Source organism: Asanoa sp. WMMD1127 (genome assembly GCF_029626225.1).
In the GTDB taxonomy this organism is placed as follows: domain Bacteria; phylum Actinomycetota; class Actinomycetes; order Mycobacteriales; family Micromonosporaceae; genus Asanoa.
The window spans coordinates 1-56,767 of sequence record NZ_JARUBP010000001.1; the positions used below are offsets into that span (position 1 = coordinate 1).

Annotated in this window: 54 protein-coding genes, 2 tRNA genes and 1 rRNA gene (1 of these 57 cut by a window edge); 27 read left to right on the forward strand and 30 right to left on the reverse strand. The window is 70.5% G+C overall.

The annotated features are described in order from the left end of the window. Positions 1-1,019, reverse strand: a 16S ribosomal RNA gene (locus O7635_RS00005); the annotation flags it as partial. Between the two features lie 598 nt (positions 1,020-1,617). On the opposite strand from O7635_RS00005, the gene O7635_RS00010 reads away from it, so the two are divergent. Beyond that, entirely contained in the window at positions 1,618-1,836 is a 219-nt protein-coding gene (locus tag O7635_RS00010; RefSeq protein WP_278078320.1) for a hypothetical protein, read from the forward strand. Between the two features lie 611 nt (positions 1,837-2,447). On the opposite strand, the gene O7635_RS00015 is transcribed toward O7635_RS00010, so the two are convergent. The 8 genes from O7635_RS00015 to O7635_RS00050 form a co-directional block, all read right to left on the reverse strand. Then, positions 2,448-3,026 (reverse strand): suppressor of fused domain protein, encoded by a 579-nt coding sequence (locus O7635_RS00015; protein ID WP_278078321.1) that lies wholly within the window; start codon positions 3,024-3,026, stop codon positions 2,448-2,450. 10 nt (positions 3,027-3,036) lie between these two features. Continuing rightward, positions 3,037-3,849 carry a class I SAM-dependent methyltransferase gene (locus O7635_RS00020; RefSeq protein WP_278078322.1) on the reverse strand — a complete coding sequence of 271 codons (813 nt, stop codon included), beginning with the start codon at positions 3,847-3,849 and terminating at the stop codon, positions 3,037-3,039. Beyond that, positions 3,846-4,655, reverse strand: a complete 810-nt coding sequence (locus O7635_RS00025; RefSeq protein WP_278078323.1) for a carbon-nitrogen hydrolase family protein — start codon at positions 4,653-4,655, stop codon at positions 3,846-3,848. Before O7635_RS00025 ends, O7635_RS00020 begins: the two co-directional genes overlap by 4 nt. Positions 4,656-4,657: 2 nt before the next feature. Then, entirely contained in the window at positions 4,658-5,941 is a 1,284-nt protein-coding gene (gene clpX, locus O7635_RS00030; protein ID WP_278078324.1) for an ATP-dependent Clp protease ATP-binding subunit ClpX, read from the reverse strand. Positions 5,942-6,100: 159 nt separating this feature from the next. Then, positions 6,101-6,763 (reverse strand): ATP-dependent Clp protease proteolytic subunit, encoded by a 663-nt coding sequence (locus O7635_RS00035; protein ID WP_278078325.1) that lies wholly within the window; start codon positions 6,761-6,763, stop codon positions 6,101-6,103. Positions 6,764-6,774: 11 nt separating this feature from the next. After that, positions 6,775-7,416: an ATP-dependent Clp protease proteolytic subunit gene (locus tag O7635_RS00040; protein ID WP_278078326.1), complete on the reverse strand. Its 642-nt coding sequence runs from the start codon at positions 7,414-7,416 to the stop codon at positions 6,775-6,777. Between the two features lie 104 nt (positions 7,417-7,520). Further along, the gene (gene tig / locus O7635_RS00045; protein ID WP_278078327.1) at positions 7,521-8,855 is read right to left on the reverse strand and encodes a trigger factor; all 1,335 of its coding nucleotides are present in this window, start codon (positions 8,853-8,855) and stop codon (positions 7,521-7,523) included. Positions 8,856-8,941: 86 nt separating this feature from the next. Continuing rightward, positions 8,942-9,015, reverse strand: a tRNA-Pro gene (locus O7635_RS00050). A 221-nt stretch (positions 9,016-9,236) separates the two neighbouring features. On the opposite strand from O7635_RS00050, the gene O7635_RS00055 reads away from it, so the two are divergent. Both O7635_RS00055 and O7635_RS00060 read left to right on the forward strand, forming a co-directional pair. Continuing rightward, the gene (locus O7635_RS00055) at positions 9,237-9,893 is read left to right on the forward strand and encodes a response regulator transcription factor (RefSeq protein WP_278078328.1); all 657 of its coding nucleotides are present in this window, start codon (positions 9,237-9,239) and stop codon (positions 9,891-9,893) included. Position 9,894: 1 nt separating this feature from the next. Continuing rightward, entirely contained in the window at positions 9,895-11,286 is a 1,392-nt protein-coding gene (locus O7635_RS00060) for a HAMP domain-containing sensor histidine kinase (RefSeq protein WP_278078329.1), read from the forward strand. On the opposite strand, the gene O7635_RS00065 is transcribed toward O7635_RS00060, so the two are convergent. Beyond that, positions 11,242-12,168 (reverse strand): TAXI family TRAP transporter solute-binding subunit, encoded by a 927-nt coding sequence (locus O7635_RS00065; protein WP_278078330.1) that lies wholly within the window; start codon positions 12,166-12,168, stop codon positions 11,242-11,244. The two genes, O7635_RS00060 and O7635_RS00065, sit on opposite strands and share 45 nt — an antisense overlap. A 119-nt stretch (positions 12,169-12,287) precedes the next feature. On the opposite strand from O7635_RS00065, the gene O7635_RS00070 reads away from it, so the two are divergent. Together O7635_RS00070 and O7635_RS00075 are read left to right on the forward strand one after the other, a co-directional pair. Beyond that, positions 12,288-13,046, forward strand: coding sequence for a hypothetical protein (locus tag O7635_RS00070; RefSeq protein WP_278078331.1), 759 nt, complete (start codon positions 12,288-12,290; stop codon positions 13,044-13,046). A 41-nt stretch (positions 13,047-13,087) separates the two neighbouring features. After that, positions 13,088-13,158, forward strand: a tRNA-Gly gene (locus tag O7635_RS00075). 1,792 nt (positions 13,159-14,950) lie between these two features. Here O7635_RS00075 and O7635_RS00080 read toward each other — a convergent pair. The 3 genes from O7635_RS00080 to O7635_RS00090 form a co-directional block, all read right to left on the reverse strand. Further along, positions 14,951-15,457, reverse strand: a complete 507-nt coding sequence (locus O7635_RS00080; RefSeq protein ID WP_278078332.1) for a hypothetical protein — start codon at positions 15,455-15,457, stop codon at positions 14,951-14,953. Positions 15,458-15,625: 168 nt separating this feature from the next. Next, positions 15,626-16,783 (reverse strand): DUF262 domain-containing protein, encoded by a 1,158-nt coding sequence (locus O7635_RS00085; protein WP_278078333.1) that lies wholly within the window; start codon positions 16,781-16,783, stop codon positions 15,626-15,628. Then, on the reverse strand, positions 16,780-17,478 hold the full coding sequence (locus O7635_RS00090; protein WP_278078334.1) for a hypothetical protein: 699 nt from the start codon (positions 17,476-17,478) through the stop codon (positions 16,780-16,782). The genes O7635_RS00085 and O7635_RS00090 overlap by 4 nt, the downstream gene beginning before the upstream one ends. Positions 17,479-17,701: 223 nt before the next feature. On the opposite strand from O7635_RS00090, the gene O7635_RS00095 reads away from it, so the two are divergent. Further along, complete coding sequence (locus tag O7635_RS00095; protein WP_278078335.1) at positions 17,702-18,265, forward strand: hypothetical protein; 564 nt, start codon at positions 17,702-17,704, stop codon at positions 18,263-18,265. A gap of 655 nt (positions 18,266-18,920) precedes the next feature. Here O7635_RS00095 and O7635_RS00100 read toward each other — a convergent pair. After that, positions 18,921-19,364, reverse strand: a complete 444-nt coding sequence (locus O7635_RS00100) for a hypothetical protein (protein WP_278078336.1) — start codon at positions 19,362-19,364, stop codon at positions 18,921-18,923. Beyond that, positions 19,352-20,587 carry a guanitoxin biosynthesis pre-guanitoxin forming N-methyltransferase GntF gene (gene gntF, locus O7635_RS00105; protein WP_278078337.1) on the reverse strand — a complete coding sequence of 412 codons (1,236 nt, stop codon included), beginning with the start codon at positions 20,585-20,587 and terminating at the stop codon, positions 19,352-19,354. The genes O7635_RS00100 and gntF overlap by 13 nt, the downstream gene beginning before the upstream one ends. A 94-nt stretch (positions 20,588-20,681) precedes the next feature. On the opposite strand from gntF, the gene O7635_RS00110 reads away from it, so the two are divergent. Continuing rightward, the gene (locus O7635_RS00110; protein WP_278078338.1) at positions 20,682-22,685 is read left to right on the forward strand and encodes an AAA family ATPase; all 2,004 of its coding nucleotides are present in this window, start codon (positions 20,682-20,684) and stop codon (positions 22,683-22,685) included. Here the strand turns inward: O7635_RS00110 and O7635_RS00115 are convergent. Then, complete coding sequence (locus O7635_RS00115; protein ID WP_278078339.1) at positions 22,677-24,065, reverse strand: FAD-dependent oxidoreductase; 1,389 nt, start codon at positions 24,063-24,065, stop codon at positions 22,677-22,679. The genes O7635_RS00110 and O7635_RS00115 overlap by 9 nt on opposite strands. 178 nt (positions 24,066-24,243) lie before the next feature. Here O7635_RS00115 and O7635_RS00120 point away from each other — a divergent pair, with 178 nt between their 5' ends. From O7635_RS00120 to O7635_RS00140, 5 genes are all read left to right on the forward strand, one after another. Continuing rightward, entirely contained in the window at positions 24,244-25,356 is a 1,113-nt protein-coding gene (locus O7635_RS00120) for a DUF4185 domain-containing protein (protein ID WP_278078340.1), read from the forward strand. 111 nt (positions 25,357-25,467) lie between these two features. Further along, positions 25,468-26,442: a winged helix-turn-helix domain-containing protein gene (locus O7635_RS00125; RefSeq protein WP_278078341.1), complete on the forward strand. Its 975-nt coding sequence runs from the start codon at positions 25,468-25,470 to the stop codon at positions 26,440-26,442. 105 nt (positions 26,443-26,547) lie between these two features. Continuing rightward, positions 26,548-26,778: a hypothetical protein gene (locus O7635_RS00130; RefSeq protein ID WP_278078342.1), complete on the forward strand. Its 231-nt coding sequence runs from the start codon at positions 26,548-26,550 to the stop codon at positions 26,776-26,778. 126 nt (positions 26,779-26,904) lie between these two features. Next, positions 26,905-27,036: a hypothetical protein gene (locus tag O7635_RS00135; RefSeq protein ID WP_278078343.1), complete on the forward strand. Its 132-nt coding sequence runs from the start codon at positions 26,905-26,907 to the stop codon at positions 27,034-27,036. A gap of 243 nt (positions 27,037-27,279) precedes the next feature. Continuing rightward, positions 27,280-27,411, forward strand: a complete 132-nt coding sequence (locus O7635_RS00140) for a hypothetical protein (RefSeq protein ID WP_278078344.1) — start codon at positions 27,280-27,282, stop codon at positions 27,409-27,411. 545 nt (positions 27,412-27,956) lie between these two features. On the opposite strand, the gene O7635_RS00145 is transcribed toward O7635_RS00140, so the two are convergent. The 3 genes from O7635_RS00145 to O7635_RS00155 form a co-directional block, all read right to left on the reverse strand. Next, complete coding sequence (locus O7635_RS00145) at positions 27,957-28,631, reverse strand: DUF4097 family beta strand repeat-containing protein (protein ID WP_278078345.1); 675 nt, start codon at positions 28,629-28,631, stop codon at positions 27,957-27,959. Between the two features lie 69 nt (positions 28,632-28,700). Further along, the gene (locus O7635_RS00150; protein WP_278078346.1) at positions 28,701-29,708 is read right to left on the reverse strand and encodes a methyltransferase; all 1,008 of its coding nucleotides are present in this window, start codon (positions 29,706-29,708) and stop codon (positions 28,701-28,703) included. Then, on the reverse strand, positions 29,705-30,193 hold the full coding sequence (locus O7635_RS00155) for a RidA family protein (protein ID WP_278078347.1): 489 nt from the start codon (positions 30,191-30,193) through the stop codon (positions 29,705-29,707). Before O7635_RS00155 ends, O7635_RS00150 begins: the two co-directional genes overlap by 4 nt. Before the next feature lie 20 nt (positions 30,194-30,213). Here O7635_RS00155 and O7635_RS00160 point away from each other — a divergent pair, with 20 nt between their 5' ends. Continuing rightward, the gene (locus O7635_RS00160) at positions 30,214-30,819 is read left to right on the forward strand and encodes a hypothetical protein (protein WP_278078348.1); all 606 of its coding nucleotides are present in this window, start codon (positions 30,214-30,216) and stop codon (positions 30,817-30,819) included. Here O7635_RS00160 and O7635_RS00165 read toward each other — a convergent pair. Then, positions 30,788-31,570: an SDR family oxidoreductase gene (locus O7635_RS00165; protein ID WP_278078349.1), complete on the reverse strand. Its 783-nt coding sequence runs from the start codon at positions 31,568-31,570 to the stop codon at positions 30,788-30,790. The two genes, O7635_RS00160 and O7635_RS00165, sit on opposite strands and share 32 nt — an antisense overlap. A gap of 162 nt (positions 31,571-31,732) precedes the next feature. Here O7635_RS00165 and O7635_RS00170 point away from each other — a divergent pair, with 162 nt between their 5' ends. After that, positions 31,733-33,412, forward strand: coding sequence for an enoyl-CoA hydratase-related protein (locus O7635_RS00170; RefSeq protein ID WP_278078350.1), 1,680 nt, complete (start codon positions 31,733-31,735; stop codon positions 33,410-33,412). A gap of 158 nt (positions 33,413-33,570) precedes the next feature. Here the strand turns inward: O7635_RS00170 and O7635_RS00175 are convergent, their stop codons facing one another. Together O7635_RS00175 and pepN are read right to left on the reverse strand one after the other, a co-directional pair. Next, positions 33,571-33,840: a hypothetical protein gene (locus tag O7635_RS00175; RefSeq protein ID WP_278078351.1), complete on the reverse strand. Its 270-nt coding sequence runs from the start codon at positions 33,838-33,840 to the stop codon at positions 33,571-33,573. 9 nt (positions 33,841-33,849) lie between these two features. Then, positions 33,850-36,402: an aminopeptidase N gene (pepN, locus tag O7635_RS00180; RefSeq protein ID WP_278085331.1), complete on the reverse strand. Its 2,553-nt coding sequence runs from the start codon at positions 36,400-36,402 to the stop codon at positions 33,850-33,852. A 179-nt stretch (positions 36,403-36,581) separates the two neighbouring features. On the opposite strand from pepN, the gene O7635_RS00185 reads away from it, so the two are divergent. The 4 genes from O7635_RS00185 (at position 36,582) to O7635_RS00200 (ending at position 39,289) form a co-directional block, all read left to right on the forward strand. Further along, complete coding sequence (locus tag O7635_RS00185) at positions 36,582-37,208, forward strand: DsbA family protein (RefSeq protein ID WP_278078352.1); 627 nt, start codon at positions 36,582-36,584, stop codon at positions 37,206-37,208. A 79-nt stretch (positions 37,209-37,287) separates the two neighbouring features. Then, positions 37,288-37,560, forward strand: a complete 273-nt coding sequence (locus O7635_RS00190; RefSeq protein ID WP_278078353.1) for a hypothetical protein — start codon at positions 37,288-37,290, stop codon at positions 37,558-37,560. Between the two features lie 54 nt (positions 37,561-37,614). Continuing rightward, complete coding sequence (locus O7635_RS00195) at positions 37,615-38,805, forward strand: DUF1015 family protein (protein ID WP_278078354.1); 1,191 nt, start codon at positions 37,615-37,617, stop codon at positions 38,803-38,805. Between the two features lie 13 nt (positions 38,806-38,818). Beyond that, positions 38,819-39,289: a ribose-5-phosphate isomerase gene (locus O7635_RS00200; RefSeq protein WP_278078355.1), complete on the forward strand. Its 471-nt coding sequence runs from the start codon at positions 38,819-38,821 to the stop codon at positions 39,287-39,289. Here O7635_RS00200 and O7635_RS00205 read toward each other — a convergent pair. Together O7635_RS00205 and O7635_RS00210 are read right to left on the reverse strand one after the other, a co-directional pair. After that, entirely contained in the window at positions 39,286-39,717 is a 432-nt protein-coding gene (locus tag O7635_RS00205) for a hypothetical protein (RefSeq protein WP_278078356.1), read from the reverse strand. The genes O7635_RS00200 and O7635_RS00205 overlap by 4 nt on opposite strands. Positions 39,718-39,742: 25 nt before the next feature. Further along, positions 39,743-40,972, reverse strand: a complete 1,230-nt coding sequence (locus O7635_RS00210; RefSeq protein WP_278078357.1) for a GNAT family N-acetyltransferase — start codon at positions 40,970-40,972, stop codon at positions 39,743-39,745. 78 nt (positions 40,973-41,050) lie between these two features. Here O7635_RS00210 and O7635_RS00215 point away from each other — a divergent pair, with 78 nt between their 5' ends. The 3 genes from O7635_RS00215 to O7635_RS00225 all read left to right on the forward strand — a co-directional run bounded on the left by O7635_RS00215 (position 41,051) and on the right by O7635_RS00225 (position 44,467). After that, entirely contained in the window at positions 41,051-41,572 is a 522-nt protein-coding gene (locus O7635_RS00215) for a hypothetical protein (protein WP_278078358.1), read from the forward strand. A gap of 98 nt (positions 41,573-41,670) precedes the next feature. Next, positions 41,671-42,705 (forward strand): glycosyltransferase family 2 protein, encoded by a 1,035-nt coding sequence (locus O7635_RS00220; protein WP_278078359.1) that lies wholly within the window; start codon positions 41,671-41,673, stop codon positions 42,703-42,705. Positions 42,706-42,709: 4 nt separating this feature from the next. Continuing rightward, a complete protein-coding gene (locus O7635_RS00225) occupies positions 42,710-44,467 on the forward strand; it encodes a glycosyltransferase (RefSeq protein ID WP_278078360.1) in 1,758 nt (585 codons plus the stop codon). Between the two features lie 55 nt (positions 44,468-44,522). Here O7635_RS00225 and O7635_RS00230 read toward each other — a convergent pair whose 3' ends face one another. From O7635_RS00230 to O7635_RS00240, 3 genes are all read right to left on the reverse strand, one after another. After that, on the reverse strand, positions 44,523-45,692 hold the full coding sequence (locus O7635_RS00230; protein WP_278078361.1) for an MFS transporter: 1,170 nt from the start codon (positions 45,690-45,692) through the stop codon (positions 44,523-44,525). Positions 45,693-46,480: 788 nt separating this feature from the next. Continuing rightward, on the reverse strand, positions 46,481-47,821 hold the full coding sequence (locus O7635_RS00235) for an MFS transporter (protein WP_278078362.1): 1,341 nt from the start codon (positions 47,819-47,821) through the stop codon (positions 46,481-46,483). Positions 47,822-48,052: 231 nt separating this feature from the next. Then, on the reverse strand, positions 48,053-49,063 hold the full coding sequence (locus O7635_RS00240; RefSeq protein WP_278085332.1) for a mechanosensitive ion channel family protein: 1,011 nt from the start codon (positions 49,061-49,063) through the stop codon (positions 48,053-48,055). 287 nt (positions 49,064-49,350) lie between these two features. Here O7635_RS00240 and O7635_RS00245 point away from each other — a divergent pair, with 287 nt between their 5' ends. Beyond that, positions 49,351-49,896, forward strand: coding sequence for an HNH endonuclease (locus O7635_RS00245; RefSeq protein WP_278078363.1), 546 nt, complete (start codon positions 49,351-49,353; stop codon positions 49,894-49,896). Here the strand turns inward: O7635_RS00245 and O7635_RS00250 are convergent. The 3 genes from O7635_RS00250 to O7635_RS00260 all read right to left on the reverse strand — a co-directional run bounded on the left by O7635_RS00250 (position 49,893) and on the right by O7635_RS00260 (position 52,723). Beyond that, positions 49,893-50,768, reverse strand: a complete 876-nt coding sequence (locus O7635_RS00250; RefSeq protein ID WP_278078364.1) for a class F sortase — start codon at positions 50,766-50,768, stop codon at positions 49,893-49,895. The genes O7635_RS00245 and O7635_RS00250 overlap by 4 nt on opposite strands. 5 nt (positions 50,769-50,773) lie before the next feature. Further along, positions 50,774-51,367 carry a hypothetical protein gene (locus O7635_RS00255; RefSeq protein ID WP_278078365.1) on the reverse strand — a complete coding sequence of 198 codons (594 nt, stop codon included), beginning with the start codon at positions 51,365-51,367 and terminating at the stop codon, positions 50,774-50,776. 72 nt (positions 51,368-51,439) lie between these two features. Next, positions 51,440-52,723, reverse strand: a complete 1,284-nt coding sequence (locus tag O7635_RS00260) for an aminotransferase class V-fold PLP-dependent enzyme (protein ID WP_278078366.1) — start codon at positions 52,721-52,723, stop codon at positions 51,440-51,442. Between O7635_RS00260 and O7635_RS00265 the strand changes: the two genes are divergently transcribed. The 5 genes from O7635_RS00265 to O7635_RS00285 all read left to right on the forward strand — a co-directional run. Beyond that, a complete protein-coding gene (locus O7635_RS00265; protein ID WP_278078367.1) occupies positions 52,722-54,164 on the forward strand; it encodes an amidase in 1,443 nt (480 codons plus the stop codon). The two genes, O7635_RS00260 and O7635_RS00265, sit on opposite strands and share 2 nt — an antisense overlap. A 46-nt stretch (positions 54,165-54,210) precedes the next feature. Then, positions 54,211-54,522: a hypothetical protein gene (locus O7635_RS00270; RefSeq protein WP_347405328.1), complete on the forward strand. Its 312-nt coding sequence runs from the start codon at positions 54,211-54,213 to the stop codon at positions 54,520-54,522. Between the two features lie 73 nt (positions 54,523-54,595). Beyond that, a complete protein-coding gene (locus O7635_RS00275; RefSeq protein ID WP_278085333.1) occupies positions 54,596-54,991 on the forward strand; it encodes a DUF5130 family protein in 396 nt (131 codons plus the stop codon). Positions 54,992-55,045: 54 nt separating this feature from the next. Beyond that, the gene (locus tag O7635_RS00280) at positions 55,046-55,471 is read left to right on the forward strand and encodes a globin (protein WP_278078368.1); all 426 of its coding nucleotides are present in this window, start codon (positions 55,046-55,048) and stop codon (positions 55,469-55,471) included. 71 nt (positions 55,472-55,542) lie between these two features. Then, a protein-coding gene (locus O7635_RS00285; RefSeq protein WP_278078369.1) for a PKD domain containing protein crosses the window boundary here: on the forward strand, positions 55,543-56,767 show its 5' portion. It continues 32 nt past the right edge of the window; 1,225 of the gene's 1,257 nt are visible here — the first part of the coding sequence; it begins with the start codon at positions 55,543-55,545; its stop codon lies beyond the right edge, outside the window.

Genomic DNA, 56,767 nt, shown 5'->3' on the forward strand with positions numbered 1-56,767 from the left:
CCTGTCACCGCCCCCGAAGGACCTCCCATCTCTGGAAGTTTTGCGGTGATGTCAAACCCAGGTAAGGTTCTTCGCGTTGCATCGAATTAATCCGCATGCTCCGCCGCTTGTGCGGGCCCCCGTCAATTCCTTTGAGTTTTAGCCTTGCGGCCGTACTCCCCAGGCGGGGCGCTTAATGCGTTAGCTGCGGCACAGAGAACCGGAGAGGCCCCCCACACCTAGCGCCCAACGTTTACAGCGTGGACTACCAGGGTATCTAATCCTGTTCGCTCCCCACGCTTTCGCTCCTCAGCGTCAGTATCGGCCCAGAGACCCGCCTTCGCCACCGGTGTTCCTCCTGATATCTGCGCATTTCACCGCTACACCAGGAATTCCAGTCTCCCCTACCGAACTCTAGCCTGCCCGTATCGGCTGCAAGCCCGCAGTTGAGCCACGGGATTTCACAGCCGACGCGACAAGCCGCCTACGAGCTCTTTACGCCCAATAAATCCGGACAACGCTCGCGCCCTACGTCTTACCGCGGCTGCTGGCACGTAGTTGGCCGGCGCTTCTTCTGCAGGTACCGTCACTTACGCTTCGTCCCTGCTGAAAGAGGTTTACAACCCGAAGGCCGTCATCCCTCACGCGGCGTCGCTGCATCAGGCTTCCGCCCATTGTGCAATATTCCCCACTGCTGCCTCCCGTAGGAGTCTGGGCCGTGTCTCAGTCCCAGTGTGGCCGGTCGCCCTCTCAGGCCGGCTACCCGTCGTCGCCTTGGTAGGCCATCACCCCACCAACAAGCTGATAGGCCGCGAGCCCATCCCAGACCGAAAAACTTTCCCCAACCAACCATGCGGCCAGAAGGAGGTATCCGGTATTAGCCCCCGTTTCCGAGGGTTATCCCAAAGTCCAGGGCAGGTTACTCACGTGTTACTCACCCGTTCGCCGCTCGAGTACCCCGAAGGGCCTTTCCGCTCGACTTGCATGTGTTAAGCACGCCGCCAGCGTTCGTCCTGAGCCAGGATCAAACTCTCCAACAAAAACTTGAAAAGTGTCCCGGCAACCATTATTAACGGATGCCAAAAACAATCACAATTGGCACTGGCTTATCAAACACCCTGTTGAGTTCTCAAAGAACAAACACACACCGTAGTTCAGGCCCGAATCTCTCGGTCCCGCCCTGCGGGGCACAACTTCTCCAGCTTACTCGGTCGGTTTCGCACCGTCAAGCCCCAACTTTCGGCTTTCTTGCGCTTCGCCCGAGATCCCAGCCGCTCCAGGGCGCGAAGATCCGCTCCCGGTTGTTGCTAGGAATCCTGCAGACCGGCCGGATTCCGCGGCTCCCGTGAAGGGGCTCTCGGATCATCCCGCCCGGCTCCTGCCGGCTTGGATACTTTACCCGGTCGGCTTCGCGATCTCAAATCCGGTCTCGCCGGTCGATCGCACCGCCCGAACCCCCACCAGCCTGTATCCCCTGGTAGCGGCGCTTGCTTCCCCCCGGGCGTTTTGTCCGGTGTTCCGCTTGCAGAGAGAAAGTTACGTGGGATCGCCCTTGGAATGCAAATCAAGGTCGGTCCATGTCTAGATCAGCAGGTCGCGGCACATGTGGCCACCCGGACACCTGTGCAAGAGTGGGGCATGCCCACCGGCGGGACGTTCCTGGCCGAGGACGCGTTGCTCGGGATGCTCTTCCCGTTCTGGCAACTGGTCATCGGCCTCTGCGTGGTGCTCGCCCTGGCCGCGGCGGTCTACCGCCTGGCGGCCCGCGGCCCTTCGCGAATGACCACGGCCCTCCTCGTCACCGGCGGCGCCGTGGTCGGCATCGCCCTCCTGAGCTACCTGACCGGCGGCAACTGAAGGCGACTGCCCCGCCCGCCGCTGCCACGCAAAGACGGCGACGACGAACACCCGCGAGCCGACCCAGTCACACCACCAACGCGGAGACGCCGCCATAGGCAGGGCTGGCACCACAGCACTCACGACTGAGCGGGGCACGCGAGACCTGAAGCGATTGCCCCGCCCGACCACCGTGCGCCCGAGGACGGCGACGACGAACACCCGCGAGCCGACCCAGTCACACCAACCCGCCGAACGCGGAGACGCCGCCACAGGCAGGGCTGGCACCAAAGCACTCCCGACTGAGCGGCGCACGCGAGACCTGAAGCGATCGCCCCGCCCGACCACCGTGCGCCCGAGGACGGCGACGACGAACACCCGCGAGCCGGCCCAGTCACACCAACCCGCCGAACGCGGAGACGTCGGCATGGGCAGCGGCGGCGCCCTCGTTCCTCACGGCCGAAGCGGGCCAACACCAAGCTTCGGCTCTCCGGCGAGGACCCCTTCGGCGACGCGGCGGCCGAGGCGCGCCCCGTCGTGGAAGGCGGAAACCGGCCGCTGAACCCAGCGCGATGCCGTCCACTGCGGCACAGTCACGGCCCACTTGGTCGACGGCGACCATGAGCGCGTGCCTAATCAGCCGGCGGGACCAGACCGACCTCAGGGCGATTCGGATTGGTCAGGTCCGGGTCCTGGGCCGCGAACAGATGCGTAAGCGCCGGCAGACCGCGCGAGCGCACCAGGTCCGCCTCCCTCGTCGTCACCGGAACCAGCAACGTCAACACGATCGGAACAGCCTCGGCGCGACAGACGGCGAACGACTCCGGCAGATAGCCCGGGTTCGTCGCCACCAACGCGGTCATCCGGCTGCCCGGGAAGACCGGCCCGGCCGGCCCCAGCACCTGTCCCTGCCGCAGCCCGGCCTCCCGGCCCACCAGCTCGCCGGCCACCTGGAACAACAACCCCGCTGCCCGAGCCGGATAGTCCTCGTTGGGCACGTGCATCAGGAGCTCCTGGTGCAGCGCCCCGTCCCCGCCCACCGTGAGATGGCGCTGCCACAACCCGACCGTCACCACCGTCATCACGCCGGCGAACGGAGAGTCCGGGCCGAAGAAGCCGACCCGCACCCCCGCCGGCGTCGTCTCGTCGCCCTGGCTACCGCCGGCCATCGTGCCGAGGTACGACTCCAGGTGCTCGATCAGGCCGCTCACGGTCTCGACGCTAACCCGCTGGCCGGTCGCCCCACGCCAGGATCGCCGCCGTCGGCAACGCCAGCCGGCCGTCGGCCGCCGCGAAGGGCGCCGTCAGGCGGTCGAAGGACGACCTCACGCGGGCGCGGGTCGGCTCGTCCTGGGCCGCCAGCACCGCCCCGGTCGCACCGAGACCCGCCGCCGGCCCGTTCCACCACGCCTCCGCATCCGTCTCGTGCACCCAGGCGGGCGCGGAGCCGCCGACCGACACCAGCCCGGCCCGGCGCAGCAACCCGCACAACCCGTCGACGCTCCGCGGGAAGTCGTCCGACGGCGAGAGGCGCGGCAGGCCCTGCGGACGTACGACCCCGGCGGCGGCGAAGATGTCCGACCACAAGGCTTGCGCCGGCGGCGGTGGATGGGGCCAGATCGTCACCGCCACCCGACCGCCCGGCCGGACCACCCGCCGCATCGACGTCAGGGCCGCCAGCGGATCACCCACATGGTTGACCACGAAGTTCGCCACCGCGACGTCGAACGAGCCGGCGGGAAACGGCAGCGACGGCAGCGCAGCCAGGCGGACGTCGGGCACCCGCGCCCGAGCCAGCGCGACCATGCTCGCCGACGCGTCGACCGCGACGACCGAAGCGCCCCGCGCGAGCGCCAGCTCCGCGACCGTCCCCGGGCCCGTGCCCACGTCGAGCAGCGACACCCCGGGAGCTACCCCAGCAGCGTCCAGAAGCGACGAAGCCGCCCCCGCGCACAAGTCGGCCAGGGTGTCCCGATAGACGGCCGCACGATCGGCCCACTGCGCGCGTTCGTGCGCGTCGAAGGTCAGGCTCACCCGACGGTGAACGGACGCCGGTTGGCCAGCGACGGCAGCTCGCTCCTGATCCGCGAGAGCCGCGACAGGTCGAGGTCGGCGACCACGACCGTGACCTCGTCGGGCGCCTGCGCCACGACCGTCCCCCACGGGTCGACGATCATCGAGCGGCCGAAGCAGGAGCGCCCGGGCTCGTGGTCGCCGATCTGACCGGCGGCCACGACGTAGCACTGGTTCTCGATCGCCCGCGCGCGCAGCAGCACCTCCCAGTGGTCGCGCCCGGTGTGCAGCATGAACGCCGCCGGCACGACCAGCACCTGCGCGCCGGAGTCGGCCGCGAGCGACCGGTAGAGCTCGGGGAAGCGCAGGTCGTAGCAGGTCGTCAGGCCGAACGGCACACCGTCCACAGTGGCCACCGCAGTGGTGGTGCCCGGCGCGATCGACGCCGACTCCAGATAGGACACCTTGCCGGGGATCTCGACGTCGTACAGGTGGATCTTGCGGTAGACCGCCGACAGCGCGCCCGTGCGGTCGAAGACCAGCGAGGTGTTGTAGGAGTGCCCCGGCGTCGGACCCGCCTCGTGGAAGGAGCCCGCGTGCACCCACATGCCGAGCTCGCGCGCCGCCGTGGAGAAGAACGAGCCGTATTCGCCGTCGACCGGCTCAGGGGCCGGCAGACCCGACGAGGGCCCGAGGTAGTCGGTGTATTCCGGCAGGACGGCGATGTCAGCCCCGAGCGCGGCGGCCCGCTCCAACAGCGACCGCGCCGTCTTGAGGTTGGACGCGCGGTCGTCCCGCGCGTTGAGCTGGCAAACGGCGACGCGCACCGTCAGGCCGACTTCTCCTCGCGGTCCCGCCGGCGCCGGCCGGCGAACTCGCGGGGCACGATCGTCGGGTTGACGTTTTCGAGGACCACCGCGCGGGTGATCAGCACGCGGGCGGCGTCGGGGTTGCTGGGCACCTCGTACATCACGGAGAGGAGGACCTCTTCCATGATGGCCCGCAGGCCGCGGGCGCCGGTGCCGCGGAGCATGGCCTGGTCGGCGATCGCCTCCAGCGCCGCGGGCTCGAACTCGAGCTCGACGCCGTCGAGCTCGAACAGCCGCTGGTATTGCCGGACCAGCGCGTTGCGCGGCTCGGTCAGGATCTTCACCAGCGCCTCGCGGTCGAGGGACCGCACGTTGGTGATCACCGGGAGCCGGCCGATGAACTCGGGGATCAGGCCGAACTTGAGCATGTCTTCCGGCATGACCTGGCTGAACACGTCGTCGGTCGACCGCTCGGAGACCGCGCGTAGTCGGGCGCCGAAGCCGGTGCCGCCCTGGCCGGTGCGGGACTCGATGATCCGGTCGAGGCCGGCGAACGCGCCACCGCAGATGAACAGCACGTTGGTGGTGTCGATCTGGATGAACTCCTGGTGCGGGTGCTTGCGGCCGCCCTGCGGCGGCACGTTGGCCACCGTGCCCTCGAGGATCTTGAGCAGGGCCTGCTGCACGCCTTCACCGGAGACGTCGCGCGTGATCGACGGGTTCTCCGACTTGCGGGCGATCTTGTCGACCTCGTCGATGTAGATGATGCCGGTCTCGGCGCGCTTGATGTCGTAGTCGGCGGCCTGGATCAGCTTGAGGAGGATGTTCTCGACATCCTCACCGACGTAGCCGGCCTCGGTCAGCGCGGTCGCGTCGGCGATGGCGAACGGCACGTTGAGCATGCGGGCCAGGGTCTGCGCCAGGTGGGTCTTGCCGCAGCCGGTGGGGCCGATGAGCATGATGTTGGACTTGGCCACCTCGACGGCGTCGTTGCCGGAGCCGTGCGACTCGGCCTGGATCCGCTTGTAGTGGTTGTAGACCGCGACGGAGAGCGCCTTCTTGGCCTGGTCCTGGCCGACGACGTAGCCGTTGAGGAACTGGTAGATCTCCATCGGCTTGGGAAGCTCTTCCCACTTCACCTCGCCGGACTCGGCCAGCTCCTCTTCGATGATCTCGTTGCAGAGGTCGATGCACTCGTCGCAGATGTAGACGCCAGGCCCCGCGATGAGCTTCTTGACCTGCTTCTGCGACTTCCCGCAGAAGGAGCACTTGAGTAGGTCGCCACCGTCGCCGATCCGTGCCACCTACGTTCTCCCTGCGCTCGTCGGCCGCGGCGGACCGCATCCGGGTTGTGTGCGAACTCGACGTTACCCGCTCGGGAGGTTATCTCCGACCCCCAAAATGGGTGTGTCAGGGACCAGCCAGTGTCACCAACCCGGCCGATCCCCGACACTTTGCCCAAATCAGCCAGCGGCAGCGGCTGCCAGCAGGCCCTTCTTGCGGCTGGTGAGGATGGTGTCGACCAGCCCGTACTCCCGCGCTTCCTCGGCCGTCATGATCTTGTCACGGTCGACGTCCTTGGAAACCTGCTCGCGGGGCCGGCCCGAGTGCCGGGAGATGATCTCCTCCATCTGGGACCGCATGCGCAGGATCTCGCGCGCCTGGATCTCGATGTCGGAGCCCTGCCCGTAGCCGCCCTCGGTGGCCGGCTGGTGGATGATGATCCGCGAGTTCGGCAGCGCCATCCGCTTGCCCGGCGTGCCGGCGCCCAGCAGCACGGCCGCCGCCGATGCCGCCTGGCCGAGGCAGACCGTCTGGATGTCGGGCCGCACGTACTGCATGGTGTCGTAGATCGCGGTCATCGCCGTGAACGAGCCACCGGGCGAGTTGATGTACATGATGATGTCGCGGTCGGGGTCGGTGCCCTCGAGCGTCAACAGCTGCGCCATCACGTCGTTGGCCGACGCGTCGTCGACCTGGACGCCGAGGAAGATGATCCGGTCCTCGAACAGCTTGTTGTACGGGTTCGACTCCTTGATGCCGTACGAGGTGCGCTCGACGAACGAGGGCAGCACGTAGCGGTTGTGCACCGGAGCGAACTGCGGAGGCAGCGTCAAGTCAGTCATGGTCGGCTCCCTCAGCCCAGAGTCCCGGCGCCCTCCGGAACCTGCGCGGCTCCGGTGATCACCTTGTCGATGAATCCGTAGTCCTTGGCCTCCTGCGCCGTGAACCAGCGGTCCCGGTCGGAGTCGGCCTCGATCTGGTCCTGCGACTGGCCGGTGTGCGCCGCGACCCGCTCCTGGAACATCCGCTTGGTGTAGAGCATCTGCTCCGCCTGGATCGCGATGTCGGAGGCGGTGCCGCCCATCCCGCCGGACGGCTGGTGCATCATGATCCGCGCGTGCGGCAGGGCGTAGCGCTTGCCCTTGGTGCCCGCGCAGAGCAGGAGCTGGCCCATCGACGCGGCCATGCCCATGGCGACCGTGGACACGTCGTTGTCGATGAACTGCATCGTGTCGTAGATCGCCATGCCGGAGTAGACGGAGCCACCCGGCGAGTTGATCCACAGGTTGATGTCGCGGCCCGGGTCCTCCGCCGCCAGCAGCAGCAGCTGCGCGCAGATGCGGTTGGCCACCTGGTCGGTAACCTCACTGCCGAGGAAGATGATGCGTTCCTTGAGCAGCCGGTTGTAGACCGAGTCGTCGAGCCCGCCGGCGAGCTGGTCGCCGCGCGCCTCGTGCGCCCGGATGGGCGACGCTGGAATATGCAGATCGGTCATGGCAGCCTCTCGCTCGTTTCCGTTCTACGCCCGACATTAACCGCTGCCCGAGGCGCTGACTTCCCGCCGACAGCGGTGTTCGCTCTCAGCGCAGGCAGGCGCGATCAGTGGTTGTGTTCGGTGACCTCGCGCACCGCGTCCAGGCTGATCGGGTTGCCGGCCGAGTCCGTGATCTTGACCCGCTCCATCACCAGGGTGAGCGCCTTGCCGCGCCGCACGTCGCCGAAGACCGCGCCGGCCGCGCCGGACCGGACGAGCTGGTCGTAGTACTGCTGCGGCTGCATGCCGGCCCGCTGCGCCCGGTGCATGATCTCGTGCCCGAACTCGTCGTCGGAGATCTGCACGTCCTCGGCGTCGGCCAGGGTGTCGAGCACCAGCTGGATCTTGACGCCCTCGGTCGCCGCCTCGGTGAGCTCGGCGTCGATCTGCTCCTCGGTCTTGTCCTCGGCCGCGAGGTATTCCTCGTAGGAGGCGCCGATGCGCTCGAGCTGGTCGGCCATCGCCTGCTTGCGGTGCTCGACCTCCTCCTTGACGACACCCTCGGGCGCGGGCACCTCGGCGGCCTCGACCACCTGCTGCAGCGCCTTGTCGCGGGCCGCGTAGATCTGCTCGACCTGCTTGGCCTGGGTCACCCGCTTGCGGAGGTCCTCGCGCAGCTCGTCGAGCGTGTCGAACTCGCTGGCCAGCTGGGCGAACTCGTCGTCGAGCTCCGGCAGCTGCTTCTCCTTGACGGTGCGCACGGTGACCGCCACGTCGGCGTCGCGACCCGCGAACTCGCCGCCGACCAGCTGCGTGCTGAACGACGTCTCGTCGCCCGCGGACAGGCCGACCAGCACCTCGTCGAGGCCCGGCAGCAGCTGCTTGCTGCCGACCTCGTGGGAGATGTTGGTGGCCGAGCCGCCCGGCACCTCTTCGCCGTCGACGGTGGCCTTCATGTCGATCTGGACGTAGTCGTCGTCCCGCGCCGCCCGCTCGACCGTCTTGAGGGTCGCGAACCGCTCGCGCAGCGCCTCGATCTGGCTGTCGACCTCGTTGTCACCGATCTGCAGCTCGTCGACCGTGACCTCGATCGTGGACAGGTCGGGCAGGTTGATCTCCGGCCGGACGTCGATCTCGGCGGTGAACCGCAGCGGCTCGCCGTCGCTGAACTCGGTGATCTCGACCTCGGGGCGGCCGAGCGTCTTGACCTCGTGCTCGCGCACGGCGGCGACGATGTTCTCCGGGATCGCCTCCTGCACGGCCTCGTTGAGCACGGCGCCACGGCCGACCCGCTGGTCGATCACCGCGGACGGCACCTTGCCCTTGCGGAAGCCGGGAACGGTCACCTGCTGGGCGATCTCCCGGTACGCCTTGCGGAGGCTCGGTTCGAGCTCGACGAACGGCACCTCGATGGCGAGCCGCACCCGGGTCGGGCTCAGGGTCTCGACGGTGCTCTTCACAGGCGTACTCCTCGGAATGTCTTCATGGGGCGATCAGCCCATCGAGTGTAGGCGCGTCGCTGATGCAGCCGCCGCGCCGGTCACTGTCGGGGTGGCGGGATTTGAACCCACGGCCCCTCGCTCCCAAAGCGAGTGCGCTACCAAGCTGCGCCACACCCCGTGGCGAACCGAAGTCTATGCGGTAGGCGTGCACCGTCCGCGCCCGGCGTCCCATTCCCGCACGGTGGGTGACGGATAAAGCGGACAAACCCTATTGCCCGGGTCCGCGGTGGGCACGACCGTCGCTCCCGCCGGGGACCGCTCGCTGCGCTTCGCTGCCATGTTCGCGCGGGTCAATCGCCGGTACGATGCGCGAAATCGAGCGCGGAAGGAGGCGGAGCCATGCGCATTCTGCTCGTCGAAGACGACCTGCGGGTGGCGTCCGTCATGAAGTCGATGCTCGTGCGCCGGGGATATCAGGTGGAGCACGCCGCGACCGCCAAGGCGGCCGTCGAGGCGGCGCCCTGCGACCTCGTGCTGCTCGACCTGAGCCTGCCCGACGGAGACGGCATCGACGTGTGCCGCGCGTTGCGGACCCGTGACGACAATCTGGCGATCATCGCCGTCACCGCCCGCTCCGACGAGCGCGACAAGGTCAACGGCTTCCGGGTCGGCGCCGACGACTACGTGGTCAAGCCTTTCTCGATGGCCGAGCTCCAGCTGCGGATCGAGGCGCTGCTGCGGCGCGCCGCCCGCGGGGTCGCGGCCCGGCAGACCCGCGAGATCGGGCCGCTGCGGATCGACTTCACGGCCCGGGAGGTCACCGTCGACGGGGTGCCGATCTCGTTGACGCGCAAGGAGTTCGACATCCTGGCCTCGCTGGCGCGTCAGCCCGGCGTGGCCGTCACCCGCGAGCGGATCCTGCTCGACGTCTGGCAGACGACCTGGTCCGGGCGGCACACCCTCGAGGTGCACATCGCCTCCCTGCGCGCCAAGCTCGGCCAGCCCGACCTGGTCCGCACGGTGCGCGGGGTCGGCTACCGGCTGCAGGCGGAGTGACGTGCGTCGCCGGCTCGTCACGACGTACCTGCTGCTGCTCTGTCTGGTCCTGCTGGCGCTGGAGGTGCCGCTGGGGCTGGTGATGAGCGGGCGCACGACGCAGGCGCTGATCGCCGACCGGCTGGCCGACGCGACCCGGTTCGCGGCCCTGGCGGCGCCGGCGATGCGCGGCGGCGAGCTCGAGCCGGTCGCCGCGGAGCTCGGCCGCTACCACGACCTCTACGGGATCGTCGTGATCGTCGTCGACCAGAACCGCCGGGTGGTGACCGCCGCCGGGCCGCACCCGGGCATCGACACCGACCCCGTCGTGCGCGGCGCGCTCGCCGGTCGCCAGGTCAGCTCGCCCGCCAACGTCTGGCCCTGGCAGGAGGTGCCGCTGCTGGTGGCGGTCCCGGTCTACGAGGGCGGCGCGGTGCTCGGCGGCGTGCTGACCGTCTCGTCGACCGAGCGCGCGCGGGGCTCGATGCTGTTCGCCTGGGTGGTGCTGGGCGTGGTCGGGCTGGTCGCGCTGATCGGGTCGGTGGTCGCGGCGGTGCGGCTCGCCCAGTGGGTGCTGCGGCCGGTGCTGTCGCTGGACACCGCCGTCCACGAGATCAACGCCGGTGACAGCACGGCCCGGGTGCCGCACGCGCTCGGCCCGCCCGAGCTGCGGCGGCTGACCACCAGCTTCAACGAGATGGCCGACACGGTCACCGACGCGCTCGAGCGGCAGCGGCTGTTCGTCGCCCACGCCAGCCACCAGCTGCGCAACCCGTTGACCGTGCTGCGGCTGCGGGTCGAGGGCCTCGGCGACATGCTGCCCTCGGACGCCCGGGCCGAGCACCACCTCGCCCTGGAGGAGTCCGACCGGCTGGCCCGGGTGCTGGACAGCCTGCTCGCGCTGGCCAGGGCCGAGTGGGACGGGCGGCCGCCGGTCGCGGTCGACGCCGGCGCTCTGGTCGCGGCCCGGGTCGAGGCCTGGCTGCCGCTGGCCGTGCAGCGGGGTGTGTCGTTGACCGCTGCTCTGCCTGAAACCCCCGTCTGGGCCGAGGCGGCGGACACCGCGGTCGACCAGGCGCTGGACGCGTTGATCGACAACGGGCTGAAGTTCGCCGGCGCCGGTGGGCACGTGGTGGTCTCCGTCGGCACGGTGCCGGGGCGGGTCGTGGTGACGGTCCGCGACGACGGTCCGGGGATGACGGCCGCGGAGTGCCGGCTCGCCACCCGGCGGTTCTGGCGGGCGCCGAACACGCAGAACGTCGACGGGGCCGGGCTCGGCCTGTCGATCGCGACGGTGCTGGTGGAGGCGTCCGGCGGGTCGCTGACCCTGGCCCCGCTGCGGCCGCGCGGGCTGGAGGCGCGGGTGCGGCTACGGCTTCACCGAGCGGAAGTACCGGGCGGCGCCCGGGTGTAGCGGCACCGGCATCGTGCCGATCGCCGAGCGGACGTCGAACCGCTCCCCCGCCGGGTGCGCCCGGGCCAGCGCCTCGTGGCGCTCCATCAGCAGCTTCGTCAGGTCGTACGCCACGTCGTCGGGCATGTCCGTCGGCACGACCAGGTAGTTCGGGACGGCCAGCGTGCTCACCGCCGGCAGGTCGTAGACGGAGTCGTTGACCTCGCGGCGCACGTACACCGTCGAATGGGCTTTTCGCATGGGTTCGACCCAGTCGCCCAGGTCGACGATCCGGATGCCGAGGTCGTTGTTGAGACTTTCGATCGCCTGGACGGGCAGACCGCCGGAGAAGAAGAAGGCGTCGGTACGCCCGTCCCGCAGCGCCGCCGCCGACTCGTCGAGCCCCCAGCGCTGCGACTCGAGGTCGTTCTGGATCCCGGCGACCTGGAGCAGACGCCCCACGGTGATCTCGGTGCCCGAGCCCGGCGCCCCGGTCGCCACCCGCTTGCCGCGCAGGTCGGTCAGCGTCTTGATCGACGAGTCGGTGGGCACGACCAGGTGCAGCAGGTCCTCGTAGACGCGGGCCAGCGCGCGCACCCGCGGGTCCGGCGGCCCCGACCCGGTGACCAGGATGTCCGCCTGCGTGAAGCCGATCTCGGCGCCCCGGCTCTCGACGAGCCGCACGTTCTCGACCGAGGCGGCGGTGACCAGCACCTGGGCGTCGGTGTCGGGCAGGTTGTCGTCGACCAGTTGACCGAGAGCGCGGCCGAACGCGTAGTAGACGGCCGTCTGGCTGCCGGTCGCGATCCGGATGTGGGTGACGGGCGGGTTGCCCTCGCCGTGGAGGCCGGCGCCGACGAGCAGCAGGACGAGCACGGCCAGGCCGGCCCTGGTCGCTCTCACGCTCCTGCTTTTGCCCGTCCGCACGGAGCGCAAGTTTTCCTCAAGGAAGGGGCCGACGCATACCCCCTGAAAGGCCGGACCGCCACGCTGAGTGCGGAGGCGATGCGGAGGCGATGACCATGGCCACACGGCACGAGACCACCGGAGACACGGCCATGCGCGCCCTGCCCGCGATCTTCGAGGCGGCCTGCCTGATCCGCTGCACGGGAGTCGGCCGGTCGCTGCGCCACGAGTTCGAGCCCGGGACCGGGCCGGCACCCGGACCCGTCTCCAGCGGCGCCATCGGGACGTCGGGACATTCGGCGTCCATCCTGTCGGGGGGCGACACGGCGCCGTTGGGCCCCGGCGCCGCACCGGTGATCACCGGTGCGGCGCTCCGGGCCGTAGCCGAGTTCAACCAACCGGAGGCGGCGGAACGGCTGTCGCGGTTGCTGTCTGATCTTGGGGTGCCGGCTTCTTGGGCCACCCTCTCCGGGGGTGGGCGGCGACGTTATTTCGTGCATCGGGTGACGATTCCCTCTTCCTCCTGGCTGTCGACGGCGCAGCAGCTCACGGCCGGGTGGCGGCAGGGGCGGCACTTCCTGCTGCGTACGGACCCGGTCGGGGCGTCGTCGCCGCACAACGCGCGGCGGGAGGCGCTGGCCCGGCGAGCGTGGCAGGCGGCGTCGCTGGCGGCCGGTCGGCAGCGCCGGGGTGGTGGGGTGTTCGGGGTGCGGTTGGCTGATCAGGAGCTGGCCGCTGTATTGGTGCGGAGCGCGCGGCTGCTGGGGGCGACGGCGTCGATGCGGTCGCGGCCCGGGTGCCTGCAGGTGTCGGTCACGTCGCTGGGGCCGTCGCTGTTGGAGATCGCTGCACCCCCGCTACGGGTGGCGGTGTGAGGTAGCCAGTACGCTGTGGTCCGTGCGCCTGGTGCGCACCCGCGGGCGTAGCTCAATGGCAGAGCTTCAGTCTTCCAAACTGACGGTGCGGGTTCGATTCCCGTCGCCCGCTCAATCTCATTACCGCGCTTCGCGGGGTAATGAGATTGAGCCATTCCTATTCCGGGGCCGAGCCCCGGACCCCACGGTGCGGTGGGCGCGGTCGTCGGTAAGCGAGACCTTTCGATCCTCTCGTCCCACGGCATCAGTGATCTCGCGGTGCGTCGGCCGGAGCGATCGGTTGCCAACGCGTCGCCGCGCACACCCGCGTGCCAGCCAGTGGGTTATGACAGTCGATGTCCGACTTCCACGAAGGTGCGTTCGGCTAGATGCACGGCCTCGACCCGCAGCAGGGGCCGAGCGTCGGCGTCGAGGACGACCAGAGGTCGAGACGAGCAGGCATCGACCGCGATGTACCGTCAGCAGCCCCGCCTCGCGGGTGGTCGCTGGCAGGACGGTGAGCCGTTCCGTCACGGCCGCGGGTTATGCCCCGAGCGGTCGAGGAGGGGTGTCCTCAGCGATGGGCGCATTCATCACCAACGCAGACCGCCGAGGGATTTCGTCAGGCAGGTGCACGACCGCGGACACGGGTGGCATGGCCCCGCTGTCGGCGAGCAGCCGGTCGACCCCGAAAGGACCCGGCGGGAGTGGTGTGACCGAGCAGATCGGCGGTGCGGTCCGTCGCCGGCTCGGGGCTGCGCGCAGCAGAGTCACGCGGCTGGAGTCGCTTCATGTACAGGCTTTACTGGCGTCGGAGCGAATAGACAAATGGCTTCAAGACCGGTCCGAGTGATTGGAGTCTCCAGTCGCGAAGCGCCGCCGTTGTCCTATTCTTGAAGGGCTCTCCTCGACAGCCCGAAGCCGAGCCATCCCGCTGGCGCACGAGCGATACAGCTTGCCATATTCGAGGGCCGAGAGGCTCTGGGCCTGCCCTGTTGCGCTATTGCCAAAAATAGTGGCCGCTTTGACGAGCCAACCAGCGTACTTAGAAACTCCGAGGAAGTCCGCTAACGACGACGCCTTACCGCGCGGGTCGGCAGTTAGTGAATCATAGGACAAGTGCAGGAGCCGACTTGAGTCAATCCGGGAGATGGAGTCGACTCCATCGATAACCAACTCTGACCACAGCTCGCCAAACTCGAATATCGGAATGTCCTCATCTATGACCGTGTGCCTTGAGTAGCTATGGTCGGCCACGCCCGCGAGATTCGAAGGCAGCAACGAAGCATGTTCGGCGCTTAGGTCGAAGTCATTGATGCCGAGGAGTTGCGCGGCCTTCCTTCGCAGCATAAGGCAGCGATAACCGACGTGTCGACTCATAGAAAGGGCGCAGTCTGGACCATTCCGGTACAGATGGACGAATCGTGCCTCGGGGAAGTATCCGTTTAACTGCCGTGTCCACGCATAAGAATATCCGGATCTTTCTACTACCGTGGGCCCACCAAACCGAGCACTCAACCACTCAAACAATGAGCGATAGTGCTCGGAGGTCGCGCGGCGCGGCCAGCCTCGAACGACCTCGCCTAAAGAATCATATTCGCGATCGACCTCATCTGTTAGGTGTGGGAGAACCATGAGACAGATGGCTGGAATCGCTTTTAGGACCCCGTCGAAGCGGCCAGGCTTATAAAGAAACTCAGGCATGGGAATCCCGGCCTTCACCATCCCATCGAATTGGGGATGCGGCGACGACAAGATCTCCCAAAATTCGCGGCCAGATATGTCGCCACTCCGAAAAGCGTGCGGACCGTAAAGGGAAGCAAACAATTCATTTAGGCTCAGTATCTCGCGATGCTCCCGGAGCAGTCTTGACATTGCGCTAGAGCCGCTGCGGCCCGTGCCAACGACAAACGCTAACGTCATGACTACTCGGATCCGCCGACTCGCACAGGAGGTTCCTCGTCAGCGGCGGTTTGCTTAATAGCTGGCAAAGCCCGACAACAAACCTCCTTGCAACGATATCGCCGTGCACTCTCAAATAGGCGACGGAGGTCGGGCCAAGGCTCCCACCCTGGGTGCCAGGCCTCCCGTTCCAACAGCATGGCGTCGAAACCTGTTTCCAACTCCCTTAGCCTTCGGTGCCAGTATTCCAAGACCCATCTACGCGGGATGATTCCATGGCGGATATACATTCCACAAACATCAAACATATTAAGTGCTCTCACGGCAGCCGCAAACTCAGCCGAATCAGGTACCGGAAGCTGACCCGTCTGGGAAGCTTTATAGACGAGTTTGCGCCCGACCTTCATCTCGGCAGCCAACATTTGCTGTTGCATTTGCAAAAAGGCATTCAGTCTCTGCTGGCGACGGCTCATGAGTACGGTGAAGAGTGAGACGCCTAAGGCGAGCGACGCGAGCGCGATGCCGATCATGTCCTTGCTGCTCGTAAACCATGCCATCGCCGATCGCCACCAAACCTAAATTTATTATCGAACTACGTGGATCGATTATTGCAGCCTCGTCAAGTGTTACGGCACAGGTCGATCCCCGGCGACCGACCTGCTCGATCGACTCTCAGGTCCGCGGGATCCGAACTAGGGCTAATCCGGGTCGACGTACTCTTCGTCCACGTCTTCCTCGTCATCGATCCCGCCCTCCGCCTCATCTGCCGTCAAGTACTCCGCTCCTTCTGCTGGGACCAGCGGCAATCCCGCGACGAACGAAGCCAGAGCATCTTCTCTGCGGATGCGACGCGCCCGGTCGGTGGCGGCCCGTTCGACCGCAGCTCTATACACGGTCGCCGGATGTGCGTCGTCGGCAAGAGCAGGCCCATCAACAAGCTGCGAGAACTCCTCCAGAGACCTGCGAAGGTTCGCGATGTTCATGGTGGCCGCGTTAATGCGGCCACGAGCAAGCGCGAGGAACAGGGTATAAAAGTCCGACTTCTTGTACCACCGCGTACCAGCCATCCGCGGCTCGGGAAAAAGCTTTGCGATGTACTCGAGAACATCGACAAACCGCAACATTACCTGATCGTGGAACGGAAATGTGGGGCTGTACTGCCGGTAGTAATTGTCGAGGTTTTCTTTCTTATTCTGCGGCCAGTGGAGGTACCCGATCACAAGCTCCGCGACGTACTCAGAATCAAGCATCCGCCGTCGTTGAAGCTTCGTAAAGATTCTGAACTGGTCCCATTCGGCGCGCTCTGCGATCGCCTCCACAACTGGCAACAGGCCGCCGCTGTACATCGAATAGCGCAACTCTTGCGCGTTAAGCGCAACCGTCGACTGATTAAGCCTATGAAACATATGTCTAATTTGGTCGTCGTTAACGTCCTCGAGTTCTCGTACGATTAGCTTGTAGCCACGGAACGCCTCACGCAACTCTGGGCCGAGTTCCGAAAAACGTTTGTCATACCAAGGTGTGTCAGCCAGCGTGTAGAGCGGCTCCACCTTGCTCAAGTCGAAGGTGACGGGAAATTCGTCAGCAAGGAAGCCGAGACAAGCGCGCAGCCGCTGCTGTCCGTCAACAACGTAAGTGTGATCACCTGTGTCGCCGTCCGTCGATCGAGCATAGATATAGATCTCAGGAATTGGATAGCCACGCAAGATCGAGTCCACAAGGTAAGCGTTTTGTTCCGCCGTCCAGACCGGCCGACGCTGAAAGGGCGGTCGAATCGTCAGAAGCCCGAGACTGTTCTGAATGGCGAACCAGCTGATCTTTTGGTGACTGGTGTTCAAAAAGCTTGCTGCTTTCACGTTGGACCTCCCTCACCACTCTCCTTGGTGGAGAGGTAACTTCTGTACGCGGCGAGGCTTGTCATTTGGGCATGACGAAGCGCCTCGTTGTCTTTGTATATTCGGACTCGCTGAACCCGCCCTCGAAGCACGGGCGGTAGGTGTTTCTCACTTCGCTGGAGTTCTTGCATCCAACGCTCACCAAACGGCAGATAACCTAGAAAGTAGTTCGCTGCAATCATGCCATGGAATATGTATTGGTTCTCATGTTGATTGAAGATTCGCAGGCCTTCAGGATCCAAGCGGAGCAGCGTTTTGTCGATGTGTCGGAACCATTGCCAAGCCAGGTCGAAATGTCTTGCCGAAACTACGGCGATGTCGACATCCGATCCCCTGCCAAAGACACCGAAGCGTTTACGTGGGTTTAGACTTCTTCCAGTCGCGGCGCTTCCGACCACCATGATGTCACGGCCATCCACCTGAAGGCCTTCAGCCAACTCGTCTCGCCAGTGAAAGTACTGCTGCTTCGAGTCAAATGTGAACGGAAGCCTATCTAAGATTATCCGTCCCACTAGGACGCGAGGGTGCTCCCCCTGCCTGACGAGATCCATGAATTCGGGGATCTCAATTTTTGCCCAGTCACCAGTTGACAGTGGCGGTCCGCCAGGCTGCGCTCCCGTACCTTGCGGTTCTCCGGATTCGATCGGCGCGCGCACTGGGACAGGCTACGGGACAGTGCTCCGCCACTCCACATGCAATGTTCCACGGTACCGACCTTGCCGAATTGGTCCTTACACGATCAAGGTGCCGCACGCGGCCTGCGTGGCGCCCTGCCTCGGGCCTCCGGCCCGCCGCAGCACCACGCCCGCTGTATCGCCGCGACGGTGGGAGTCCAAACTTCATATGCTGGCGCGACCCACCTCCAAGGTTCGAGGCGACATGCTCTTCACCCTGACCTACGACGGACCGTTGACAGGATCCAAGACGCGAGCACGCGTCAAACACGAGATCCGACGCGCGCTTCATCCCCAGATTCAGGCGGTGTGGCGGTCAGCTCCTCTGAACACCCGAGCACGAGTCGTTGGCGGGCTGTCTGGAAGAGAGGGCGACGGAGCCTTCATCACCTATGTCGATGGCCACTCCTTCGCGGCAGTGGTTCACGATCTGTACCACCTGCGAGCCAGGCTCCGACTCCTGATGCTCCGACGTGACTCGCCGGGCGGCAGCATCATCCACGGTGGCGATGTCGACAACCGGCTCAAGACTCTCTTCGACGCTCTGCAGCGGCCGCAGCGCGCGCAAGAAATCCCTGACGACTGGTCACCGAGTGCGGATGAGGAACCGCTGCACTGCCTACTCGATGATGACAGGCTTGTTACCCGCGTTGACGTAGACACAGCAAGGTGGCTGGCACCGGGCGATCCCGCCGAGGTTCGCCTGATCATCAACGTAGACGTTTGGACCCCCTCGCCCACGATGTGGTCCATTGGCGTTATCAGCTAATCCTGCGCGAGACCCTGCCGTTCTCGTAGGTCAGCGGGCCGATGGGATCTCCTCGATCGTGCACCAGGACGGCTACACAGGAACCTCCGGCCGCGCCAAGGCCGAGCCGCTTCGCGGTTGCCTTCGGCGAGCCTTGACCCAACCGGAGAACCCCGCGCAGGGGTTAAACCTGCCCGACCGAGGAGATCCCGCCGCCGGCCGAGGGTGTGGGAAGAACCAAGATCGCCGTGCCATCCGCGTGCCAGTAGACCGTGCCACAAGGGGTCGTCCCGGGTCACCAGCGGGCGTGACGACTAGGCGGCTGAGCTGCACTTTCGCGCTCAACGGCCTGGCCTGTTGACGTCTTCCAAACCGACAGTATGGGCGCACGATCCCCATCGCCCGCCCTCAGCCTTCTGGCCCTCGGTCGGTTCGCTTTCTGCGGTTCCTCGGCCGGCGCGTTGGCGGGCGCGTCTCGAGTCGGGGTCGAACATGATGGCCGCGCAGGAATGCCTGTGGCAGCATCGGTTCATCCCGACAACCGGCGCGCCGGGGCGCCGGGGCCATGTGCCGAATCGGTGAGAGTAAGAGGCCCCAGGCGGGAGGGCCGCACGCGTGACGTTCGCACGGCGTCCTGAGTGGGCCCCACCGAACCCGGCAGCATGTGTGACCGGGCTCAGCTCTGCTGATATTCGACCGCCGCGAGCCGGCACGGAGCGTGGCGAAGACGTAGTACGCGCCCTCCGTGTATTCGGCGAGGTCCGCACCGATCACGTGGCCGGCGTAGTCCATCGTGGTCCCGCAGGCCGGGCTCCTCGGCGAGCGTCCCGCCCGCGTGTGCCAGCGCCGACAAGTGGTTCGCCACCGCGTCGCCCTTGCCGGAGTGGGCTTCGAGGCCGGCGTCGATCAGGTCGATCTGGCGGGCGCGCACCGTGTCGTCGGCCCCGACGTAGATCGAGGGCACCTCCACGACGCCTCGATCGAGCAGGGCGGCCAGGTGTGGCGTCAGCGCGGACGGATCCCGACCCGCGATCCGCGCCAACTCTTCAAGCAGGTCGTCGGCCGCGCTCCCGTCCGCCTCGGCATGACGGCGCAAAAGATCTTCGATTACGTCCGGCACGATACGAAATCATGCGTGGACCTTCGACCCCAGCACAGCAGGATCGAGGAGTAGCCGTGCGTGGCGGTCCGACCCGTCGGGCGGATTTCGATCTCCAGCGGGTCGAAGTCCGGCGACAGGGCCGCGCGGAGGTCGTCCGCGTTGACGTCGGCACTGGGAAAGCGGTGATCGCCGACCGTGTAGGACGTGCAGTGGTGCAGGGCCGCCGTGATGAAGAGGCCGCCTGGGCGGACCAGGCCGGTGATGTTGTGCATCAGGTCGTGCCACGTCGCCAGGTTGTCGGTGGCTGAGTCCGCGCAGTAGGCGCTGATCACCGTCGCGTACTGGCGGTCCAGGGGACGCGGCTCGCGGGCATCGGCCCGCAACAGGGCAGTGACCTTCTTCCTCGTCAGCTCCTCGCGGTCCGCCACGCCCGCCTCGGAGGCGCCCTCGCAGCGGAGGGTGTGGCGGACGAACGGCCCCCAGTCGTGGGCGTCGGGCGACCCGTCCAGCCACCGCTGGATCTCAGCCAGGTTTGAAGGCAGGTAGTCGGCCAGGTGGATCTCGGAGGCCACCTCCGCCGCCGCGAAGACGTGGTGCAGCGTCGGGCCTACGCCGAAGAAGAGGACCGGTTCGTCGCGAGGCGCCGACCGCAGCGCGGTGACCAGGAAGGCAATGGTCGCGATCTCGTCGGGCTCCACCTCGCGGTAGTAGTCAGCCAGGTATCGCCCCGGCACCCAGTCTCGGTCGAAGGACGCGAAACGGCGGCGGCGGCGAACGATGACGCGGCTCAGGCGGGCCAGGCCGTACTCGTACAGGGCCGCCCCAAGGTTCGCGCCCGCTAGGAAGACCAGCGCGTCCGTCGACGTGACGGCGTCGGTCGACGCAGCGGCGCCGAAGGCCGCCAGGTAGTAGGGCAGCTCCTTCACCACCTCCGTGCCGGCGTACGCAATCGCCGCGGCCACACGTGACGTCCGGGCGCCGCGGCGCCGGGTCGCCTCGTACGCCGCCTTCGAGAGCACGTTGGTGCTCGTGCCCGTCGCGGCCAGCAAGGCGCCGTTCGCCCGCAGGTTCGCGGCCAGCCCGACCGCCCAGATCCCGTAGCTGGCCACTAGGAGCACCAGCGCCGATTCGAACGAGAGCGCGCCGAGGACGCCGGCCGTGACCAGACCGGACGCGGCGGCGACCGCGTCCAGCGCATAAGCCGACACGGCGGTGGCGACCAGGGTGACGATCCAGGACATGGGCGCAAGGATCGGTCCCGCCGCCGCTCATCCTCCACGTCAGAAACTGGCTAATCGCTGTTCAAAGCCGGTCCATCGGCGGGAAGCTATCGGTGTGGGCACGAGCCTCGGCGAGCTTCTCGACACCGCGCGGCGGGCGCGGTTCGTCGGGCGTCGGCAGGAGGTCGCCAGTTTCGACGACGCATTGGCCGGGCGTACGCCGCGGCGGGTGCTCTTCGTGCACGGTCAGGGCGGGATCGGCAAGACCACCTTGCTCGCCGAGTTCCGCGCGCGGGCCCGCAAGGCGGGGCGGCGGGTCGTCGACGTCGATGGCCGCGAGGTCGACCCCTCACCGGAGGGCATGACCACCGCGATTCACGACAACGACGACGCCGCGGTGCTGCTGATCGACGGCTATGAGCAACTGCGTCCGGTCGACGGCTGGCTCCGCGACGAGTTCCTGCCCCGGCTCAGCGCCGACAGCGTCGTCGTGCTGGCCGGGCGGGACGCGCCGCCGGCGCCGTGGCGGGCGGATGCCGGGTGGCGGCAGCTCGTGGCCGTGCACCGCCTCGGCCACCTCGACGACGTCGACAGTGGACAGTTGCTGGCGCAGGCCGGGGTCGACGCCGGCGTGCGCGACCATCTCGTGCGGCTCGGCCAGGGGCATCCGCTGACGCTCGCCCTGCTGGCCGATCTCGCCGCCGCCGACCAGGTGCCCGACGCCCTCGCCGACGCGCCGGACCTCATCTCCGCGCTGCTCGAGTCGTTCCTGCACGACGTGCCGGGCGACGCCCACCTGACCGGTCTCGCCACCTGCGCCATCGCCTGGCTGACGACGGAGGACCTGCTCGCCCGGATGGTCGGCGCCGACGCGCCGCGGGTGTGGGGGTGGCTGGCGGCGCGGCCGTTCGTCGCCCGCGGGCCGCGCGGGCTGTTCGTGCACGACCTGGCACGCGACGTGCTGGACGCCGAGTTCGAGCGTCGGATGCCCGAGCGCTACCACGACCACCGGCGGGCCATCCACGCCCACACGGTGACCGGCCTCCGCGCCACCAGCGGGCCGGACCGGCAGCGGCACGCCCAACAGCTCCTCTTCCTCCAGCGCAACAGCCCGTACGCCGCCGCCTTCTCGGCCTTGCGGGCGGTCGGCTCGGCCGCGGTGGTGCCCGCGCGCGCCGACGACCACGACGAGGTGTGCCGGATCGTCGAGCGGTTCGAGGGGCCCGACAGCGCCGACCTGACCCGGGCCTGGCTTCGCGAGCAACCGGACCGGCTCTACGTCGTGCGTACGCCCGGGGGTGTCGCCGGTTTCGCTCTGCATCTGTTCTGTCCCAGCGGTTCGCCATTGGAACAGCAGGATCCGGCGGTACGGGCGGTCCTCGACCACGTCGCGCGGCACGGTCCCACCCGGCCCGGCGAGCTGGTCAACATCATCCGGGTGATCGCCGGGGCGGGTGAGTACCAGCGGGACCCGTACGCCGTGCTGGCCGGACCTGTCTCAGGCGTGATCGAGTGGCTGACCCGGCCGCTGGCGTGGTCGTTCGGCATCACCGTCGACCCCGAGTTCTGGGCGCCGCGGTTCGCGCACGTGGCGTTCGCACCCTTGGCGGAGGCCGACGTCGGCGGGCGCCGGCACGTCGCGTTCGGCATCGACTGGCGTCGCCTCCCGGTCGACGTCTGGCTCGACCTCACCCGCGAGCGCGGGCACACCGGCGAGACCGGGCCACCGCCGGCCGCGCTGCTCCGCCCGCCGCCGCTGGGCAGGGACGCGTTCGCCGCCGCCGTCAAGGCCGCGCTGCCGGTGCTGCATCGCCCGGACCGCCTCGGCGCCAGCCCGTTGATGGGCTCCGCGCTGGCGACCACCGCGACCGGGCCGACGGCGGCGCGGTTGCGCGCCACCATCGAGGCCGCGGTCGCGTGCCTGGCCGGCGAGGCCAAGGGCGAGCAGCTGCGCGCCGTGCTGGACCGCACCTATCTGCGGCCCGCGCCGACCCAGGAGGCGGCGGCGCAGGTGCTCGACCTGCCGTTGAGCACCTACCGCCGCTATCTCGCCCGGGCCCTCGAACGCCTTACCGACCTGCTCTGGAGCGTCGAGATCGGCGACACGCGCCTACCGTGAGTCGTGCACCGCGGCGAGCAGGTCCGCGCGGCGCGGCCCGGGCAGCGGATAGGTCGGTGCGCCGGCGCCCAGCCGCATGATCTTCTCCGCGAGGCCGGGCTGCGCGACGAGATCGTCGGGGGTGGCCAGCATCGACGCCAGCGACTGGTAGGCGCGGGCGACGTCCGGGTCGACGAGACCGGCGGCGAAGGTGGCCAGGCTGAACGCCCACCGCGGGTCGTCCGGTCGGTAGGGCACGCCGGCGGCGTCGGCGTCGAGCTCCGCGAGGCGGTGGCCGTCGAGCCAGCGGGTGGCCCGGTAGAGCGGCTCCATGACGGTCGTCGTCCATTCGTGGAAGCGCCGCGTCACCTTGTCGTGGTCGGCGGTCTCCCGCAACACGTCGCGCAGGCCGATCGCGTGCAGCAGGCCGATCGTGGCCCCGCGGCCCAGCGAGGGGTTCGTGCACGCCCACGCGTCGCCCACCGCGACCACACCGGTGGCCACCGGGTCGCCGTCGACGACGAAGGTGCGCAACCGATCCTCGATGCCGGCGATCACCTCCACCCCGGTGGTCGGTTCGCCGGCACACCAATGAGCCGCCAGGGGGTACGCCGCCAGGGCCGCATCCCACCGCGAAGGTTCACGCAGGCCGCGCAACGCCCGGTCCCGGGCACTGGTGATCAGCGCGACGCTCCACGTGCCGTTGTCGCCGGGCAGCGTCAGGATCGACGCCGACTCGTAGCGCTGCAGCACGTTGCCCCGGCCCTCGGGCAGGCTGGCGGCACGGAAGTGGCGGCTGTAGTAGACGAAGCCGCAGTCGGCCCGTTCCTCCGCTGGGGGTCGCGCGCCGGCGGCGGAGAGCCAGGATGCGAGGGCCGAGCGGCGGCCACCGCAGTCGACCACGAGGTCGGCGCGCAGGTGGTGGCCGCCCTCGGCCAACACACCGGTCACGCGTGATCCCCGGGTCGCCAGGCCGGTGACCCGCACGCCGCGGCGAACCGTGACACCTGCGGTGCGGGCCGCGGCGGCGGCGAGCACCGCTTCCAGCACCGGCCGGCGGGCGGTGACGGTCTCGAAGCGCTCGTCGCCGGGCTGCCAGGATTGGCGCTGCGGTGCGGGCAGGAGGGCGAGGAGGTTCGTCCGCAGCGCGCCGGCGGCCTCCAGGTCGTCGAGCACCGCCGGCAGTTCGGCTTCCATCTCGGCCCGCCAGCGCGGCAGCATCAGGTGGGGCAGGCGGAACTGGTTGACGCCCGGGCGTTCCCATGCCTGCCACGCTTGGGCGGGCGGCGTGGGCTGCGCCTGGTCGCGTTCGAGGACGGTGACGTCGTGGCCGTCGTGGGCGAGCAGCATCGCGGTCGACAGGCCGCACAGGCCGCCGCCGATGACGAGGATGGTTGACACTGTCTGGCCTCCGGGGTCGGGTGTGTGTGCCGACGATCGGCCCGGAGGCCGTTCAACCGCCAGGTCAGTTCGTGGCCAATCGGTGTTCAATCCCGGGGCGAGCCTGGCGGATTCTTTCGGGTGCCGCCGTCTAGCGGTAGGATATTGACGGACGCCGAAGTGTGGTGAGGAGCCCGTCATGGCCGTACCGCGTCGTGCCCTGCTGCGAAATGCCCTGGTCGTCGGCGCCGCCGGAGCGGTCGGTGGCGCGCTCGGTCCGGCCGGGGTGGCGCGGGCCGCCGTGTGGAAGAAGCGGCTGACGGGTGCGGACCTCGACACCAACAGCCGCTGGCGGGTGGCCGGCACCGACCTCGGCATCCCGTACGTGCTGGAGAACGGGTCCATCGGTTATCTGTTCGGCGACACGTTCAACACGCCGTGGCCGGAGGGTCCGCCGCTGCCCAACGACTGGCGATCGCCGGTCATGTTGCGGTCCAATGTGCACCCCGGCGCGGCGGGCGGCGTGGTCTTCGACAGCGCGGCGCGGGTCGCGGGCAACGGCCGGGCGCCGGAGCTCATGCACAACGGGCATCACGGGGTCGGCATCGACGGGCTGCCGGAGGTCACTGTCATCCCCAACGACGGGATCAGCTTTCCCGAGACCGGGCGGCAGCTCATCTCCTACATGAGCATCGAGAACTGGAACTCGGCCGGGCCGGCGGGGCCACACTGGCGGTCGCGTTACGCAGGCCTGGCCTATTCGGACAACGGCAACGACTTCGTGCGTACGCCGTTGAAGTGGTGGAACAACGCCGGCAACACCGACCCGTTCCAAATGTGGACGCTGCAACGCGACGGCGACTGGGTCTATGTCTTCTCGGTGCGCGCGGGGCGCCAGGAAGGCCCGATGATGCTGCGGCGGGTGCGCTGGGACCGGCTGTTCTATCCCGAGTCCTACGAGGGCTGGGGCTGGAACGGCGCCGACTGGGGCTGGGGCCGCCCGTGCACCCCCATCCTGACGGGCCGCTTCGGCGAGCCGTCGGTGCGCCGCCTGGCCGACGGGACCTGGGTCATGTCCTATTTGAACTGTCGGACGGGCTGCATCGTGACCCGAACGGCGACGGGCCCGGACCGGGTCTGGACCGCGGAGAAGATCCAGGTGACGAGCTTCCAGGAACCGGGTCTGTACGGCGGTTTCATCCACCCGTGGTCGACCACCACGAGCCTGCACCTGCTGGTCTCGAAGTGGACCAGAACCCCGGACGGCCGCAGCACGGCCTACCACGTCAGCCAGTTCGCCGGCTCAGCCTGATCGGTGGCTTTCTGTCCTTGATCGCGCGGTGGCGCGCTGCAACCCTGTCGTGGTGCGGTGCGTCTTCTAGGCGGATCAGGGACCGTTCGGTGCTACCGGTGGGAGAACCGGATGTTGCGGATGGTGTTCACGGGGGACGACCTTGCCCGGACGCGGATCGCGGCCGCGGCCGATCCGTTGTGGGAGCTGGCGCTCGGCATCCAGATGTTGCGGCCGCAGCGAGGCGATGCGCTGTTCGGCGGATGGCGTCGTCAGGCGCGGGCCGCGCTGCGGGAGGCCGATCTCGGGCCGGCCGCCGCCTTGCTGGTCGCGCTGCTGCCCAACGTCGGCTACTTCCCCGACTTCCTCACCCCCGGCGCCGCCGCCGGTGGGATCGACGAGGGGCTCGAGGCCGTTCGGCGTACGCCCAATGCCGCCCTTGCTCGTGAGATCGCTCTGCTGGGCGCGGCACGGAGGTTGCCCGGGGAGGCGCGCCAGCTCGCCGCCGGGGAGCCGCGCACGCTCGACCAGCTGACGGCGGCCATGCGCACCGTCTGGGACACCATCGTCGCGCCGTGCGGGCGTGGCATCGACGCCGCGCTGGCGCAGGAACGGCAGAAGCGGGTCACGGCGATGGCCGAGCACGGCGTCGACGGGCTGCTGAGCAGCCTCGCGCCGACGATGATCTGGCGTGATGGCGAGCTGCGCATCCCGGGTCACCGCGACCAGGTCCTGCACCTCGACGGCCGGGGCATCCGGCTGATCCCCGCGTACTTCTGTGTCAGCGGGCCCCTCACCCTCTTCGACCCGGACCTGCCGCCGGTGCTGGTCTATCCGGTGCGGCCGACCACCGCCGCGCTGCCGGGCAGTGGGCGGGCGCTCGACGCGCTGCTCGGCGCGACCAGGGCCGCGGTGCTCGAATGCCTGCACGACCAGGACGCCACCACCACCGAGCTCGCCCGGCGGCTGGGCATCTCGGCCGGGTCGGCGAGCGAGCACGCCAAGATCCTGCGCCTCTCCGGCCTGGTCACCAGCCGCCGCGACCGCAACCGGGTGCTGCACACGCTGTCGGAGCTGGGCCGGGCGCTGGTGACCCACGGGCGCTGATGTTTCGGCCCCGGCCGAACGTCATTGTGACCGGCCGGCTACTCAACGAACACTCCCCTCGGACGGACTGACCAACGGGGGGACAGGATGAGACGGATCAAGGCCGTGGGTGTCGTACTCACGATGGTGGCGGCGCTGATCGCCGTGGCATCGCCGGCGTCCGCGCGGGCGGTCGCCGAGCCGTGCGAGTGGCAGCAGTTCGGCGTCGTGTCCAACTGCGACAACCAGAGCAACTTCTACCAGGACTGCTACTGGTCGATGGACGTTCCACAGCCCTACAGCCGCTACGACAAGACCTTTACGAGCGGCAACTACCGGATGACCGTGCAGCTCTGATACTCCAGCGAGTGCCGCACGGTGTGGGCGTGGCTGAGCGCCCAGCCCGCGCCACCGCCCGGATCGAACTGCTACGTCAAGATCGAGCGAACCTACGGACCCAGAACCATCCTGTACGCGGGCGCAGTGACCGAGTCGGCGTCGATCGCGTACGCGCAGACCAACATGCTCGACGACCACGGCGTCACGTCGTTCGCCTGGGCGCACTGCCAGTGGGCCGGCGGACCGACGATCCGGGGCGGCACGTCGACGTGGTAGGTGATGGGTGCGCGTCGCGGGGGTACAGGGGGTGTTCTTCGCCTCGCCGGGGCGCGCACCAAGATCTTCGACCACCTTGGGCGGCCCTCGTCTTCTGGGTCGAACAAGCAGCACGCCAGGCCGGCCGGCGAGCGCTTCGGAAACGCCCGTGTCGGGTAGAGCATGGGGATGGAAACGGGGATCCTTTACCGACGATGGGTTCCTTGGCTGTGCGGCGCCCTCGCGGTGTTGCAGGCTCTGGGAATGGTCGACAACCTCCTCGATCCCGACTGGCTGCCGGCGGGCTTCTTCGCGCTGACCACCGCCGGTTTCCTGATCCTGGCGGTCGTCCTGACGCGCCTGCGCCGACGCGCGGGTGGCACCTCGACCTGGTAGGTCAGGCGTAGGCGCCGCGGTATTCGGTGGCGGCTGCTGGTGGGCGACCGCCCCGTTTGCGGGACTGGAACGGCTCGCTCGCGAAGTCGCGGTCGATCACCTCGAGTTCGCGTGCCTGGGTTGAAGCGAGCGCGGAGCCAGCAGATTGTCGCCGAGCCCTACGATGTCGCGATCGGTCACTTCCATCCAGAAACGCTCGGCGGGGCGGTCCACCCACCAGGTGTTCAAGGCCACTGCTCATTTTGCTTCGGGCGCAGCGTCCTTCACCATCGTGCGACCCTTCCGGGTGGTCTAGCCGATGGTGCGGCTTGGGGCCCGTGCGACGTGCAGTCCTGGATCGCGCGCGATCCAGCGAGGTGTTCTCCCACTCGCCAGGGGGCGCTTCGAGATCGTCGAACCATCTGCTCGACGATCCGCCCGAGTCAGGCGAGCGACCTGACCCGATCGGTGTCGCTCGGCGCGGCAAGGCCGCCGTCATCAGGCAGGCCCACCGCGACCGAGAAGATCTCGATCGCGGTGGGCTCCGCCCGGGTGGTCATTTTCGGTTAGAGGCTGAAGGCGCTGATGTCGCCGAGCGTCGTGGTAGCGCGGATGTCCAGCTCGGCGGCGCCGTCGTTCTTGAGGGTGTTGGTCACCCGGCCGAGGGTCGTCCCGGCGTCCAGCGTTGCCGATACGCCCGCGGCGGCGCCGATCGAGATGTTGCCGGAGTTGGTCTTGAGGACGACCGAGCCGCCCGCGGCCTCGGCGATTCGGATGTCGCCCCGGGCCGTGCTGATCTGCGCCGCCCCGCCCAGCCGGCCCACCTCGACGTCGCCGTCGATGGCGGTCAGGCGGAGCGCGGCGACCTCGTCGAGCTTGATCTGGCGGTACGCGCCCTCGACCGTGACGTCGCCGAGGCGGCCGACGACGCGGAACTCGAAGGCGCCGGACTTCGCCTCGACGCGGGAGCCGGCGGGCAGCTCGATGGTCACCTCGACGGATCCGGAGGGGCCGAGGAGCTGGTTCGTCGCCGCGGTCACGACGCGCAGGACGCCGTCGGCGTGCTCGACAGACGTCCGCTCCACCGTCTTCACGTCGCGGCTGCGGGAGGCGTTGGCGGGCTCGACCCGTACCGTCGTGTCGGTCCGCTCGGAAGCGATGAACTGGACGGCTCCGGCCGGGATGTCCAGGACGACGTTGATCGGGGCGGGGGTGGCGAATGCGTGGCTGTTGTTCGTCATGCGTCGACTATCGGCAGCCCGCCTGCCATGGACCTGCCACGGCCCTGACACGGCCACTGACACGAACCCTCAGCGGGTACGGGCGACGCAGTCGATGACGGCGAGGCCGCTCGGGGTCGTGGTGGTGGCCGTCGCCGTCAGGCCGGCCTCGGCCGCCAGCGCGGCGTAGTCCTCGACCGTGCGTTCCCGACCCCCGGCGAGGACCAGCATGCGGAGGCTCATCTCGGCGAACATGGCCGGATCGTCGCCGGCCGTCCCGTGTGACTCGATGATGACCACGTGGCCGCTCGGTCCCGCGGCCTCGGCGCAGCGGCCCAAGATCGCCCTCGCCTGAGCGTCGGACCAGTCGTGGAGGATCGCGCTGAGGAGGTAGACGTCGCCGCCCTGTGGGAGCGGGTCGAAGAAGCTCTGGCCTGCGAACGCGCAGCGGTCGTCGAGGCCGCGCTCGGCCAGCAGCGCACGGCCGCGGGCGACGGTCTCCGGCAGGTCGACCAAGGTGGCGCGCACGTGGGGGTTGGCCCGCAGGATCTCGGCCACCAGCGCCCCGGTGCCGCCGCCGACGTCGACGACGTGGCGCACCGCGGACCAGTCGTACGCGGCCGCCGCCGTCGGACGCGTCGACGACGCCATCGAGTCGTCGAAGGAGGCGGCCAGGGCCGGGTTCGCGGCGAGGTGGTCCCAGTACGGCGCCCCGAAGACCTTCTCCCACGCCGGCTGGCCGGTGCGCACCGTGTGCAGCAGCTCGGTGAAGGCCAGATCCATCTGCCCGCCGAACTCCGTCAGGTCGAACGCCTTCCGCATGCCGGCCGGGTGGTCGTCGCGGAGCAGCTCGGCCGTGTCGTCGAGGGCGAAACGGCCCGGCGCCGGCTCGGTGAAGACGCCGTGCCGGGTGAGGTGACGCAGCATCCGGCCCAGGGCGTCCGCGTCGGTTCCGGTCCGCTCCGCGAGGTCCTCGACGCGGTCGGCCCCGCCGGCGATCAGGTCCGCCAGCCGCAGCGTGGCCGCCACCCGTACGGCCATCGGGGTGATCAGGTCGGTGAGCGGCGCCAACCGCTCCCAGGCTGATGCCGACGTCATGTCGAGATCGCCACCTCGGCCTCGATCTCGACCGGGATGCCGAACGGCAGCTCGGCCAGGCCGACCGCGGACCGGGCGTGGCTGCCGGCCCGCTCTCCCCACAGCTCGACCACGAGATCCGAGAAGCCGTTGACCACCATCGGCGTGTCGGTGAAGCCGGGCGCCGTGTTGACCATGCCGAAGACGCGCAGCCAGGCGGTGACCCGGTCGAGGCTGCCGAGCTCCTGCCGCAGGCTGGCCAGCATGGCGAGGGCGGTCAGCCGGGCCGACGCGTACGCCTGCTCCGGTGTCACGTCGGCGCCGACCTTGCCGAACGGCCCGGCCAGGGAACCGTCGCGGGCCAGCGGGCCGTGCCCCGACACGTACGCCCGATCGCCGTGCACCCGCACCCACGGGAACGGCAGCCGCGCGCCGCCGGGCAGCTTCAGCGGCGCCGGCAGTTCCAGGCCCAGCTCGGCCAGTCGACTCTCGATCCGTTCGCTCACGACCTGGAACACTACGGCTCGTGACGCTCTTCGTCGCCGTCACCGGGGGCACCGGCAGCGGCAAGACGACGCTCGCCGCCGCCCTCGCGGAGCGGTTCGGTGACGAGCTGTCCGTGCTGTCGCTCGACGACCTCGTCATCGGGCGGGCCGCGCTCGCCGCCGCGGGCCGCACGGTCACCGACTGGGACGATCCGGACCTGTGGCGCTGGTCCGATCTCCGGGCCCACCTCGGCGACCTGCGCGCCGGCCGGCCCACCACGGTCGACGCGCGCTCGCGAGAGAGTCGGGCCGCCGGCATCACGACCCGGACGATCCGGCCGCGGCCGGTGTGCGTGCTCGTCGGCCACCTCGCGCTGCACGACGCCGCGATCGCGTGCGGCTTCGACGTCCGCGTCTACCTCGACCTGCCGGAGGACGAGCTGGTCCGCCGCCGCCTGGGCCGGCCGCCGACCGACGACAACCGCGAGCCGTACATCTCCCGCACCCTGCTGCCGGCCCACCGTCGCCTGGTGCTGCCGCAGCGGGCCCGCGCCACCCACGTCGTCGACGCGACCCGTCCGCCGGCCGAGGTGGCGGATGAGGTCGCCGCGATCATCACAGCGAGGTGGTCAGGCCGCCGTCGATGATGTGGTCGGCCCCGGTCACGTTGCCCGGCCGGTCGCTGGCCAGGAAGACGACGAGGTCGGCCACCTCCTGCGGCTGGGTGAACCGGTTCGTCACCGACTCGCCGGCGGCCGAGTCCGCGACCTTGTCGGGTGCGGCGCCCGTCGCCGCGCCCACCGTCCGGGCCATGCCGTGCTCGCCGAGCCACAGGTCGGTGGCGACCGGGCCGGGGCTGACCGTGTTGACCCGGACCCCGCGTGGGCCGACCTCCTTCGACAGCGCCTTGCAGAAGTTGAGCAGGGCGCCCTTGGCCGCGCTGTAGTCCATCACCAGCGGGTCGGGCAGCGTCGCGTTGACCGAGCACACCGTGACGATCACCCCGCGGCTCGCCAGCAGTTGGGGCAGGGCGGCGCGGGTGGCGCGTACGGCGGCGAAGAAGTTGATCGTGAAGGTCTTCAGCCAGTCGTCGTCGCTGATCGAGGCGAAGCCGTCCGGGCGGGCCGGCGTCGCGCCGACGTTGTTGACGAGGATGTCGGCCCCGCCGCGGTCGCGGGCGTCGGCCAGCAGCCGCTCCGGACCGTCCGGCGTCGCGAGGTCGACCGCCGTCGGGAAGACCTGGCCCGCGTCGGCGAGCGCGGCGAGGTCGGGCGTGATGGTGCGCGAGCCGGCGACGACGCGCGCGCCCTCCGCGGCCAGTGTCCGGGTGATCGCGAGCCCGATGCCCTTGCCGGCGCCGGTGACGACCGCGGTCCTGCCCGCGAGACCAAGCTCCATCCGCCGATCATCCCGCGCGGCGGGTCGCGAGGTGGCCGCAATGCGTACGTCTGGTCCGTCGGTCCGCCGCGAGCACCGGTTTGGATCGCGGTCGTGTCGAATCCCTGGCTCGGCTGGTTCCAGCACGACGAACCCGACCCCGCAATCCGGACATTTGCCGTAATGTCTCATCGCGTGCAGCGGGTGCTGTTGCTGTCCGACGGGTTCGGCGGCGCGACGATGGCCGCCTACTGCTGGTTGCGGGACCACGGCATCCAAACGGCGTTCCAGCCGGCCACGTCACCGGAGGCGATGGTCGAGGCGCACCGGTGGTACGGGCCCGACCTGATCATCGCGCCCACCCTGACCAGCCGCGTGCCGCCCGAGCTGTTCGGCCGCGTCGTGATCAACCATCCCGGGCGTCTCGGCGACCGCGGCGCCTCGTCGATCGACTGGGGGCGGTGCCGCCGCGAGCCGTTCGGCGGCAACACGCTGCTGCTCGCCGCCGACGGCTGGGACACCGGCGACATCCTGCACACCACCACGTTCCGCTACCCGACCGGACCGGCCACCAAGAGCTGGATCTACGCGTACGCCCATCGGGCCGCCCTGCTCGACGGTCTCGCGCGGCTCGTGGCCGAGCCCTTGCCGACGCCCCGCCCGCTGGACTACGCGCAGGCCGACGTGCTCGGGCGGTGGAACGACGTGCTGCGCCAGGCGGACTGCACAGTGGACTGGTCGCTGCCGGCCGACGAGATCGTCTGGCGGTGCGCGGCGCGCGACGGCTCCCCGGGCGTGCGCACCGAGCTGCTGGGCCACACCATCCACGTGTACGACGTGCACCCCGCCGGTCCGGCCCACGGCGCGCCGGGCGAGGTGGTCGGGTGGCTGCCGGACGGCGCGATCCGGGTGGTGGCCGGGGCCGACAGCGTCTGGATCGGCTACGTGAAGGCGGCCGGCTGCAAGGTGCCCGCGGCGTGGTGGCTGCGCGACGTGCTGGGTGGCCGCTTCCCCGGCTGGCAGGGCGATCCGCTGCCGTACCGGCCGGTGACCACGACCCTGCTCGGCCCGGTGGCGGTGATCACCGCGTCGGCGTACAACGGGGCCTGGTCGACGGGTTTCTGCCGTGCGGTCTCGGCGAGCATCGCCGCGGCGGCGCGCCGGCCGGAGGTGGACCAGATCGTCCTGCGCGGCGGTGGCGCCGGGCCGTTCTGCAACGGCATCAACCTCAACCACGTGTACGCGGCCCCCGCGTCGCTGCCCGAAGCGCGCGCCAACATCCGCGCGATCAACGACGTAGCGCTGGCGCTGTTCCGCGCCCGCCGCGAGGGCGTCTCGGTCATCGCGCTCCTCGACGGCGACGCGGGCGCGGGCGGGGCGTTCCTGTCGCTGTGCGCGGACGTGGTGGTGGCGGTGCCGGGCCGCACGTTCAACTACCACTACGTGGGCATGGGCGGGCTGACCGGCTCGGAGTTCCACACCCTGACCCTGCCGGGGCGGCTGCCGTCCGAGTCTTCGCGCTCTGCGCTGCTGCACGACTGCCTGCCGCTGAGCGCTTTCCAGGCCCATCAGCAGGGGTTGGTCGACTACCTGGCGCCGGGTTCCTTGTCCGATGAGGACCTGTTGATGTGGGTGCACGAGTTCGCGCTGAACCACCGCGACCAGGGCAAGCGGTCGGACGACCAACGCTGGCGCCCACTCCCGACAGAGGCGGAGCTCGCTTCGACGCAGGCACGCGAGCTCGAGGTGATCGACCGCGACTTCGCGAGCGAGCCGTTCCAGTCCGCGCTGGCGGACTTCGTGCACAAACGGGGCGGCCACCCGCCAGCAGCCGCCACCGAATACCGCGGCGCGTACGACTGAGCTGGTGCTCGGCCCGGTGGCGGAACCTTAGCCGTCGCGCAGGGAGCGGACCATGCTTCGGAGGATCAGCAAGGCTGGTCACGGACGCGCCCCGCGCGAGCCCGGAATTCGACAAGCCCGGCCGCAAAGCAGCGACACCGACCGCGAAAGGCGTCAGGTCAAGCGGCGGGTTGGCCGTCGACGATGTGCACGTGGGCGAGGCTCGGGGAGAACGCTGCGACGTGGGCCGGCGTTCCGTGGTGCGGTCGGCTCGGACGGAAGCTACCCTCGCGAACCGCCAGGTCATAGCAGCCGTCGCCGAGGGTGTACTCCGTCAGCAGGCCGGACACGCCATGGCTGGCGGCCCAGGCCAGGCCGTCGGCTGCGGACGCGAAGACGCCCGCCGCGTAGCGGGCGCCCTCGCCGTGAAAAACCCAGACGGTGGCCATGGAAAGCGATCAGGAAGCGGCGGCGATGTCGCGCGCCCGCGCCCGTAGCGCACGCGCCGTCGTGTCGCGGCCCTCGGCCACCAGCCGGCGCAGCGCCGCCGGCTGGCCCGCCTGGCCCAGCCACGCGTCGGCCGCCGCCACGACCTCGTCGGTGATCGTGTAGGTCGGGTAGCCGTAGACCACGAACTCCTGGCCCGGCTCGCTGTCGCGCATCGCCCACACGGACGCGACCGACTCGAAGAAGCGCAACGCGTAGGGGGCCGTCAGCTCGACCTGGGTCGAGTGCTGGAAGCCCGACAGCAGCGCCCGGTTGCGCCAGTTCGGCAGTTCCTTCGACTCCGTCAGCGCACGCCACACCGACGCCTTGTTGTCGGCCGACGGAATCAGGGCGTGCGCCTCCGCCGCCTCGCGTTCGCCGCTCGACGTGCGGTCCGACGCGAGCTCCGCCTCGATCTCCGGGGCGCCCGCGGCGCCGTTGGCGACCAGGGCGCGCAGCAGCGACCAGCGGAACTCCGTGTCGATCGGCAGGCCCGCCGGCACGTTGTCGCCGGACAGCCAGCCCCGCAGGATGGCCAGGTGCTCGTCGGAGCGCGCCGCCGACGCGAACGCGCGCGCCCATGCCAGCTGGAAGCCCGATCCGGGGGGCGCGGCGAGCATCGCGGTGCGGGCCGTGTCGGCCAGGGCCGCCCAGCCGGTCGGCGCCCACTCCGGGTCGGCGTAGAAGGACAGCGCCCCGGCGGCCTGGCGCAGCGTCGCCGTGACCAGGTTGATGTCGGCCTCGGCCGGCAGGCCCGTCAGGGCCAGCGCGACGTAGTCGCGGGCCGCGAGCTCCGCGTCGCGCAGCATGTCCCAGGCCGCGGCCCAGCACAGGGCGCGCGCCAGTGACGAGTCGAAGCCGTCGATGTGTTGCACCACCGTGGCCATCGAGCGCTCGTCGAGGCGCAGCTTGGCGTAGGTGAGGTCGTCGTCGTTGAGCAACAGCACGTCGGGCGCGCGGACCCCGGCGAGCTGCGGCACCGGCGTACGCTCGCCGGTCACGTCGATCTCCAGCCGCTCGCGGCGCGCCAGCTTGCCGTCGGCGGTCAGGTCGTAGAGGCCGACGCCGATGCGGTGGGTGCGCAGCGTCGGGTAGTCGGCCGGCGCCTCCTGCAGCACCACGACGGACTCGTAGGTCCCGTCCGACGCGATCTCGACCTGCGGCCGCAACGTGTTGACCTGCGCCGTCTCCAGCCACTGGGCCGCGAACTTGCGCAGCTCCCGACCGGACGCCGCCTCGAGCTCGCCGAGCAGGTCGTCGAACGTCGCGTTGCCCCACGCGTGCGCGGCGAAATAGGCGCGCAGCCCCGCCAGGAACGGTTCGATGCCGACGTACGCGACGAGCTGCTTGATGACCGACGCGCCCTTGGCGTACGTGATGCCGTCGAAGTTGACCTCCACGGCTTCGAGGTCGGGCATCTCGCAGTAGACGGGGTGGGTCGAGCTGAGCTGGTCCTGCCGGTAGCCCCAGTTCTTGCGGACCGACAGGAACGTCGTCCAGGCGTCGGTGAAGCGCGTGGCGTTGGTGTTGCACCAGTGGCTCGCCCACTCGGCGAACGACTCGTTGAGCCACAGGTCGTTCCACCAGCGCATGGTGACCAGGTCGCCGAACCACATGTGGGCCAGCTCGTGGAGGATCGTGTTGGCGCGCTGCTCGTACTCGAAGTCCGTGACCTGGGAGCGGTAGACGTAGGCCGACTCGGCGTGAGTGACGCAGCCGAAGTTCTCCATCGCGCCGGCGTTGAAGTCGGGGACCCACAGCTGGTCGTACTTCGGCAGCGGGTAACGCACCCCGAACTGCGCGTGGTAGAAGTCGAAGCCCTGCGTCGTGATCAGGTTCAGCTCGGAGGCGTCGAAATATTGCGCCATGCTCGCCCGGCAGAAGTAGCCGAGGTCGATGCCGTCGTGGGCGAAGCGCTCCTCGTGGTAAGGCCCCGCGCACAGCGCCGTGATGTAGGTCGACATCCGCTCCGACGCAGCGAAGTGGACGGTCTTGACCTCGTCGGAGACGGTGTCCACAGAGGACACCGGCATGTTGGAGACGACCTTCCAGTGCGCCGGCACCGTCGCGTGCCAGGTGTAGACCGACTTGAGGTCGGGCTGGTCGAACGCGGCGTAGACCCGCTGCGCGTCGGCCGTCTCGAACTGGCTGTAGAGGTAGGTCTCGCCGTCGACCGGGTCGACGCTGCGGTGCAGGCCCTGCCCCGAGGTGGAGTAGTTGAAGTCGGCGTCCACGACGAGCTCGTTGACGGCGGCCAGCCCCGGCACCGTGAGCCCCTTGTCGGCGGCCCAGCCGCTGATGTCGACCGGCTGGCCGTTGAGCGTCGCCGAGCGCACCGACGCGGCCGCCAGCTCGACGAACGTGGTGGCGCCGGGCTCGCGGCAGTCGAAGACGACCGTGGTGACGGACCGGAACGTGCGGGCGTCGCCCTGCCCGGCGGAGGCCAGGTCCAGGCTGATGTCGTACGAGGTGACGTCGAGCAGTCGAGCCCGCTCGGCCGCCTCGGCCTGGGTCAGGTTGCGCACACCAGCCACGTTCTGATCTCCCTTTGCGTCCACGGTGACGACACCGGCATTTCGTCGAGTCTTCCACGGTCGCCGGAGCGCATCACGGTAACCCACGTCACGAGCACCGACCGGTGCGGAAGGGTCGGGCGAGGGTGAATATCAGGGTACGTACCCCGAACCCCCCGAAGGACGTAACCATGTCCGAACGTCAGAGTGTCGACATGTGGTTCGACCCGGCCTGCCCCTGGGCCTGGATCACCTCCCGCTGGCTCCTGGAGGTCGAGAAGGTCCGCCCGGTCGACGTGACCTTCCACGTGATGAGCCTGGCGGTGCTCAACGAGGGCCGCGACATGCTCGACGAGAACTACAAGAAATTCCTGCGTACGGCCTGGGCGCCGGTGCGGATCTGCATCGCGGCCGAGCAGAAGTACGGCAACCACGTGCTGCGCGACCTCTACACCGCGCTGGGCACCCGGATCCACCCGGGCCGGCAGGAGCGCGGGCCGGAGCTCTACGAGGCCGCGCTGGCCGAGGCCGGTCTCGACACCGCCCTCGTCGCCGCCGGTGAGAGCACCGAGTTCGACGAGGCGCTGCGGGCCAGCCACGACGCGGGCATGAAGCCGGTCGGGCTCGACGTGGGCACGCCGGTGATCCACGCGCCCGGTCCCGACGGCGAGCCGCTGGCGATCTTCGGCCCGGTGGTCACCCCGGCGCCCAAGGGCGAGGCCGCGGGCCGGCTCTGGGACGGCGTCGTGCTGGTCGCCGGCACCCCCGGGTTCTTCGAGCTGAAGCGGACGCGCGACCTGGGTCCGATTTTCGACTGATCGGGGCCTTTCCATATGCCCGACCCGTTCGTTGCGTAGGGTGACCGCCGTCACCCTACGCAACGATGGGACGAAGACCATGCCCGAGCACCCGGACGACGTCGCGGAGAGCATCGGCGCCGCCTACTGGTCGGTCGACGAAGGTCGGTGGGAGACGCTCGCGCCGAACCTGCCCGACCACTGCGTCGACCTGCTCGCCCCGCCGATCCTCGTCGGCGCCGCGCCGTGCCGGGCCGAGGTGGCGGCCCCCGACTTCGTCCCTCCCTCGGGTGACGACCGCACGCCGACCGCCCTCGACCGGCTCGACATGTTGGTGCCGGCGCCACGGGAGACCACCCGCGCCACAGCCTGAGACGGCGGCCGGGTGTCCGCCGTCACGCGTACGCCCATCGGTAGCGTTTCGGACATGACGATCGTGCACCCGATCGCCCGGGCCTGGATCACCACCGGCGGCACCGGCGCGCAGAACTACGACGAGTTCGCCGACGACAGCGAGATCACCGCGATCATCGCCGACAACCAGCGCAGCGCGCTCGCGATCGAGATGCCGCACCGGGCGCCGGACGCGGGCGGGCGGTCCTTCCTGGACTCGCTGTCCGCGGCCGCGCAGCGCCTCGCCGACGCCAAGGACGACGGCAGCTACACGCCCGCCGACCGGGTGGTCGTGCTCTACCGGATCACGGCGCCCGGCGAGGAGCCCGCGTACGGCATGTTCGCCATGGTCGACACCGACCAGATCTCCACCAGCGCCGACGAGCCCGGCCTCGTGATCCGCAACGAGGACGTGTTCATCGAGAAGGTGCGGGAGCGGGTCGCCCTGGCCGAGGCCGTCGGCCACCTGCTGTCGCCCGTGCTCCTGCTGCAGACCGGGCGCGGCGCGGAGCTGCAGGCCGCCCTCGCGGCGGCCTGCGACGCGGCCGGCGCGCCCGCCGCGACCGACCTCGACCAGGCCGGTCGCACCCACGCGATCTGGCCGCTGGGGCCCGGCGCGACCCAGGACCGGCTGACCGCGCTGGCCGGCGGCGGCGAGCTCGTCGTCGCGGACGGCAACCACCGCAGCCTGGCGGCCCAGCTCGGCGAGCTGCCGCGCTTCCTGGCCGTGATCACCACGCCGGCGTCGGTCGCGATCCAGCCCTACAACCGCCTGATCAGCGAGCTGACCAGCACCCCGGCGGAGCTGCTCGACGCGTTGCGCGCGGCGGGCGCCGAGGTCACGCCGGTCACCGACCTGCGACCCACCTCGGTCGTCGTGTACGCCGCCGGCGCCGCCCACGCCGTCGCGCTCCCCCACGACGCCGCGGTGAGCCGGGTCGACAACCTCGACCACGCGCTGGTCGAGCGGATCATCCTGCGCGACGCCCTCGGGCTGGAGCCGGGCGACAAGCGGATCACCTACGTCGGCGGCGACTACCCGGCGGAGTGGCTCACCGGCGAGGTCGACGCCGGCCGCGCGGAACTGGCGATCCTGGTCGCGCCGGTCACGGTCGACGACTTCGTGGCGGTCAACCTGGCCCGGGCCAAGATGCCGCGCAAGAGCACCTGGTTCACGCCGAAGGCCCGCGGTGGGCTGGTGCTCGCCGAGCTCGGCGCGCACTGAGAGACTGCAGACCATGCGCGTCTACCTCGGCTCCGACCACGCCGGCTTCGAGCTCAAGTCCCACCTGGTCACGCACCTCGCCGCCAAGGGCTACGACGTGGTCGACGTCGGAGCGCACCACTACGACGCCAACGACGACTACCCGTCGTTCTGCCTGCACACCGGCGCCCGCGTGGTCGCCGACAAGGGCAGCCTCGGCATCGTGATCGGCGGCTCCGGCAACGGCGAACAGATCGCGGCCAACAAGATCAAGGGGGTCCGGGCAGCGCTGATCTGGAACCTCGACACGGCCCGCCTGAGCCGCGAGCACAACGACGCCAACGTCGCCGGCGTCGGCGCGCGCCAGCACTCGCTCGAGGAGGCGACGGCGCTGGTCGAGGCGTTCCTCGAAACCTCGTTCTCGGGCGCGGACCGGCACGCCCGCCGGATCTCCGAGGTCGCCGACTACGAGATCTCCCAGGAGCTGCCGGTCCTCCCCGACTAGCGGGGCCTGGCGCCGCCGCGGGGCAGGTCTTCGCGGGGCACCCAGTTGCGGCGGACGACGACCAGGCGGTCCAGAGCCTCCGCCTCCTCCGCCGCGCTGGGGCGGGACGCGTCGCGGGCCCGCATCGCCGCGGCGGTGCCGACCTGGGATGCCCCCGAGCCGACCAGGCCGCGCAGGCCGCGTTCGGCCTCGCGGTCCTCCGCCGGCGGCAGGCCGCCGGGCGAGCGGTGGCCGGCCGGGCGGCGGGGCCGGCTCTCCGACGCGTCGGGCTTGCGCGGGGCCGGGGCCGGCTCGGGGACCGGGTCGTGCACCTCGGCCGTGACGGCCGACGGGTGGCCTTCGTCGTCGACATCGGACGGCGGCGGGGCCGGGGCCGGCCGGGACGCCGGATGGCGCAGGCGCCGCCTACGCCGTTCGTTGTCGCTCATGCGCCCGACCGTACCCGCTGGTCCGTCAGAACACCTCCATCCCGCCGGGGGCCTGGTGCCAGCCGAACGCGGTGTCGCCGGCGACCAGCGCGCCGGGTCGCAGCTCGCGCACCCGGCCGGCGCGGCCGAGCGTCGCCAGCGCCGTGCCGCCGAGGTAGGCGGCGCCGAGCTCGAGCACGTCGCAGGCCAGGTCGGCCGGGTCGGTGGTGGGCTCGCAGGAGGTCGTCGTCCCGTCGGTGGTCAGCCGCCAGCGGCCGGCGTTGGCGGGCAGGAGCGCGTCGGTCACCTCGAGCACGACGTCGAGCGGCGCGCGGTAGGCGCGGGCCCGCAGTGCCGCCGGCACGTCGACCAGGCGCACCCAGAGGCCGTCGGCCAGGGTGGGCTTGAGCCGGCGGGGCTCCGGGACCAGGTGCAGCAGCGGCTCGTCGGGCGTGGCGAGGCCGTAGGTCAGCCGCCGGGTCAGGTCGAGGGAGAACAGGAAGCGCCAGAGTGCCCGGGTGGCGTCCGGGTTGCCGGCGACCACCTCGCTGACCCGTACCTCCGCGTTGGGACCGCCGTCGTCCCAGTCGCCCTTGACGCGCCAGATCGCGTAGCCGTCGACCGCGCCGTCCGGGGTCTCGTGCACGACGGCCTGCCGCTCGGTCGCGCCCTCGCGGTGTGCCTCGATGTCGAGGAGCAGGAAGTTCCACCAGTTGTCGTCGCGGCTCGACCAGCCGGGCCGGTGCGGGCGCAGCTCGTCGTAGAGCTTGGCCAGCTCGATCCGGAGCGTCGCCGGGCTGCCCGCGCGGAGCCGGCCCGGGGCGGGCGCCGGCAGGCCCGTGCCGGTGAGGTCGGCCTGGAGCTGGAGCCGCGGCGCCGCGAAGCCGTAGCCGAACCGCGGGTAGATCGCGGTCTCGCTGGCCCACAGTGCGGCGATCGGCTCGCGCCCGGCCGCGGCCACGTCGCGGAGCTGGCGCTCCATCATGCGGCGCAGGATGCCCTGGCGGCGGTGGGTCGGCAGCACGCCGACGCCGGTCACGTGCGCGCACGGCACGACGCCGCCGGGCACGGCCATCTCGCGGTCGAAGGAGCCCGCCGAGCCGACGATCTGGTCGCCGTCGACGGCGACCAGCCCGCGCGCCGGATCGTGCAAGGGGCGCTCGACGGCGAGGGACTCGGGGTTCTGGGTGTAGTGGAAGACGACGCCGAGCATCGCCGCGATCGCGTCGAAGTCGTCGGGGGTGGCGGTCCGCACCTCGATGTCGGGGGAACTCATGCGTCCTGCGTACCGGATTGTCGGCGATGGGGCGACCGGTTTGTCGGCTCGCTACCCTGACGTCAGGAGGGGGAAGCGATGACCGACCAACGCGAGCCGTGGGCCGAGCGCACCGTCGAAATGCCACCGGAGGACCCGAACCCGTTCCAGCGCGGACGGGCGCAGGTCGGCCCGGGACGGCCGCCGCAACCCGCACAGCCACACATACCGACCGGCACCGGCTGGCCCGGCGACACGGGCTCGATCCCGCGGCCGGTGTTCTCGGAGGAGCTCCGGCTGTTCCGCCGGGGCGCCGGCACGATGCTGTTCGGCGCGCTGTTCGCCTTCGTCTGCTGGGGGCTGTGGGCCATCTCCGACGGCGGCAACCTCGGCACCCCGGTGGCCCTCTTCGTGCTGACGGGCCTGGTCGCGCTCGGCCTCTACGCGCTGGCCCGGGTGGTCGGCCGGGTGGTGCTGGAGAAACAGCTGGGCCGGGTACGCCGCTCCGCGCGCGGCGCGCACCTCGTGACCGCGGTGTTCCTGGTCGGCGTCGGGGTCGCGTACCTCCGGCAGATCGACTGGGTGGTCGACGCCTGGAGCTGGATCGCCCGGCAGTTCTGACCGGTTCTGTCCCACAAACGGGGCAGTCAGCCGTGGCGCTCGAGCCCTACACTGGCCTCCACTTCCCGCCGGGAAGGTCCCCCAGAGGGAGGTCTCTGTTGGCTCTCCTCAGCGTCGTCGTGCCGGTCTACCGGGTCGAGGACTATCTCCCCGCGTGTCTCGACTCGATCCTCGGCCAGGGGTTCGACGACCTCGAGCTGGTCGCGGTCGACGACGCCTCCGACGACGGTTCCGCGGCCATCCTGGCCGACTACGCGGCCCGCGACAGCCGGGTCCGGGTGCTCACGCTGCCGGTCAACCGAGGGCTGGGCGCCGCCCGCAACGCCGGGCTGGCCGCCTCGACGGGTGACTACGTCTGGTTCGTCGACAGCGACGACTGGCTCACCGACGGCACCCTGTGGGCGGTCGCCGACCGGCTCGCCGAGACCAACGCCGACCTGCTGGTGACCGGCTTCGCCCGGGTCTTCCCCAACGGCGCCGTCAAGGAGAACAAGGTGAGCTGGGCCGGCCCGACGCCGGAGACGTTCCGTCTCGCCCAGGTGCCCGGCCTGCTCAAGCTGCTGCACATCGCCTGCAACAAGGTCGTGCGCCGGCAGCTCCTGGTCGACCTCGGTCTCGCGTTCCGCCCCGGCTGGTACGAGGACGTCGCGTTCTCCCTGCCCCTGATGATCGCCGCCGACCGGATCACGCTGCTCGACCGCTACTCCTACGCCTACCGGCAGCGCGCGACCGGCTCGATCACCCGCACCGTCAGCGACCGCCATTTCGAGGTCTTCGACCAGTGGGAGTTCGTGTTCAGGTTCCTGGGCGACCGCGCCGAGGAGCTGCGGGCCCCGGTGTTCGCCCGGGCGGTCTGGCACCTGCTGCAGGTGCTCAACCACGGCGCCCGGGTGCCGCCGGGCCGGCGCCGCGAGTTCTTCGCCCGGCTGGTGGCCTTCCACCGGGCCGAGCGGCCGGCCGGCGGCTACCCGCTGCCGCCCGGCGACGAGGGCGTCAAGCACCGCCTGGTCGCGCACAATGCGTTCCTGCTCTTCGAGGCGCTGCGGGCGGGCCGCAAGATGCAGGTCCAGATGGTCAAGCGGGCCACCCGGCCCGCCGGGGCAAAGCCGCGTGTTTCGGACGCCGTACCCTAGCCCCGTGTCGTCGTCATCGTGGTCGCTGCTCAACTGCCCCGCGCCCAATAGCAAGCTCGCCCGCTTCAAGCGGTGGTTCGGCGTACGCGTGATCCGGCTCCCCCGGCAACGGGTGTGGGTCATCGCGTCCAACCCGGGCCAGGTTCGCGAGCTGCTCGCCGCCCCCGAGTCGGCGCTGCCGGCCCGGTCCGTCCGGATCATGGTCTACTGGCAGGCCATCCGCCCCGGCTGGTCGGGCGCCATCGACCCGCTGCCCCGGCTGCGACGGCACAAGGTCTCGCTCCCGCTGCGCAAGCGCGGTGTGGCGGCCATCACGTTCGCGCTGCACGAGCCGCTGCCGCTGCGCGACATCGTGCGCAGCGGGCTCAACGCGCTGCTGCCGATCCGCCGGATGCCGATGCCGGCCAGCCCCGACATCGCCGCCACCGGCGTGCTGCCGGCGTTCCTGCCGCCGTCGGCGCGCTACGGCCGGCTGCCGTCGCCCGACGAGATCCGTCCGACCGACGTGCTGCTCACCGCCGACGCTGACGCCGACCCGTCGGCCGCCGGTGTCGTGCTGCCCAGCGACACGGCTCAGGCCGGCGGCGCGGTGCTGTTCGACGCGATCCGGATCAACCCGCGCGGCCGCCCCGACAAGACCGCCAAGGGCGAGCTCAAGCTGGTGCTGGGCGACGCCCGCTCGGGGCCCAAGGTGCGCTCCGGCCGGCTCGACGGCATCGGGCTCGACCAGCTGACCATCGAGATCGTCCGGCGCCGGGCCACGGTCGACGCGACCGAGCTGGCCGGCTGGGCCGGCGACCCGGGCCAGGCGGCCGGGATGCTGGTGCAGATCGCCGCCACCGGCGCCGTGCTGCGCGCCCCGGAGCTGCCGCCGGCCGTGTCGAAGCTGCTCTCCCCCGAGCTGGCCGGCATCCTGGCCGAGCCGGCGCCCGACGTCACCGACGCGGTCGCGCTCGAGGTGCACAGCATCCGGCAGCGCCGGGCCGCCCTGCGCGGGCACGCGGCCGAGCTCGTCCTGCCCCGCCTCGCGGCCGACGGCTTCCCGCTGCTGCGCGCGCTGCCGACGGTCAGCGCGATCCTGATGACCCGCCGCCCGGAGATCCTCGGGCCGGTGCTGGACGCGCTGGAGAAGCAGTCCTACCCCGACCTGGAGATCGTGGTCGGCCTGCACGGCTGCCCGCCCACCGACGCGCTCAACGCGTTCGTGGCCCGCTGCGCCCGGCCGATCTCGGTGGTCGAGGTGCCGGCCGGCGTCGACTTCGGCACGGGTCTGGGCATCGTCACCGCGCGGTCCAACGGCAGCCTGGTGACCAAGGTCGACGACGACGACACGTACGGCCCCGAGCACATCTGGGACCTGGTGCTGGCCCGGCACTTCTCCGGCGCGACGATGGTCGGCAAGGCCGCCGAGTTCATCCACCTCGAGGAGCGCAACGAGACGATCCGGCGCAAGTTCGGAAACGCCGAGTCGTACGCCGAGTCGGTGGCCGGCGGCACGATCCTGATCGGCCGGGGCGACCTGGAGAACGCGGGCGGCTGGCGGCCGGTGCCGCGCTCGGTCGACCTGGGCATCATCACGCGGGTCAAGGCCGACGGCGGGCTGATCTACCGGACGCACCCGTTCGGCTACGTCTACCACCGCCGGGCCAAGGGCCACACGTGGGACCCGGGCCAGCAATATTTCCTCGACTCGGCGGTGGTGACCTGGCCGGGCATGCCGCCGTACGCCGAGTTCGGTGCCCCGCTGGGCGCCAGCGCCTGACGCCTGCTCGCCGGCCCGCGCCGGCCGGCGGCGGTGCTTTCGCCTGACCGGGAGCTCAGGCGGGGGCCGGCGCCCGGCGGCGGGTGCGGCTGAGGCTGATCAGCACGGTCAGTGCCAGCAGGCCGACCACCAGCGAGAAGACGCCGCCGGCCCAGCGCAGGTTCGCGTACTCGATGACGATCCCGACGCCGATCGCCGGCAGGGCGAGCACCGTGTAGAGGATCGCGAAGAAGGCCGAGAACGCCTCGCCGCGACGCTCGGCCGGCACGCCGGTCGCGATCGCCCGCAGGCCCGCGCTGACCGCGCTGCCGGTGGCGAGGCCGACCACCACGGCGGCGGCCAGCAGCGCCGGCAGCGAGGCGCCGAGCACCGCCGTGGCGATCAGGGCGGCCGCGATGATCAAGGCGACGCAGGACGCGGGCAGCGACACCCGGGGCGGCAGGCGGCGGTCGATGAGCTGGCCGGTGCCGGTGAAGACGAAGCCGAGGAAGACCACGAAGCCGGTCAGCGCCGGGTCGTGCTTGCCGAGCTCCGTGCCGAGCAGGATGCCGGTGATCGAGGTGAGCACGCCGAGCACGGCGAAGCCCGCGCCGGCCGCCGCCGACGCCCGCACGAACTCGCCACGGATCTCGCGCGGGACGCGCAGGCGCTGGAGGCGGAACGTGGCTCTGCCGCGGCGGACGGTCTCGGCGACCACGGTCAGGCCGAGCAGGGACAGCACGATCAGTCCGAGATGGACGATCCAGCTCAGCCGCAGCGGGTGGCCGGCCCACTCGGCGAGGATGCCGGCGAGCATGGTGCCGGAGGCGAGCCCGCCCATGTTGGCCACGAGCGCCAGCACGGGACCCAGCCACTTGCGGTCGGCCGGGAGCTGCTCGCCGATCGCGGCGGTGCCGGCCCCGGTGGCCAGGGCGGCGGAGAAGCCGGAGAGCACCCGGGCGGCGAGCAGCATGCCGAGGCTGTCGGAGACGAGGAACAGACTGGCCGCGGCCGCGGCCAGCAGCAGCGCGATGGCCAGCACGGGCTTGCGGCCGATCTGGTCGGAGAGCCGGCCGAGGGTGAGCAGGCCGACGACGACGCCGATGGCGTACACGGCGAAGAGGACGGTCACCTCGACGGGAACGATGCCGACGGCGCTCTCGTAGAGCGGATAGAGCGGGGTGGGCACCGTGGTGCCGAGCATGACGGTCCAGAAGACGAAGGCCGTGATTCCGACATTGCGCACGACCGCCAGCCTAACCAGCTCACGATCTTGGCCGGGTGTGCTCTTGCTGACAGGTGCTGGCGCGGCCGCGGCTCGACCGTTCAGCTCCAGCGGGCGCCACGACCTCTAGCCGCCTTCGACCGGCATAAGTCCGTTGCCGCCCAGAGCGCCGCCCCATTCCGAACCTTCAACCAAATGGGTGCATCACAGCTTTGAAGTTGGCGATCAGTGCATGACGGGGAAACGATTGTGGGGTGGCCCAGATCCAAGACCGTCCCCCAGCCAACTTCCAGCTCAAGCCGTATATGGTCGGGGTGGTTGGTGTGGTTGTTCTGGGAATCGGATTATTTCTTGGGTTCAAGCCGTCCACCGTTGACTCCACCGATTGTGGAAGCGTTTTCGTCTCCAAGGAAGACAGCGTCGAGCTCGAGGACAGTCTCGGTCAGCTTGGTGCCCTCTATGGAGGGGGCCAGCCGAGGGCCGGCCACGCCAGCGAGTGCGCAGACCTCGTCGCGGCAAAGCGAACACCAGCCTGGACAAGTCTGGTCATCGGAGGTCTCTTGCTGCTCCTTGTCTATCTCCCAACCGCTCACGCGAGAGAGACAAGACATCGCAGGAAGAGCGAGCCGCAGTAAATGATCACCGAATCAGCACGTCGCCTAAGTTGTGCCAGGTTAGCCACGACCACCTGACGAATTACTCCGAATCCGGCCGGAGGCACGGACGCGATACCGAGGCATTCAATGGCTTCCGTGAAGGTCGTCGACCCGTATGAGGCAACGGCTCAGCTCCGGTTCGCCGACTGAAGCTCAGGGCTGGGCGTGGGCCGGGCGGTGGCTGGAGGGGCCGCGCTGGGCCGGTGGGCGCTCTTCGGCGTCGGCCGGCGGCCGGGACTTGGCCGCTTCGGCGATCGCCACGTCGAACTGTTGCGCGCTCGGCCACTTGCTGACCATGACCAGCATCAGCACGACGCCGCCGATGCTCCAGACGCCGACCACCGGTGGGATGTCGAAGCGTTCGGCCAGGACGCCGGTGACCAGGACCGCGGCACCCTGCATCAGTTGCACGCCCGTGGCCATCACGCCGAATGCGCGGGCACGGTAGCCGTGCGGGAGGGCCTGCACGAACAGGCCGTTGGCGACCGGCATCAGGCCGGCCACGGCGAAGCCGGAGATCGCCGCCAGCAGCGCCACCACGACCGGTGACGGGTTGAACAGCGCCGGCACCAGGACCAGGGGCGACAGCACCGCGAACGGGCGGACCAGGAGCTGGCGGACCGAGGGTGGCACCAGGCGGGCCATCGTCAGGCCGCCGATGATGAAGCCGACCGGGTTGGCCGCCATGATCAGGGCCTGGTAGCCGCCGGCCGCGCCGCCGCCGGCTTTCTCCTGCGCCCAGGCGGCGGCCAGGCCCTCGGGGACGATCGAGAACAGCATCGCGGAGAAGACCAGCAGGGCGATGCCGCGCAGCACGGGCTGGCCGAACACCAGGCGGAAGCCCTCGCCGGTCTCGCGGAGCAGGTTGGACCGGTGCGCGTCGGTCATCGCCGGCGGGCGGTGCCGGGTGCCGAACCAGATCAGCAGGGCCGACGCGAGGAACGTGCAGACGTCGACGAGGATCGCGGCCCGCGGGTTGAAGGCGGCGATGGTCGCGCCCAGCGCGTAGCCGGCGACCTGGGCCGCCTGCCCGGTGCTGTTGTTGAGCGACAGCCCGACGACCAGCTTGTCGCCCGGCAGGATCAGCGGCATCAGCGCCGACCGGGCGGCCTGGCTCGGTGGGTTGGCCAGCGTCGCGACGAACAGGATGACCAGCATGACCGGCACGGGCAGGCCGGGGATCAGGATCAGCGCGATGAGCGCCATCCGCAGCAGGTCACAGGCCACCATGACCGTGCGGTACGGGTAGCGCTCGGCGAGGGTCGCGAGCAGTGGGCCGCCGACGAGCCAGGGGAGGTAGCTGATCGCGAACGCCGCGGCCGACAGGGCCACCGACTGCGACTCGTGGTAGACGATGACCGTGACCGCGGCCTTGGAGATGTAGTCACCCAGCCAGGAGAGCGCACTCGCCGCAAAGACCGCGCGGTATTCGCGCTGGCCGAAAACCTCACGGAAGGTTGCCGGCCGATTGGACGGTCGTGTCTCGTCGGACACTGGCTAAGCCTCCATCGCCCTCGGCCAGCCCACTTGTGGCGGTGCGACCGAGCAACGTTGTCAGACGTCGGGGGTGAAGTGAGCTTGGGACGGATTCTGCCCGATCGTCTGACAACTGGCTAGGGCGAACGGGCAGGGGGTCGCTTGTCCGACTGAACGATCGGACGATACCCGACCGTTCAACCGGGGCGCGACCCCGACTCGCACGTCCTTCGATCTGCGAAAACAGGTCTAACTAGGACCGCCCTCCGGTGCGGAGGGGCGTGGGAGCACCCGGGCCGCGGCGAGCTGGGCCGTGATGCCGGCGCCGGCCAGGGCCTCGGTCAACCGGCGGCGCAGCTCCCGGCCGACGACGTACTGTCCGTCCGCAGTGGTCTTGGCGATGGTCCGGATGACGGTGCCGTCGACGGTCACGCTCTCCACGCCGAGCACCTCCGGCGCCTCCACGAAGTGATCGGTGAGCTCCGGGTCCGCGTAGACCTTGGTCGCCGCCGCCCGCAGCACCTCGGTGGCCTCCTCGGCGTCCGCGAAGCCGATCGGCATGTCGATCATCAGCATGGCCCAGCCCTGGCTCTTGTTGCCGACGCGGATGATCTCGCCGTTGCGGATGTACCAGAGCACCCCGCGGGCGTCCCGGACCGTGGTGATCCGCAACCCGACCGCCTCGACGATGCCGGTCGCCTCGCCCAGGTCGACCGTGTCGCCGACGCCGTACTGGTCCTCCAGCAGCATGAACAGCCCGCCCAGCAGGTCCTTGACGAGGCTCTGGGCGCCGAAGCCGATGGCCAGGCCTAGGATGCCGGCGCTGGCCAGCAGCGGGCCGAGGTTGAAGCTGAGCTCCTCGAGCACCATCAGCAGCGCGATCGAGAAGACGAACGCGGTGACCATGCTGCGCAGCACGGAACCGATCGCCTCGGACCGCTGGCGGCGCCGCTCGGGCATGGTCGCGGCGCTGTCCACCGGGCCCGTGGGCGTCCGGTTGCGCAGCGGCTTGAGGATCGCCGGCACCGAGCCCTCGGAGGTCGACCGGACCAGCCGGCTGATCAGCTTGTGCAGGAGCCAGCGGGCGATCATCGCCAGGAGCAGGATCGCGATGATCCGCAGCGGTTTGACGAGAAAGTAGTAGCTGCCTTCGGCGGCCCAGGTGGAACCGGTCAGGTCGAACATCCAGTCGCAAACGGCGTCGTTGTTGGCGCAACTGGGCGTCGGAGCGGGCGTGGCCGGTGCCTCGGCGAGGTTCATGATCGTGTCGATGGCAGTCACACCTGCGTTCGTACCGCATGGGCCGTGAGCCGGAAAAGCCGGGCTCAGGCCGACCGCAACGGGACGGAACCGACCATCTCACCACAGGAAACCAAAGCTTCACTCACCGACCCCGGATTAGTACGTGCAATCGGGTCCCCCATCAGGGACTATTGCTGCACGGGCGAAGGCAGACCGCCGGCGCCGGTCGTGGCGCACGCCGCTCACGGCCTCACACACACGCAGACCTGTGGAGCGGGCGAGAAACGACCGAGAGGGTGAGCGGGATGCCTGACATACGACCGACCGTGGGCTCCGGGGTATTAGTCCTGAACGCCACCTATGAGCCCCTGTGCGTCGTGTCAGTGCGAAGAGCCGCGATTCTCGTCCTGTCCGCCAAGGCCGTCTGTGTCGCCGACGGCGAGGGGTTCCTGCACAGCGTCCGCCACGAGCTGCCGGTCCCGTCCGTCGTCCGGCTCACCCGCTACGTGCGCGTGCCCTACCGGGCCACCGTCGGGCTCTCCCGCCGCGCGATATTCGCCCGCGACGGCTGGCGCTGCGCCTACTGCAAGGGTCCCGCGGAGACCATCGACCACGTCTTCCCGCGCAGCCGGGGCGGCCGGCACGCCTGGGAGAACGTCGTCGCCGCGTGCGCGAAGTGCAACCACAGCAAGGGCGACAAGACCCCGGCCGAGCTGGGCTGGCGCCTGCACACCAAGCCGGCCGCCCCCAAAGGAGTCGCCTGGCGGGTGCTCGGCCACCGCGCCCCCGACCCGCGCTGGGCGAGCTGGCTCGACCTGCCGGCCGCCGAGGTCGCCGAGGTCGCGGCTTAGAGATCGTGCGCTGAGACCAGCGACGCGAACACGACCACGTTGTCGGCGTAGCCGGTCGCGCCGCCGACCCAGCGCCCGCCACAGGTGATCAGCCGGAGCCCGGGCCGGCTGAAGTCGCCGTGCAGCCGGTCGGCGGGCACGGCCGACTTGTCGAACCGCTCCACCGAGTTGACCTCGAACACCGCCACCGAGCCGTCCCGCCGCCGCACCTCGACCGTGTCGCCCGGGTCCAGGGTGGACAGCTTCGCGAACACCGCCGGCCCGGTCTTCGTGTCGACGTGACCGACGACCACCGCGGGGCCGAACTCACCGGGGGTCGGGCCCTCGTCGTACCAGCCGGTCTCGTTGGGCTCGTCGACCGGTGGCACCTCGATCGTGCCGTCCTTGGCCAAACCCACGTCGTGGATGGGCGCGTCGACGCCGATGGCCGCGATCGTGATCCGGGTGGGCCGGCTGGCCTCCAGCACCGGGAACTCGCGCGGCGGCGGCTTGTCGGCCGGCCCGAACCAGTCCGGCAGCGCGAACCCGCCGCTCGCCTGCCCGAGCCCGAGACCGGTCAGGAACACCCCGAGCAGGACCAGCGTCACCACCCCCGGCACGCCGAGCACCCGCCGCCTCCGCGGCGTTAGGAACGGCCCGTTGCCATCGCTTTCCGCATAGGAACGGCCCGTTCCAAGCGCCGGCTTGCCGGCGGCCGGCCGGCCGGCGGCGGTCGGCACGCGGGCCGGTGAGGCGGGTGAGGCCGGCGGGGCGGAGCGGGCCGGTGGGGGTGGTGCGGTCGCTCCCGGCAGCCGGAGCAGGTCCCGGATGATCGGGATGCGCTCCTCGTCGGGCCGGTCCGGCCCGAGCGGATCAGCGGCCGAGTCCGACATGGTCGCTAGGCCGGTCGCCGGCGGCGGCGCAGCGCGACCGCGAGACCCGCGCCGGCCGCGACCGTGCCCAGTCCACCGACCAGCGCGACCGTCCCGTCACCGCCGGAGCCCGCGAGACCCCCGCCGCCGGTGTGTGGGCCATGGCTCGGCCGGGAGTGTGCGATCACCCGGAGCTTCGTCTCCGCCTTGCCGCTCTTGACGCAGGTGAGCGTCACCTCGTAGTCACCCTCGCGGGTCCCCCACGGCACCGTCGCCTCGCCGACCAGGGCGTCCCACTGCGGCACGAGCATGACCTCGCCGAACGCCTTGGAGTGCGCCTTGGCCTCGTCGACCCGGTCCTTGCAGCTCGCCTTGATCGACACCTGCTCGCCGGCCTGGACGGTGCTCGGGCTGACCTCGATCCAGGTGCCGTGGGCGGCGCCGGCGTCCGGCTGGCCGCCGCCCGGGGGCGCGGAGCGGCCCGGCTCGGCCTGGCCCTGCTGCTGGCGCGGCGGCTCGGTGGGCGGGTCCGCCTGGGCCAGCGCCCCGGCGATGATCACGGTCCCGGCGGCCGCGACCGCCCCAACGGCAACGACCCGCCCAAGCGTGGCAAACGACACGACAGACACGAAAGCCCCCCTCCGCCTGGGGAGACGATAACCCCGCCTATCGGCCCAAAGCCGCGAAAACGGTCAGGTAACCCGAGAACGATTCGCGGAAAACCGCCGCCAGGACTCGGCTTCCATGATCGTGCGCAAGCGGTGGAAGCCTTCGTACACGTCGACGAAGCGGGTGTAGAGCGGCGCGAAGCCCAACCGGAGCCGGTCGGGGGTGCGGTAGTCCGGGATCACCGACGCGTCCCGCAGCGCCTGGCTGACCTGCCACGCGGCCGGGTGGTGCAGCGTCACGTGCGCGCCGCGGCCCGCGCGGGGCGACGCGAGCGCGAAGCCGTGCGGTGCGAGCCACTCGTCGTACAACGTGATCGCGAAGTCTCCCAGCGCCGTGCCCTTGGCGAAGATCCGGTCGATGCCGGCGGCGGCCGAGAGCTGGACGCCGCAGAGCGCCGCGTAGCCGCCCAGCACCGGCGGGGTGCCCACCAGGAAGCGGTCGACCGACGGGGCCGGGTCGTACGCCGGGCCCATCGCGAACTGGTCCCGTTGCCCGAACCAGCCCCAGATCGGCTGCCGCAGCTCGGCCTGCAGCTCCCGCCGCACGAACAGGAACGCCGGGCCGCCGGGACCCGAGTTGAGGTGCTTGTAGGTGCAGCCGACCGCCAGGTCCACCCCGGCCGACCGCAACGGCGCCGGCATCGCGCCGGCCGAGTGGCAGAGGTCCCAGAGCGCCAGCGCGCCGGCCGCGTGGACGGCGGCGGTGATGCCGGCCAGGTCGGCGATGGCGCCCGAGCGGTAGGCCACATGCGACAGCGCGACCAGGGCGACGTCGTCGTCGAGCGCGGCCCGCACGGCGGCCAGCGTGACGCCGGTGTCCAGGTCGGACGGGATCACCCGCAGCGTCATCCCGCGCGCGGCCGCCACACCCTCCAGCACGTACCGGTCGGTCGGGAAGTTGTCGTCGTCGGTGACGATCACGCCGCGGCCGGGGCGGGCGTCGCAGGCGGCGACCGCGAGCTTGTAGAGGTTGACGCTGGTCGAGTCGCCGAGCACCACCTCGCCCGGCTCGGCCTCCAGCAGGCCGCCGGCCAGCGTGTCGCCGACCTCGCGGGCCAGCGCGATCCAGCGGTCCCAGCCGCGCACCAGGTCGACGCCCCACTCCTCGTCGACCACCGTGCGCAGCCGCTCCCGGGTGGCCTTGGGCAGCCGCCCGAGCGAGTTGCCGTCGAGGTAGACCAGGTCGGGCTCGGCGATGACGAACTCGTCGCGGAAGGCGGCCAGCGGGTCCTCGTCGTCGAGACGGCGGGCCTGAGTGAGGCGATCAACGGGCACGCCGCCACCGTAGCCGGGCAGGATGGGAGGCATGGCGGACCTCCACGACCTGACGGCGCTCGACCAGGGCGCGGCGATCGCCCGTGGCGAGCTGACCAGCGCCGAGCTGGTCGAGCACTACCTGACGCGGATCGCCGCGTTCGGTGACCGGGTCGGCGCCTTCGTGACCGTGACCGCGGACCAGGCCCGCGCCGAGGCGGCCACGCTCGACGCCGCTCCCCCGGACGCGCGCGGCCCGCTGCACGGCGTGCCGACCGCGATCAAGGACCTGACCATGACCGCCGGTGTACGCACGACGTTCGGCTCGGCCGCGTTCGCCGACTTCGTGCCGCCGGTCGACGCGGACGTGGTGACCTACCTGCGCGCGGCCGGCACGGTGTCGCTCGGCAAGACGACCACGTCGGAGCTGGGCGCCTCGTGCTACGCCGAGACGTCGGTCGCGCCGCCGGCCCGCAACCCGTGGGGGCTGGGCAACACGGCCGGTGGATCCAGCGGCGGGGCGGCGGCCGCGGTGGCCGCGGGGCTGGTGTCGGTCGCGCAGGGCTCCGACGGCGGCGGCTCGGTGCGGATCCCGGCGGCGATCTGCGGCCTGGTCGGCTACAAGCCCAGCCGGGGCGTGGTCTCCGGCGGCCCGCTCGGGTTCGCCGGGTTCGGCCTGCCCACGCACGGCGCGCTCGCCCGCACGGTGACCGACGCGGCGGCCTTCCTCGACGCCATGGCGGTGCCGACGATCGGCGAGCCCTACCTGGCGCCGCCCGCGCCCGGCGGCGGTTATCTCGGCGCCGCACGCACGGCCGCGCCCGGCCGCCTGCGGATCGGCCGGTTCACCACGCCGATGCTGGTCGACACGCCGGTCGACCCGGCCTGCGTGGCGGCCGTGGACGCCGCCGCGACCGCGCTGGCCGGGGCGGGGCACGAGGTCGACGACGTCGCGGCGCCGTTGACGCCGGCGATGTGGCCGCTGTTCGAGACGATCTGGCACGTGCTCTCGCTGGCGCCGGTCGCGCCGGAGCGGGAGTCGTCGTTGCTGCCGCTGACCGGCTACCTGCGGGCCCGGGGCGCCACGGTGAGCGCCGGCCAGCTGATGGCGGTGCTGGGCGAGCTGCAGACCCGGGTGCGCGAAGGGCTCGCCCGGCTGGCCGCTTACGACCTGCTGCTCTGCCCGCCGCTGGCGACGCCGCAGGCCGCGGTCGGCTGGTTCACCTCCGCGGCGGAACCGGCCGAGGACTTCGACCGGCAGCGCCGCTTCTCGCCGTACTGCGCGGTGTTTAACGTGACTGGTCAACCCTCGGTGACCGTCCCGGTGGGCGCGACCGACGACGATCTCCCGGTCGGTGTCCTGTTGAGCGGGCGCTACGGCGACGACGCGCGGCTGCTGGCCGTCGCGGCACAGCTGGAGCGGCTCGCCGGGCGTGTTGATCGCCACCCGGCGATCTGGACGGATGCGCCCTCCGCTACCGTGAACGGCGTCTGAGCCGGCTGGGCTTGAAGGGGCGTTGGCGTTGTCAGTTACCGAGACGGTGCTCTACTTCGTCGTCATACCGGCGGCCGCCGTACTGGTGATCGCGGGCCTGGCGGCCGCGGGCGGCGGCCCGCGCCCGAAGCGTTACCGGCCGGGCCGGCCCTACGACTTCCGGCCGGTCTGGTTCCTCTCCTCGCCGGAGCTGCTCTCCCACGCGCCCGAGGAGCCGGACTCGCACATGATCGAGGCCGGCGAGACCCGGGCGCTGACCACCGCGGGCTCCGCCTACGGCGGTCCGGCGGGCGCGATCGAGCCGGTGCCGTCCGCGGCCTCGGCGGGCAAGGTTGGAGGCGCAAGTGACCGCTGGTGACCGCGAGCCCGGCCCGCTGCTGGCCCGCGAGCCCGACCCGGCCCCGTCCGACGCCGCGCAGCACCGCGCGGAGCTGATCGAGGAGGACCGCTACGGTCAGCCGGAGGTGCTCGAAGGGCCCTTCAGCACCCGTCAGCTGCTCCGCCTCGACGAGGCGCTGCGGACCGCCGACCAGGCGACCGGCCTGACCTTCTCCGTCTACGTCGGAGAGATGGAGGAGCCGGTCCGCGACCACGCCGAGCGGATGCACCAGCAGCTGCCCAACGTCGCGTCGGCCGTGCTGGTCGCGGTCAGCCCCAACCAGCGCGTGCTCGAGGTGGTCACCGGCGGCGACGCCCGCCGGCGCATCCCGGACCGCGACGCCAAGCTGGCCGCGCTGTCGATGGTGGCCGCGTTCGGTGGCGGCGACCTGGCCGGCGGCATCATCAGCGGCCTCGACCAGCTCGCCTCCCGCGCCGGCCGCGCCTGATCTCACAGTCGGGCGTGAACGGATCTCGCGTACGGGCCTGGCAGGATTGAGGGCGTGACTGCTCCCGGACGCGACCCCGCCCAGCCGACGTTCTTCGAGCTCGTCGGCGGCGAGCCGACCTTCCGCAAGCTCGTGGCCCGGTTCTACGAGGGCGTGGCCGACGACGCGCTGCTGCGGCCGCTCTACCCGGAGGAAGACCTGGGGCCGGCGGAGGAGCGACTGACGTTGTTCCTGATGCAGTATTGGGGCGGTCCCAACACCTATTCGGCCAGCCGCGGGCATCCCCGGTTGCGCATGCGGCACGCGCCGTTCCGGGTCGGGCCCGAGGAGCGCGACGCCTGGCTGCGGCACATGCGCGACGCGGTCGAGTCGCTCGACCTGCCCGACGACCAGCAGCGCACGCTCTGGGACTACCTGGAGCGGGCCGCGTACTTCATGGTCAATACGATGGACGGACCCGGCGCGACAAATCCGACATAAACGCGTCGCGGGGCACTCTCGGTCGTTGATCCGCACGACCATCGCCGCCTCACCTGAGGAGCCCCGCTCGCATGCGCCGCCGTCTGATCGCCGCCGCTGTGCTGCTCGCTGCCGGGATAGCCGGCATCATGCCCGCCGTCGCGGACGTCGCCCACAAGACCGTCGTGTCGTCGAACCCCGTCGACTTCACGCCGCACGCGCTGGACGGCACCGTCCGGGCGATCGCCGTGGTCGGCAACACGGTGGTGGTCGGCGGCACGTTCAGCTCGGTCGCCAACGACGCCGGCAACCGCGCCCTGCGCCGCCCGTACCTGTTCGCGTTCGACGCCAGGAGCGGCGCCCTGCGCTCGACCTTCGCGCCCGCGGTCGACGGGGCGGTCTACGCGCTCGCGGCGGGCCCCGACAACACCGTCTACGTCGGCGGCGCGTTCCGCTCGGTCAACGGCGTCCGCTCCCGGGGCCTGGCCCGCGTCTCGGTGACCAACGGCGCCCGCGTGCCGGCGTTCAAGGCCGAGATCAACTGGGGCGACGTGCGGACCCTGGCGGTGCACGGCAAGCGGGTGTACGCCGGCGGCCCGTTCACGGCGATCAACGGCGTGAACCGGGCGGGGCTGGCCCGCCTGGACGGCTTGAGTGGGAAGGTCGACACCGGATTCGACGCCCGCCTGCAGGCCACCGAGATGGCCCGCGTCCGGGTCGAGGACATGGCCCTGTCCCCCGACGGCCGGCGCCTGGTCGCGGTCGGCGCGATCACCCACGCGGGCGGCCAACCCCGGCACCAGCTGGCGATGCTCGACGTCTCAGGCGCGAAGGCGGTGGTGACGTCCTGGCACACGGACGCGTACCGGTCGCAGTGCGACACCTCGCTCGACACGTACCTGCGCGGCGTCGACTTCGCCCCTGACGGTTCCTACTTCGTAGCCGTCACCACGGGCGCGCTGACCGGCCCGGGCAAGATGTGCGACTCGGCGGCCCGCTTCGAGAGCGCCGGCGCCGGCGCCCACCGCCCGACCTGGGTCAACCACACGGGCGGCAACACGCTGTTCTCGGTGTCGGTGACCGGCGCGGCGGTCTACGTCGGCGGCCACCAGCAGTGGCTCGACAACCCCAAGGGCAAGAAGACCAAGGGCCCGGGCGCGGTCGACCGCCCGGGCATCGGCGCCATCCACCCGAAGACCGGCAAGGCCCTGCCCTGGAACCCGACCCGCGCCCGCGGCGTAGGCGCCCGCGCCATCGTCGCCACCTCGTGGGGCCTCTACGTGGGCTCGGACACGGACAAGCTGGGCGGCGAATACC

What these genes read in the sequence shown, in the direction of transcription:
- O7635_RS00250 (WP_278078364.1), bottom strand. Translation starts at nt 50,768, where the DNA reads ATGTCGGACTCGGCCGCTGATCCGCTCGGGCCGGACCGGCCCGACGAG.
- O7635_RS00190 (WP_278078353.1), top strand. Translation starts at nt 37,288, where the DNA reads ATGCCCGAGCACCCGGACGACGTCGCGGAGAGCATCGGCGCCGCCTAC.
- O7635_RS00170 (WP_278078350.1), top strand. Translation starts at nt 31,733, where the DNA reads ATGTCTCATCGCGTGCAGCGGGTGCTGTTGCTGTCCGACGGGTTCGGC.
- O7635_RS00125 (WP_278078341.1), top strand. Translation starts at nt 25,468, where the DNA reads ATGTTGCGGATGGTGTTCACGGGGGACGACCTTGCCCGGACGCGGATC.
- O7635_RS00145 (WP_278078345.1), bottom strand. Translation starts at nt 28,631, where the DNA reads ATGACGAACAACAGCCACGCATTCGCCACCCCCGCCCCGATCAACGTC.
- O7635_RS00120 (WP_278078340.1), top strand. Translation starts at nt 24,244, where the DNA reads ATGGCCGTACCGCGTCGTGCCCTGCTGCGAAATGCCCTGGTCGTCGGC.
- O7635_RS00210 (WP_278078357.1), bottom strand. Translation starts at nt 40,972, where the DNA reads ATGAGTTCCCCCGACATCGAGGTGCGGACCGCCACCCCCGACGACTTC.
- O7635_RS00260 (WP_278078366.1), bottom strand. Translation starts at nt 52,723, where the DNA reads ATGCCTCCCATCCTGCCCGGCTACGGTGGCGGCGTGCCCGTTGATCGC.
- O7635_RS00165 (WP_278078349.1), bottom strand. Translation starts at nt 31,570, where the DNA reads ATGGAGCTTGGTCTCGCGGGCAGGACCGCGGTCGTCACCGGCGCCGGC.
- O7635_RS00245 (WP_278078363.1), top strand. Translation starts at nt 49,351, where the DNA reads ATGCCTGACATACGACCGACCGTGGGCTCCGGGGTATTAGTCCTGAAC.
- O7635_RS00150 (WP_278078346.1), bottom strand. Translation starts at nt 29,708, where the DNA reads ATGACGTCGGCATCAGCCTGGGAGCGGTTGGCGCCGCTCACCGACCTG.
- O7635_RS00175 (WP_278078351.1), bottom strand. Translation starts at nt 33,840, where the DNA reads ATGGCCACCGTCTGGGTTTTTCACGGCGAGGGCGCCCGCTACGCGGCG.
- O7635_RS00265 (WP_278078367.1), top strand. Translation starts at nt 52,722, where the DNA reads ATGGCGGACCTCCACGACCTGACGGCGCTCGACCAGGGCGCGGCGATC.
- O7635_RS00040 (WP_278078326.1), bottom strand. Translation starts at nt 7,416, where the DNA reads ATGACCGATCTGCATATTCCAGCGTCGCCCATCCGGGCGCACGAGGCG.
- O7635_RS00095 (WP_278078335.1), top strand. Translation starts at nt 17,702, where the DNA reads ATGCTCTTCACCCTGACCTACGACGGACCGTTGACAGGATCCAAGACG.
- O7635_RS00010 (WP_278078320.1), top strand. Translation starts at nt 1,618, where the DNA reads ATGCCCACCGGCGGGACGTTCCTGGCCGAGGACGCGTTGCTCGGGATG.
- O7635_RS00205 (WP_278078356.1), bottom strand. Translation starts at nt 39,717, where the DNA reads ATGAGCGACAACGAACGGCGTAGGCGGCGCCTGCGCCATCCGGCGTCC.
- O7635_RS00055 (WP_278078328.1), top strand. Translation starts at nt 9,237, where the DNA reads ATGCGCATTCTGCTCGTCGAAGACGACCTGCGGGTGGCGTCCGTCATG.
- O7635_RS00240 (WP_278085332.1), bottom strand. Translation starts at nt 49,063, where the DNA reads ATGAACCTCGCCGAGGCACCGGCCACGCCCGCTCCGACGCCCAGTTGC.
- O7635_RS00140 (WP_278078344.1), top strand. Translation starts at nt 27,280, where the DNA reads ATGGTCGACAACCTCCTCGATCCCGACTGGCTGCCGGCGGGCTTCTTC.
- O7635_RS00195 (WP_278078354.1), top strand. Translation starts at nt 37,615, where the DNA reads ATGACGATCGTGCACCCGATCGCCCGGGCCTGGATCACCACCGGCGGC.
- gntF (WP_278078337.1), bottom strand. Translation starts at nt 20,587, where the DNA reads ATGTCCTGGATCGTCACCCTGGTCGCCACCGCCGTGTCGGCTTATGCG.
- O7635_RS00035 (WP_278078325.1), bottom strand. Translation starts at nt 6,763, where the DNA reads ATGACTGACTTGACGCTGCCTCCGCAGTTCGCTCCGGTGCACAACCGC.
- O7635_RS00200 (WP_278078355.1), top strand. Translation starts at nt 38,819, where the DNA reads ATGCGCGTCTACCTCGGCTCCGACCACGCCGGCTTCGAGCTCAAGTCC.
- O7635_RS00080 (WP_278078332.1), bottom strand. Translation starts at nt 15,457, where the DNA reads ATGATCGGCATCGCGCTCGCGTCGCTCGCCTTAGGCGTCTCACTCTTC.
- O7635_RS00215 (WP_278078358.1), top strand. Translation starts at nt 41,051, where the DNA reads ATGACCGACCAACGCGAGCCGTGGGCCGAGCGCACCGTCGAAATGCCA.
- O7635_RS00185 (WP_278078352.1), top strand. Translation starts at nt 36,582, where the DNA reads ATGTCCGAACGTCAGAGTGTCGACATGTGGTTCGACCCGGCCTGCCCC.
- O7635_RS00070 (WP_278078331.1), top strand. Translation starts at nt 12,288, where the DNA reads ATGGCCACACGGCACGAGACCACCGGAGACACGGCCATGCGCGCCCTG.